This is a genomic window from Pontibacillus litoralis JSM 072002 (assembly GCF_000775615.1).
Lineage (GTDB): Bacteria > Bacillota > Bacilli > Bacillales > BH030062 > Pontibacillus > Pontibacillus litoralis.
Map to the genome: position 1 here is coordinate 1 of NZ_AVPG01000015.1, position 57,671 is coordinate 57,671.

Here is a 57,671-nt window from a genome sequence, read left to right on the forward strand (position 1 = left end):
GGTTATTTACACAAAATATTTTATACTCTCCTTCTTTTTTCGTTAGTAATTGTGATATTTTAATTGATGCAAATTATTCAGATATACTTAATTACCATAAGATAAATGAAAATAAAATTACAATGATTACATCACTCAAAAGTTTTAAAGTTCCATATGGTATTGTTGATCTTGATGACTCTGGTTTAATCAAGAAAACTAGAGAAAAGCCTGAATACAATCATTTAATTAATACCGGTATGTATGTAGTTGAACCAGAATTGTTAGAATTTATACCAGATGGTGAATTTTTTCATATAACCGAATTAATTGAAATCTGTATTGATAAAGGGTTTAAGGTAGGGACGTATCCTGTCAGTGAAGACTCTTGGTTAGATATGGGACAATTCGATGAAATGGATAATATGCTACAGAAATTAGGTGTTCAATAATGAAGAAGATTCTTTTAATTGGTGGAGGAGGTCATTGCATAAGTGTAATAGATTCTATTGAAAAAATAGGTACTTATGAAATTGCCGGAATTATTGACACGGCAGATAAAGTAGGGAACAAAGTTGGCGGTCACCCTATTATTGGTACGGATGATGATTTAGAAACATTTTATTCAAGAGGTATTACCAATGCTTTTATGACATTGGGGAGTATTGGTGATACAGAGCTTAGGAGAAAATTATTTAGGCAATGTGAAGCACATGGCTTTTCTTTCCCTGTTATTATGGATCCGTCGGCGGTTGTAGCTTCATTTACGACAATAGGAAATGGTACTTATATTGGAAAGGGAGCTATTGTTAATAGAGAAGTTAGTATTGGTAAAAATGCTATTTTAAATACCGGGTGCATAATAGAGCATAATTGCCATATTGGTGATTTCGTTCATATAGCTCCAAGGGGAACAATAGCAGGTAATGTATGTATTGGTCACAACACGCATATTGGTATAGGTGCTACTGTAATAGAGGGAAAAACGATTGGTAACGATGTTTTCGTTGGGGCATCGAGTAACGTAATACATAATATTAAACATAATGCGAAGGCGTATGGAAACCCGTGTAAGGTGGTTGAACCTCGATGAAAGTTGCTTTTGGGTCCGTTATATATGAAGAGGCTTTTACCTACGCTTCAGATTTTATTCATTCATTAAACTGTCAAACACACGACTCTTTTGACATATTACTATTAAATGATAATGTATCAACTAATAATTTGGCCTATATTACAAATGAGTTGAGAAATGATCCTGTTATTTGGCAATGTGAAGAGGGCTTACAACCATATCAGCTTCGGGTAGAGTTAATAAAAGAAGCAAAACGTCGCAACTACGATTTACTAATATTAGGTGATTTTGATGATACTTTTTCGGAAGATCGCATTTCATCTATCGTAGCGGCATATGACCAAAATTATGCTTTTTTCTATAATAACCTTTACTACATTAATTCTTCTCGTAAGTTCTTTAGTCATCTGCCTGAACAAACACTATGTATTAACGCTATCATTGAGTCGAATTATATTGGACTCTCAAACTCTGCAATAAACTTAAATAGTATTGAAGAGGCTGAAATAAGTAAGTGGAAACATTGTCAAAATGCAGTGTTTGATTGGTATATGTATTCCGTGTTATTAGCCTTAGGGTTAAAAGGGAAAAGAGTGGATGAGGGAAAGACTTTTTATAGAATCCATGAACATAATATTGCCGGAGAAAATAATGCTTCTTATGAAAATGTAATGAAAGAGATTGATATAAAAATTAAGCATTATGCTTCATTAAAGCACCGCGGAAAATGCTTTAATGAATACCTACAGTTCTATCAATGGCTAAAAAGTGGTGTTCAATTCTCAAACATAAAGATAGAACAATATATGGATACTGGCACGGAGTACTGGTGGGGAAATATTCAAATGATCAACTTCAAGAAAGAGATAGGAGAGGACAGTTTACATGATAACGATTAACGGTAAAAAAATTGAGAATTATGGTAAACCATACATTATTGCTGAAATCGGATCTAATCATAATGGTGATATGGATTTAGCAAAAAAAATGATAGACGAAGCAGCCGAATGTGGTGTGGATGCAGTGAAGTTTCAATCTTGGACGAATACGTCATTAATAGCTAGAGAAGAATATGAGAATAATCAAGTGTATAATGATTCCCCTAAGAAACATTTTGGCTCATTAGAAGAAATGGTTGAGAAATATTACTTAAGAGCAGAGCAACATTATCTCTTAAAGGAATATTGTGATGAAAAAGGCGTTCAATTTTGCTCATCACCTTTCTCAGAAGAAGAAGTTGATTTGTTAGAAGAACTAGAGGTACCTTTTTATAAAGTTGCTTCAATGGACATAAATAATTTAAGGTTATTAAAGTATATTGCTCAAAAAGGGAAGCCAGTCATTTTATCTACAGGAATGTCTACTTTATCAGAAATTGAAACAGCAGCTAAAACCATCGAAGCGGCAGGTAATAACCAAATTGTCCTACTACATTGTGTTTCCATTTATCCACCAGAATCACAAGATATCCATTTAAACAATATTACACTATTGCAAAATACATTCCCACAGTATCCAGTTGGATTCTCAGATCATACAATTGGAACTTCTGTACCGATAGCATCCGTCGCGTTAGGTGCTACTATCATTGAAAAGCATTTTACTACAGATAAAGATTTACCTGGTTGGGATCATGAAGTATCAGCCAATCCAGAAGAAATGAAATATATTGTCACTCAGAGTGAGATAGTGAGCCAATCCTTAGGGAACTATAATAGAACCGTTTCGAAAGCGGAAGAAGCGAAAAAATTAAAATTTAGAAGAAGTATTGTACTTACTAGAGATATGAAAGCAGGGGAACGAATTACAGAAGAGGCTATTACTTTTAAGCGACCAGGAACCCATATTAGTCCTGATGAGGAAATTTACGTTGTTGGAAGGAAATTAAATAAAGACTTACTTGCAGATACAATTTTGGATTGGAACTATTTAGAATAACTACGTAAAGGAGGCTTAAGTATGTTAGCGATTATTCCAGCAAGAGGTGGATCAAAAGGGGTTCCGAGGAAAAATATTAAAGATTTAGCAGGGAAACCGTTAATCTACTATGCGATTAAAGCTGCTCAAAAATCCAATCATATTAGCAAGGTTATCGTCTCTACGGATGATCAAGAAATTGCTGAGATAGCCCAGTCATTTGGAGCGGAAGTCCCTTTTATGAGACCAGCCCATCTAGCTTCAGATAACGCTAAAGCTATAGATTCATATATATATACGATTGAAACGATCAATCAACAACTGAACGACAGAAACAACTTAATAGAAGAATTTGTTGTACTACAGCCAACCTCCCCCTTTAGAAGTAGTTTAGATATAGATAAAGCAATTGAAATATTTTATAAAAACAAAGCAGATTCTGTTATTTCGGTCGTAAAATCAGAGCATCCACCTCAATGGTATAAAAGGATAGCCGATAATGGGATAATTGAAGATTATTTTACTAGTGATAACGGGCTTAATAGGCAGGAATATAACGTGACATATATTCCAAATGGGGCAATTTATATTTTTAATTATAGTTTATTGAAAGAAAAATATAGTTATTATACTAATCAAACGTATCCATATATTATGAGTGAAGAGTCTTCATTAGATATTGATACGTTAATAGATTTTAAATTAGCGGAAGTTTTAATGAAAGAAAATATTTCTGGGGCGACCGATTAAAATATTCTAAGAATGGTTGACTAAAATCAGTTTCATCTTTTAACAGGTGTAAAAACATGTGATCATATCGTTTAAAGCATTTAGAAAAAATAATTTCACAAAAATGTAAAGCATAAGATGCTATATGAGTCATATATTAGGTGTACAATAGAAGTAAGAAAAAGTACTTTAAATTTTATGTAAACATTATGTTTCGTTTATGTAAATGCGGGGTACATTTTCTATATAATACATCCTTATTCATTCTACCTACAATAGCGGCATTTATAAGAGTGAAAAATCAGATAATTTGTAGAATGGTGTCAAAGGTTGTGGTAGAATAAGAATACATAAGGATGAAAGGAGGACACTTTTATGAAATACAACATACGTGGTGAAAATATTGAGGTAACGGCTGCTTTAAGGGAATATGTAGAGAAGAAGATAGGTAAGCTAAACCGTTACTTTGAGGAGGAGCCTTCATCAGACGTACATGTTAATTTAAGTGTCTATAATGATGAGCAGAAAATTGAGGTTACGATTCCAATGAAGAATTTGTTGCTACGTGCCGAGGAGCAACATCTTGACTTATATGCAGCAATTGATCTTGTTATTGACAAGCTTGAGCGACAAATTCGTAAACATAAAACGAAAGTGAATCGTAAATTCCGCCAAGATCATGCAGCTAAGTACGTATTCGCACAAATGGAAGGCGATGGTACAGAAGGATCTGATCATCCAGATGAAGTAGAGATTGTTCGTAACAAACGATTTGATTTAAAGCCGATGGATTCTGAAGAGGCGATTCTACAAATGGATATGCTAGGCCATAGCTTCTTCGTCTTTAGAAATATGGAAACAGATACGACAAACGTAGTGTATCGTCGTCGAGATGGGCGCTACGGTTTAATTGAACCTAACTAATGAAACAAGAGAGAAGAGATCCTTTAAGGGTCTCTTTTTTTTCTTTGGTGAAACATCAATTTTGCATAATTGGCCTAATTTGCTGTATTATTTTACGTTTTTTCTAAAGAAAAATATAATTCCGTGCTGAAGTTTAATTGGAAATGTAATCATTCGACGATTCGCTCTGCATGGATTTAGGTGATATAACTAAAGTAGTTGGAAAGGAGGCGTTGACTATGTGCGATTGTTGTCATGAAGTGATGAAAAAGCTAGAAAAGCAAGAGGAAGTATTGTCTCAATTGATTCAATTTGTCGCGAACAATCATGAGCGCATCATTACGTTAGAACAAGAAAGGAAGCGTCAAATCTCTAACTCCTTTATTTGTTAGTTCTCTCCGAAGTGATTCCTCGTTTTCCTTCTATTTACCTCGTAACATTCCGCATGTGAAAAGAGTGGCTCATCCCCGGGCTACTCTTTTCGTCATAGGCTTTTAGGTGCGGTTGTTAGTTGTCATCTTCCTTCTACTAGTGTTATGATAAACAATGGACAAATCAATAAAAACGGTGCATTTTTAATCCATAGAGGAGCGTTATACATGCGTGCTTTGTTTAAAAAAATATTCGGGGATGAGAACTCTCGTGAATTGAAGAAAATAGATAAAATTGTAGATGAAATTGAAGGTTTCGAAAGTCAATTTGAATCGTTATCAGATGAGCAACTGACAGCGAAGACAGAAGAATTTAAACAACGTTATCAACAAGGAGAACAGCTGGATGATATGATGGCCGAAGCGTATGCGGTCGTTCGTGAAGGTTCTAAGCGTGTATTAGGCTTACGTCCATACCCTGTTCAATTGAGCGGGGCGATTGCACTTCATGGCGGGAATATTGCAGAGATGAAGACAGGGGAAGGTAAAACGTTAGCCTCCACCATGCCTGCTTATTTGAATGCTATAACTGGTAAAGGGGTTCACATTATCACGGTGAACGATTATCTTGCTAGTCGTGATGCGGAGGAAATGGGCAAGCTATATGATTTTCTCGGCTTAACAGTTGGTTTGAATCAAAATGGTCTTTCTAAAGAAGAGAAGCGTGCTGCCTATCAAGCAGATATTACGTATGGAACGAACAATGAATTCGGTTTTGATTATTTACGTGACAATATGGTGCTATACAAAGAGCAAAAGGTACAGCGTCCGTTGCATTTTGCCATCATTGATGAGGTGGACTCCGTTTTAATTGACGAGGCGCGTACACCACTTATTATTTCTGGATCTGCCCGTAAATCTGCTAACATGTACCACAACGCAGATAAATTCGTTCGATCACTTCAAGAGGAAAAGGATTACTCTTATGATGAGAAAACGAAGGGTGTTCAGCTTACAGAAGAAGGAATCAACAAAGCAGAATCATTCTTTGCTATTGAGAACCTTTTTGACTTATCCAATGTTGCGTTAACACACCATATTAATCAAGCGTTGAAAGCACATACGTCGATGATTCGTGACAAGGATTACGTTGTCGAAGAAGGAGAAGTAGTTATAGTAGACCAATTTACTGGTCGTCTCATGAAGGGGCGTAGCTATAGTGATGGCTTGCACCAGGCGATTGAAGCGAAGGAAGGTTTGCAAATTCGTAATGAAAGTCAGACGCTGGCTACGATTACGTTTCAGAACTATTTCCGTATGTATGAGAAGCTCTCTGGTATGACAGGTACAGCGAAAACAGAAGAAGAAGAGTTCCGTAATATTTATGCTATGGACGTTATCGTGATTCCAACAAACAAGCCAATTGAACGTGATGATAAAGCTGACTATATTTATAAAACGATGGATGCGAAATTTAAAGCTGTTGTGGAAGATATAAAGGAACGTCACGAAAAAGGACAGCCGGTGCTCGTTGGTACGGTAGCAGTAGAAACTTCTGAACTTATTTCCCAATACTTAAAGAAAGCTCGTGTGCCGCACAACGTGTTAAACGCAAAAAATCACTTCCGTGAGGCTGAAATTATACTAGAAGCTGGTCAAAAAGGTGCGATAACGATTGCGACGAACATGGCCGGACGTGGTACTGATATTAAATTAGGCGAAGGGGTAAAAGAGCTAGGCGGTTTGGCTGTTATCGGTACTGAGCGCCACGAATCTCGCCGTATTGATAATCAGCTACGTGGTCGTGCCGGACGTCAAGGTGATCCTGGTGTATCTCAGTTCTATCTTTCTATGCAGGATGAATTGATGCGCCGCTTTGGATCAGAAAATATGAGTAATATGATGGATCGTCTCGGAATGGATGATAGCCAGCCGATTGAAAGTAAGATGGTCTCGAAAGCTGTTGAATCCGCCCAGCGCCGCGTGGAAGGAAACAACTTCGATGCCCGTAAAACGCTTCTTGCTTATGATGATGTATTGCGCCAGCAGCGTGAAGTCATCTATAAACAACGAAACGAAGTGCTAGAATCAGATAACCTCCGTGGAATCATAGAGGGTATGATGAAATCGACGATTAACCGTCAAGTAGACGTTTATTCGAGTGATGAAGAGGAAGATAATTGGGATTTACAAGCGCTTGTAGAGTATTTGAAAGGTTCCATGCTAGAAGAAGGCGATGTTGATGTTTCTGACTTAAAAGGAAAAGAGCCAGAAGAGATGAAGGAGCTTATCCTTGTCAAAGTCAAAGAACGTTATGATGCTAAAGAGCTAGAGCTTACTTCCGAGCAAATGCGTGAATTTGAGAAAGTAATTGTACTACGCATCGTTGATACAAAATGGATGGATCATATTGATCAAATGGACCAGCTTCGCCAAGGTATTCACCTGCGTGCTTACGGTCAAAACGATCCATTACGTGAATATCAATTCGAAGGTTTTGCCATGTTTGAGAATATGATTGCGACGATTGAAGACGAAGTGTCTAAATATGTCATGAAAGCACAAATTCGCGAAAATCTTCAGAGACAAGAAGTTGCTAAAGGTGCAACAGCTGTATCAGGTGAGGACAGTACGAAGAAAGAGAAGAAGCGCAAACCAATTAAGAAGACAGAAACAACAGGACGTAATGAACCATGTCCGTGTGGAAGTGGCAAGAAATATAAACAGTGCTGCTTACTGAAACAATAAATAGCAAACACTCTCCTTAAGCGAGGAGAGTGTTCTATCTATGAGGTGAATAAACGATGGAATTAGTAGATATTAAGCAAGAAATGGATAAAATGGCTAAGCAATTAGCGGACTTTAGGGGGTCTCTTTGACTTAGATACGAAAAAAGCACGTATCCAAGAATTAGAGGAGCACATGACAGACCCTGCTTTTTGGGATGATCAAAATGCTGCGCAAACCGTAATTAATGAAGTAAACGGATTAAAGGAGCTTGTTCACACGCTTGAACGCTTAGAGGAAACGCTCGAAAACTTAGAAGTGTCCTACGAGTTAGTGAAAGAAGAAGAAGATGAAGAACTCCATGCAGAATTAAGCGAGGAAATACAGCAGTTAAGTCAAGATATCCAAACGTTTGAATTACAAATGCTCTTAAGCGAACCGTATGATAAGAACAATGCCATATTAGAGTTGCACCCTGGCGCTGGTGGCACAGAATCACAAGACTGGGCGAGCATGCTACTTCGCATGTACACCCGCTGGGGGGAAAGTCGCGGCTTTAAAGTAGAGACGATGGATTACTTACCAGGCGATGAAGCCGGTGTGAAATCCGTTACGCTAAACATTAAAGGTCACAACGCCTATGGCTATTTAAAAGCGGAAAAAGGTGTACATCGTCTTGTGAGAATTTCTCCATTTGATTCCTCTGGTCGCCGTCACACTTCTTTTGCATCATGTGACGTTATGCCCGAATTCAATGAAGAAATCGAAATCGAGATCCGTACAGAAGATTTGAAAATTGATACGTATCGAGCTAGTGGGGCAGGAGGTCAGCATGTTAATACAACTGATTCTGCAGTCCGTATTACTCATGAACCAACTGGAGTTGTCGTGACATGCCAATCTGAACGCTCACAAATCAAAAACCGTGAACAAGCAATGAAAATGATGAAAGCCAAACTATATCAAAAAGAAATTGAACGCCAACAACAAGAATTAGATGAAATCCGTGGCGAACAAAAAGAAATCGGCTGGGGAAGTCAAATCCGTTCCTACGTCTTCCACCCATATTCCATGGTAAAAGACCACCGCACGAATAAAGAAAACGGAAACGTACAAGCAGTGATGGACGGTGACATTCAACCATTCATCGAAACATACTTACGCTCCCAAGTCGACTAAAAAGAAGCTGCTCATCCTATAAGATGAGCGGTTTCTTTTTTCATGCACATCGACAAAGGACTCAGAGCCACGTACCGGACCGCCAAACCTTGCATCTACATTTTTAATTCCATTAATGAACTGCTTTTGGATTATTTACATTTTGTGTTTACTGCGCTATCTTTCATGGTACTGGTGGTTATACGAATCAAAATCGGCAAATGATGATGGTTGTTGCGCGACAAAAGTGAGTTCAATAAATTGACACAATTAGTGAAAAAGGTTGATACAACAGCATTTATATTAGTTATGGATGCTGTGGAATTTATTGGAGAGGGTTTTAAAACCGTTTAAATGGGATATAATGAATTTGATGGATTTTCCATCGTCAACTATTGTTAGGGGGGGGACAATAATGAAGAAATCCTTATTAGCATTCCTTTTCGGTACTGCGCTAGTATTAAGTGCTTGTGGCGGTGGCGGTGACGAAGGTGAAAGTACTTCTACGGACTCTGGTGAAGAAAGTGGCACGACAGAAACTGCAGCAGGTGAAGAGTTGTACAAGCAAAATTGTGCAAGTTGTCACGGTGCAGACCTTGCAGGCGTATCCGCACCTAGCCTAGAAACTATTGGTGCAACTTATGACCAAGCAGAAATTAAAGACATTATCGAAAATGGTAAAGGAACGATGCCACCAGGGTTGCTATCTGGTGATGATGCAGCTACAGTAGCTTCATGGTTAGCTGAGAAGAAATAATCCGCAAAAAGCCTAGAAACGGTTAAAATTCCGTCTAGGCTTTTTTCTGTTGCCCTTTTTTATAAACAATGGTTGCATTATATCAATCATGTAAAATTTGAAATGTAAATGTAATAATTTTATCTCATAAATCGTGTCATTTAGATGTTATAATAAACAAAGGAAAAAGAAGTCGTAAATTGTCTTTTACCATACAATCTAGACGTTAACACCATAGATGAACAACATTTGAGTACAGGTGGTTAGTAAAATGATAGAAATGAAAGATGTCCACAAGACATATCCTAATGGGGTTATGGCTTTGGATGGAGTCAATTTGTCGATTAAGCCAGGTGAATTTGTGTACATAGTAGGTCCAAGCGGTGCTGGTAAATCCACTTTAACAGGTTTGATGTACCGGGAAGAAAAACATACAGAGGGCCAGATTACGATTAATGGAACGGATTTAAATACATTAAAAGAACGGCACGTCCCATATTTACGTAGAAATATAGGAGTGGTCTATCAAGATTTTAAATTGTTACCGAAATTAACAGTCTATGAAAACGTTGCATTTGCATTAGAAGTAATAGAAGAGGATCCAAATAACGTTAAACAACGTGTAATGGAAGTACTTGATTTAGTAAAATTGAAAAATAAAGCACGTCAAATTCCTGATGAGTTATCCGGCGGAGAGCAACAACGCGTCTCCATTGCTCGAGCGATTGTAAATAATCCGACTTTAATGATTGCCGATGAGCCGACAGGAAACTTAGATCCCGAAACATCGTGGGATATTATGAGTATTTTTGAAGAGATAAATGCTAATGGTACAACGGTTATTATGGCTACACACAGTAAAGAAATTGTAAACACGATAAAAAAACGTGTTATTGCTGTGGAAAATGGTCGAATCGTCCGTGATGAAAGCAGGGGTGAATACGGCTATGAAATTTAGTACAATGCGTAGGCACTTGCGTGAAGGAAGCAAGAATATATACCGTAACGGGTGGATGACAGTCGCATCGGTTGGAGCGGTAACGACGACGTTATTGCTTGTTGGTGTTTTTCTCGCATTAATGTTGAATGTTAATGAAATGGCGAACAATGTAGAAGAAGATGTAGAAATTAAAGTTTACGCAGATCGTACAGCTGAAAAGAAAGATTTAGATAAATTAGAGTCTAAATTAAATGATATTTCCGCAGTAGAAACAGTTACTTTTTCCTCTAAAGAACAAGAATTAGAGGAATTGAAAAGCAGCATGGGAGAAGAAGGACAAGTATGGGAAATGTACAACGAAGATAATAACCCTTTAAGCGATGCGTTTATTTTAAAAACTTCAGACCCACTTGATACTTTTACTGTGGCAGATGAAGTAGCAGAGTATGATTATGTAGAGAAAGTTCACTATGGGGAAGGTGTAGTAGAACGATTATTTGGGTTAACGAAGTATGTTCGATACATAGGGATAGCTTTAATAGCAGCTTTAGTATTTACAGCAATTTTCTTAATTTCGAATACGATTAAACTTACCATTATGGCACGAAGCAAAGAGATTGGAATTATGAAGTTAGTAGGCGCGACAAATGGTTTTATTCGTTGGCCGTTCTTCATAGAAGGCATATTACTTGGAGTATTAGGGTCTTTACTTCCAATCGCAGTGGTCGCCACAGGGTATCACTACTTATATAATAACTTACGAGACAAGATTCAAGTCTCCTTTATAGAATTAATTCCTTTTAATCCGTTAGTATGGCAAGTGTCTTTAATTATGCTTGCAATTGGTGCTTTTATCGGAGTGTGGGGAAGTCTGATGAGTGTCCGTAAATTCCTGAAAGTATAAACGATGTATCTAGGAGGAGAACCATTCTATGAAAAAAATAAAAGGTATAGTGCTAACAACGTCCATAGCATGCGTATTAACGTTTACTGCACCAATTAGCACGATTTCAGCAGAGAGTATTAACGATTTGAATAAAGAAATTAACGAATTAGAGCAAAAAAAATCATCAATCAGCGGAAAAGAAAGTAACGTTGAGCAAGATAAACAAAAAACTCAGACGAAACTGAAGAAGAACAGACAAGAACAAAATAAAATTGATAGTGAAATTCAAGAGATAGACACTAAACTGTCCGATACAAAAGCTAAAATTGAAACAAAAACAGAAGAAATCAATACAACGAAACAAAAAATAGAAAAAAATGAAAAAGAAATTAAGCAACTGAAAAAAGAAATTAAAGATTTAAAAGAACGTATCAAAAAACGTGATAAATTGTTACAAGAGCGACTTCGCACCATTCAACAAACTGGTGGTAACGTGCAATACATGGAAGTTCTAATGGGAGCGCAGAGCTTTGGGGATTTTGTTGACCGCGCTTCAGCTGTAAACACCATCATGGACCAAGATAAAGCTATTATGGAAAAACAAGAAGAAGAAAAGAAAGAATTAGAAGAAAAGAAAAAAGAAGTAGAAGCTAAGAAGAAAGAGTTAGAGAAAGAGAAGAAAAACTTAGAAAGCCAAAAAGCAGAATTTGAATCGTTAAAACAAACATTAGACAGTCAACGAGAAAAGAAAGACAAATTAATGAATGAACTTGAAAAGAAAGAAGATAAATTAGAAAAACATAAAATGAGCTTAGAAGAAGAGCAGGAAATATTACGACAACAACAAGAAGCAATGCAAAAAGAAATTCAAAGAGCTAAAGAAGCGAAACAAGCAGAAGAAGACAAACAGAAACAATTAGCAGCTCAACGTGAAAAAGAACGACAACAAGCAAATAAGTCTAGTGACTCAAATGATAGCTCTAGTAATAGTTCTAGTAATAGTTCTAGTAATAGTTCAAATAGTAGCTCTAGCAATACAATTACAGCACCACCAGCGGCAAATTCAAAAGGATTTATACGTCCAGCAGACGGTCCTGTGACATCAGGATTTGGACCAAGATGGGGAACGACGCACCCTGGAATTGATATTGGCCGTGGAGGATCTTCTACCATTCGTGCAGCAGCAGATGGTACAGTTATTCGCTCTGAATACTCCTCAAGTTACGGGAATGTTGTATATATGACACACTATATGGGTGGCACATCATACACAACAGTATACGCTCATATGTCTAGCCGCTCCGTTTCGACTGGACAAACTGTAAAAGCAGGACAACCTTTAGGTGTAATGGGTAGCACAGGTTATTCCACAGGAGTACACTTGCATTTTGAATTGCACGTCGGCCCTTGGAATGGAGCTAAAAGTAACGCTGTAAACCCTGCTAAATATGTCAACTTTTAATAGCAGACTTCAACCACCAACTGTTTAAGCAATTGCTTAAACGGTTGGTGGTTCTTTAATGAGAGCCACATAACAGATAACAATTAAAATACCAGATAAACAAGTAACGACGATTATTCGTTCCAATGGTTGTGGTAAATCACCATTACTAAAGGCAAGAAGAAAGTTCTGGATTACTATTAATTAACTTACATTTTTTTATATCCTGCTAAAATGACAACAAGATTTTTCTTATGTTTCGTTATCTTATCCACAAGCGCATCTACAGCTTCTTTGCCCAAATCGTTATTAGAGGGTTGGAGCTTCATCAATAAATATTTCCCCCATCAAAGAACCGCATATTGAAGACATAATATCGCCTTAAATCTGCCCTCTCTTTACGATAAGATAAAAAAACAGACTCACTATATTAAAGTGAGTCTGTCCTCTATACAATTATTGAATACCTTGTTGCAGTTCTTCTACCATCATGCTAACAGATTGTAAACCGCCACCAGATAAGTACCATACGGCTGGATCTAGGTAAACGATGTTGTCGTTTTTGGCAGCTTTTGTTCCGTTTACTAGATCATTGTTTAATACTTCACTTGCTACCGTTTCGCCGTCGATAGCAGCGTCACGGTCGATAACGAATAAGTAATCTGGATCTGTTTCAGAGATGAATTCAAAGGAAATACTCATACCGTGTCCAGCTTTTTCAATGTCATCACGTGCCGCTTTTACGCCGAATTCATCATGAATCATACCGAAACGGGAGCCAGGACCATAAGCTGTTACTTTCCCACCTGTGGATAAAATAACTAAACCTTTTTCATCGCTTTCAGATGTCGTTTTATTTAATTCATCAATGGATGTTTGGATTGTCTCAAGTTCTTGTTTTGCTTCTTTTTCTTTACCGAAGATTTCACCAAGTACCGTTACGTTCTTTTTGAAAGATTCTATATAGTTTTCGGAGTCCACACCTACGTAAATAGTTGGTGCAATTTCACTTAATTTCTCATAATGACTTCCTTGGCGGCCAGAAATTAGAATTATTTCAGGTTCCATGGAGTGGATTTTCTCGAAATCTGGTTCTTTTAGTCCGCCTGCGTTTTCGTATTTTTCTTCATCCTTGTATTCAGAAAGGTAATCTGGGATGTTCGAGCTTTGAGCAACACCTGCAACGTCCACACCTAGTTGATCTAACGTGTCTAATGCACCATAATCGAATACAACAACATTTTCAGGATTTTTCTTAACTGTAGTTTCACCAAGTTCATGCTTAACCGTAATTTCTTCTGTAGCTTCTTCTTGTGTTTTTTCGCTATCTGATGCGTTTGATTTATCTTCTGATGAACCTTCTTCATTTGAGGATCCACAAGCTGCAAGAGCAAGGGTTAGTAATGAAATGATAAACATTAGCATTAATTTATTTTTCATAATGTATACTCTCCTTTATCAAATTATGAGAAATAGATGCAAATTTTTTTGCCATCTATTGTTTGGATGGGGATATCCATTCCGTATATATCCTTTAGTACGTCGGGACGAATAATTTCTTCTGTAGCTCCTTCTTTTAACACTTTGCCGTCTTTTAATGCGACAATGTAATCAGAATAACAGGAAGCGAAATTAATGTCGTGAATGACGATGACGATTGTTTTTCCTAATTCATCAACCATTCTTCTTAATGATTTCATTATTTGTACGGAGTGTTTCATATCTAAATTGTTTAATGGTTCGTCTAATAAAATGTACTCTGTATTTTGAGCAATGACCATCGCAATATATGCCCGTTGTAATTGACCACCACTTAGCTCATCAATGAATTTATCTTGTAAGTCTTCTAATTCCATATAGTGAATCGCTTCATCTACGAACTCCCAATCCTCTTTCGAAAGTCTTCCTTTGGAATAAGGAAAGCGACCGAAGCTTACTAAATCACGAATTGTAATCCGGATATTTACGTTGTTGGATTGTTTTAAAATAGATAGTTCTTTGGCAAGTTTATTCTGGTCATACGACATGATGTCTGTACCTTTAAGAATTACTTGACCATCGTCGCGAGAAATTAAGCGGCTAACCATAGAGAGTAATGTACTTTTTCCGGCTCCGTTCGCTCCAATAAAGGATGTGATTTTTCCTTTTCCAATGGTAAGCGACACATCATCTACGACTATTTTGTTTCCGTATGATTTTGTAACATTCTTCACTTCTACCATGATCGATTCTCCTTAAGTAGTAGATATAAAAAGTAGATGCCGCCAACAAAGTTAATAATCACACTAATCGTAGTGGAGAAAGTAAATATACGCTCTACTAGTAATTGACCACCGACTAAGGCGATAATGCTAATTAATATCGCTCCTGTGATTAAATAGGAATGGCGATACGTCTTTAAAAATTCATGTGCGACATTGGCTACTAGTAATCCTAAAAATGTAATAGGCCCAACTAAAGCGGTAGCTACTGAAACTAATATGGCTACAACGATTAACAATTGTTTTACGACTTGATCGTATGGAACTCCTAAATTCAGTGCATGATCTCTTCCTAACGAAATAACATCTAAATATTTGACAAACCGTAAGAAATAAAGGGTAACCATAATAATAAGAATGACAGATATGAAAAATAAATCTTCATTAACATTATTAAAACTGGCAAACATGGTGTCCTGTACGACAGCAAACTCATTTGGATCGATAAGCATTTGCATAAAGGAGGCAATGCTATTAAAGAACGTTCCAAATATGATTCCAATCAGTAATAAGAAATAAATGTTTCTTCCTTCTTTTTTGAAGATAAATATAAATAAGAAGTAAGCGAACAATACCATGAGTCCAACAGATAGAATAAACTGTGTTTCACTTTCCATTAAGGCTAATGTTTTGGCCCCAAAAAGGAAGACGATTACGGTTTGGATGAGTAAATATAGCGAATCCAATCCAATCAAACTCGGTGTTAAAATGCGGTTATTCGTAATCGTTTGGAACACAACGGTTGAAAAGGCTATACAACCACCTGTTAGTATAATGGCGAATACTTTCGTCGCTCTGTTCGGTAATACATAATCCCAATTCTCGTTTAACCCCATAAAGAGGTACATTCCAATAAATGCAAAGGCGATAACGGCTAATATGATAATCTTCTTCTTATGACTCATGTGCTCTTCTCCTTAAAAGTAAGTAAAGGAAAATTCCGCTTCCAATAACTCCGACCATTAATCCAATTGATATTTCATACGGATAAATAATGATCCGCCCTAACATATCACAAATAAGGACAAATAAGGAACCTAATAAAGCGGTATGGAGTAAGCTACTTTTTAGATTATCACCTTGGTACATCGTTACAATATTCGGGATTATTAAACCAAGAAAGGGTAATGAACCGACAGTAAGCACGACGACGGCGGACACAAATGCAACAATCGTTAATCCGATATTAACAACAGATTTATAATGCAGCCCTAAGTTCGTTGCGAAGTCTTCTCCCATTCCTGCTATGGTGAAGCGGTGTGCGAATATGTAGGCAATGATCAAAGCTGGAATACTTAGATATAACAACTCGTATCTCCCCTTTACAATCATGGAGAAATCACCGTGCAACCAAGCACCAATACTTTGAATCAAGTCATATTTGTACGAGAAGAACGTCGTTAAAGAGCTTACAATATTGCCGAACATTAAACCGACTAACGGAATGAATATTGCATCCCTGAATTTAATTCTGTTCAACAATTGCATGAAAATAAACGTACCCAACAAAGCGAACAAGAATGCTACCGTCATTTTTGATAACATACCGGCTGCTGGAAACACAATCATGGCAATTAATATCCCGAACTGCGCCGAGCTCATTGTTCCTGCAGTAGTAGGGGATACAAATTTGTTTCGGCTTAACTGCTGCATAATTAGTCCGATAATACTCATGCTCATTCCGGCAATTAATATACTTATTAATCTCGGAAATCTACTAACCATAATAATTTGTACTTGCTCTTCACTTAAATGGAAAATATCGAGCGGTGATACATCTGATACCCCAATAAATAAAGAGACAATTGATAAAATGATAAGGGAGCTTCCCAATGCAAATAGTCTCATATAATACTACTCTTCCTAACTGTTGGTTTTCACATTAACTGTATATTTATCATAACGTAAATGAGCATAAATGCAATGTCGTAAGTCCTCCTTTTGTTTACCGTTATTATTTACCCAAGACAAATGATAACAATTATCAATATCACTGTCAATGAAAACTGTTATCATTTGTTGCGTTTTCAAAAAAGATTTTTAAATAATAAGAAAGGCTTACTAGGATAAAATAAATGAAAGGTATATTATATGAATATACTAAGAGATCCTTTTCCTAATTCTTATCGGAAAGTATGCTCCACTAACTCTGACTTTTCTAATGGAGTGCAAATAGTGTAAAATAACGAATAGAAGTATTATCCGTTTTACAGCATGATGATTAGGTGAACAACATAAAGTATTACAGAGGCATCGCCATACGGTGTGATGTTCTTTCTTGCAACGATGGGGAGAATAAAGTTGATTTGAGGTGAAGTGTATGAACATGAAGAAGCGGTACTTGGTTGCCTTTTTCATACTCGCAATGGTGCTTGGAGGAGTAGTGTCTTATGTTGGGATGGAAATGGTGCAGTCTGACAACGGACAAGCACTAGATCAAGACAATGTACTTGATGATAGTAGTCAAGCATCTGTTGGGGCGATTCTAGACGGGGTGAATCAAGGGAAAGCCGATGAGCTAATGAAAGTGACGAAAGCTTATAATCTTATTCAAGAAAAGTATGTAACAGAAGTTGAATCAAATCAGTTAGTGGAAGGTGCCATCCAAGGAATGCTTGCTACGTTGGATGATCCATACAGTACATATATGGATCAAGAGACGATGGAGCAATTCAATAATACGATTTCTTCCTCTTTTGAAGGAATTGGTACAGAAGTTAGTATGAGAGATGGAAACGTAACGATTGTTTCACCGTTTAAAGGATCTCCAGCTGAAGAGGCAGGCTTGAAACCGAATGACCAAATTTTAAGCGTAGATGGGGAAAGCATAGACGGCTTAGATTTATATGAAGCTGTTTTGAAAATTAGAGGGGAGAAGGGTACAACGGTAACACTGGAAATTAAAAGGCCAGGTGTAGAAGAAGCGCTTACTGTCGATGTGAAGCGTGATACCATTCCGATAGAAACGGTGTACTCCGATGTCCAAATGGTTGACGGCCAAAAAGCAGGGATTATTGAAATAACTTCTTTCTCTGAAAATACGGCTGCCGATTTTGAACAGCAGCTAGAAAAGTTAGAAAAACAAAACATAGAAGGGCTCGTCATAGATGTACGTGGAAATCCTGGAGGCTTATTTCCGGCAGCTCAAGATATTCTGTCTTTACTCATCACCAAGGACACTCCTTATGTACAAATTGAGGACAGTAACGGGGAAAAAGAACGGTATTTCTCCAATTTATCTAAACCTAAGAGCTATCCGATTACTGTATTAATAGATGAGGGAAGTGCTTCTGCTTCAGAAATTCTAGCAGGAGCGATGCACGAAGCTGGTGGTTATGAGCTTATTGGTACAAAAACGTTCGGAAAAGGGACAGTTCAACAAGCGATTCCAATGGGAGATGGGAGCAACTTGAAACTAACTATCTTCAAATGGTTAACACCGGAAGGAAACTGGATTCACGAAAAAGGAATTGAGCCAACTAAAGAAGTCAAATTACCAGATTATTATTATACGAACCCTATCCAAATCGATAAACCGTTAACATATGATCAAACCGATGACAAAATCGCTAACCTTCAAACGATGTTAGAAGGATTAGGTTACGATCCAGGTCGAACAGACGGATACTATTCGAAACAAACAGAAGCTGCAGTAAAACAACTTCAGCAAGATAACGATTTACCTGTTACAGGCGAAGTCGATAAAGAAACAGGGAAAAACATTCAAGAAGCTATCATCGACAAGGTACGAAATAAAGAAGATGACACGCAAATGAAAAAAGCGTTAGAAGTATTATTTGAATCGGAATAACAACAAGAGGAAGAAACCCGCAGTGTATGCTGCGGGTTTCTTTATACAGTTACCTTGCTGTGATTTTTTTCTTGTTTAGCTATTTTCATTAGGAAAGAGTTGACGTACAATCAACATATATACTTTTTTAAAAACATAGCTAGACAGTGATCGGATAGTGGAGGGACATGCATGATAGAATTATGGTTGCTAGAATTAGCTAAAGGGATTGGCCGGTTGTTTCTTCATCCATTATTATATTGGGTTATTGGTTTAACTCTTTTTGCTTCGATACTGCGAATCAAAAAAGAACGGGCCAATTTCGGGATGAAAATATTCCACGTGTTCTCTGAATGGAGAGGAACGTGGGTGGTAAGTCTCTTATTCGGATGTTTGCTATCGTTGCTTATGGTTGGCGCGGGGGTAGTCATGCCATACGGACTGGTTCTTCTATGGACGATTGTTATTGTGCTTTTGTCCATAACCGCTAGATTGACGTGGCTTTCAGCTGGCTATACGTTAAGTGCAACGTTTTTCATTATGACGTTCATGCCGATAGAACGTTGGTCGTTTCTTCCAGCAGATTGGTACAACGGATTGGCGCAAACGAGCATGGGCTTTTTGCCAATTATGATAGGATTGCTTTTGTTTGTGGAGGCTATTTTATTAAAGCGTCATTATGCGAATGAGTCGTTTCCACAATATACCTCTAGTGGTCGGGGAAAAGTAGTAGGACAGCATATGGCAAGGAAGCTTGCGATTATGCCAGCGTTTGTCTTGATTCCTGGAGGAGCAATTGAATCGTTCGCTCCATGGTGGCCGCTATTTTCTATTCATGATCAATCGTTTGGGCTTATGCTTGTACCATTCGTCTTCGGCTATGAGTTAGTCGTTAAAGGAATGCCACCGCAACAGGCGACTAATCAGTTAGGGAACTACGTTTTGTTATTAGCGATAAGTGTAATTGGGTTAAGTATTGGTGGTTTATATATGCCAATTCTGTCTGTTTCCGCAGTAGTGCTCGCGCTAATTGGTCGAATGGGAAGTAGCTTTGCTGTGAAATGGCAAGATAGTGGACGAAACCCTTATTTTACACTTAAACCCGATGGAATTCCTGTCCTTGGTGTGATACCGTATTCGACCGCTGATAAAATGGGATTACTTGTCGGTGAGCAAATCGAACAAGTCAACAATATTCCTGTAACGAATGAGGAAGAATTTCATCAAGCAATGCAAACAAATCGTGCCTTTTGCAAAATAACCGTCCGTGATCAAAATGGGGAAATTCGTTTTACCCAAAGTGCGATGTATGAAGATGACTATTACGAACTTGGTTTAGTATTTGTGAAAGATCGTCATAACCATCAGCAAGGGATGAATATTGTGCAATAACAAACTAGAAACTGGATGGCTGTTGCGTCCAGTTTTTTGTTTGAATTAATCATGATAAAACCATTCTTCGTAACGCTCTAGTTCTGTCGATTCATCGGATAAGTTCGTTGCCCAATATATGCCAAGCCATTCAATTGTACATAATAGAAAGATTACGATAAAGCCAGTGAACATCGTATCACTTCCTTCCTTTTTATTTGTACCTTTACTATATTTTATGAAACGCGTTTCAGAGCAAGGGTGAATGATAAAACTTTTACTGAAGAGGGTGGTAGAGTGACGAATATAAAAGATGTAGCCCGATATGCGAATGTTTCGGTAACGACTGTATCACGTGTATTGAATGGACATCCTTACGTGAAAGCGGAGAAGCGAAATGCGGTAATGGAAGCTGTTCAGGCGTTGAATTACCATCAAAATAGTAATGCGATTAATTTGTCTAAAGGAAGGACAATGCTTCTTGGTGTCGTTGTACCGTTTATTAATCACCCGTATTTTTCGCAATTACTTCACGGTATTTCAATAAAAGCGTTAGAAGAAGGATACACCCTTGTGTTGTTTCAAACATCGTATGATCGAGATAAAGAATTAGAAGCATTAGAGATGTTAAAGCATAAGCAAATTGATGGTGTCATCATTACTTCTCGTGCCTTACCTTATGAACAAGTTCGATCTTATACAGCGTATGGTGCGATTGTTTTGTGTGAAGACAGCGAAGGCGGTGAGATGTCAACAGTTTCCATTGATCATTACGAATCGTTTTTAGCAGGAATGAACTATTTAATAGAAAAGGGACACCGGCGAATCGGCTATTGTATTGCACGCCCTTCAAGTCCCAATAGCATGCTTCGCTTGGAGGCTTATGAAACTGCTCTTCAATCGATAAATGAACCAATAAATGCTAACTGGGCATTTGTACAATGTTTAACGATGGAGGATGGAGAGCGTGTTGTTCATCAATATAAGCACTTGAGACAGAAACCGTCCGCTTTCTTAGTAGCGAGTGATCAAGTAGCAGCGGGCATATGGATGGAATGTAAAAAACAAGGGATTCGAGTGCCGCAAGATTTAGCTATTCTTGGGCTAGATAATCATCCTATTGCTAGAGCTTTAGGGTTATCTACGATTGATTTGCCGATTGATCAAGTGGGTAGAGAATTAGTGGTCCGTGCTATTGACACCTCCTCCATTCAAAAAAAGAAATATGGCTTTACTATTGTGGAAAGAGGAAGTGTATAATAAAACAACAGGAGAAAATGAGATAGGAGTTAGCTATATGAATATAAAAGAAGAAATGCAGAAGCGTCGTACTTTCGCTATTATTTCTCACCCCGATGCGGGAAAAACGACGTTAACGGAGAAATTTTTGTTATATGGTAATTTAATTCGTAATGCAGGTACGGTAAAAGGGAAGAAGTCAGGGAAATTTGCGACATCTGATTGGATGGATATTGAGAAGCAGCGTGGCATCTCGGTTACCTCCTCTGTTATGAATTTCGAATACGAAGGTCTTCATGTCAACATTCTTGATACACCAGGTCACGAAGATTTCAGTGAAGATACGTATCGAACGTTAACAGCTGTTGATAGCGTCATTATGATTATAGATGGAACAAAAGGGATTGAAGCGCAGACACTTAAACTGTTTAAAGTGTGCAAAATGCGAGGTATTCCTATTTTTACGTTTATTAATAAGCTCGATCGAGAAGGAAAAGACCCCTTCGATTTATTAAAAGAAATAGAAGATGAATTAGACATTCAAACGTATGCAATGAATTGGCCGGTCGGAATGGGGAAAAGGTTTAAGGGAATTTTTGACCGAGAGCGTGACCAGTTCATTCGGTTTACTGGAAATGAGTTAGAGGAAGCCATTGCCAAAGAGGAGCTTCAGCAACAACAAGACTTAATACAAACGGAAGAATTTCAAGCCGCTGCAGAAGAAATAGAATTGCTAAATGAAGCTGGGGAAGCATTTGATATAGAAGCTGTGCAACAAGGAGAACTAACACCAGTCTATTTCGGTAGTGCTCTTGCACCATTTGGGGTAGAAACGTTTTTCCAATCCTTTATTGCTATGGCGCCACAGCCATTTCCTCGAAAAGCTTCTGGCGAGTTAATTGCTCCTGAACAAGAGGCGTTCTCTGGCTTCATTTTCAAGATACAAGCGAATATGAACCCGGCTCACCGTGATCGTGTCGCGTTCGTTCGTGTATGTTCTGGTAAATTTGAGCGGGGAATGAAAGTGACATTAGCGCGAACAGGGAAAAACATCAAAATTGCTCAAACACAACAATTCATCGCCTCTTCGAGAGAAACGTTAGAAGAAGCGTATGCTGGAGATATTATTGGTATTTATGATCCAAACGTGTATCGCATCGGAGATACGCTTGTACAAGGTAGTGACACGTATGAATATGAGGAGCTTCCACAGTTTCCACCTGAATTATTTAAGAAAGTAACAGTGAAAAACGTCATGAAATCTAAACAGTTTAGAAAAGGGATTGAACAACTTGTCCAAGAAGGAGCGATTCAATTATTTCGCAGCTTAAGAAGTGATGAATACATTATTGGTGCAGTTGGGCAATTGCAATATGACGTATTTGAATATCGCATGAATAATGAATACAATGTCGAAATCGTATTTGAATCGATTGGTGAACGTATTCCAAGATGGTTAAAGACCGAGCAAGTTGATAAGAAGCTATTTGATGAAAGAAGCTTGCTCGTTAAAGACCGTGAAGATAACTTCTTGGCTCTATTCAAAAACGATTTCTCCTTACGTTGGTTCCAAGACAAGCATCCATCTATTGAATTAATTGATTTGTTTGAAGTGAATCAATATCGTCAATAATAGGAAAGGCTGATCTATTTTTTTAGGTCAGTCTTTTTGATGTATATTACTCGAATGTTTGTTCGTATATGTGTTAAAATAGATGGTAAATGTGGTACACTACGTGTAGATAAAGCTGGAATGGAGGGCACAGTGTGGAAGGACAATTTGAATTAGTATCGAGCTATCAACCTCAAGGGGACCAGCCTCGTGCCATTGAGCAACTGAGAAAAGGTGTTGAAAACGGTAAGAAGCATCAAACGTTGCTAGGTGCCACGGGGACAGGGAAAACGTTTACGATGTCCAATTTAATTCAACAAGTAAACAAACCAACGCTAGTCATCGCCCATAACAAAACACTTGCAGGTCAGCTGTACAGTGAATTTAAAGAGTTTTTTCCCAATAATGCGGTTGAATATTTCGTTAGTTATTATGATTATTATCAGCCAGAAGCATACGTTCCATCAACAGATACGTTTATAGAAAAGGATGCTAGCATTAATGATGAAATTGATAAGCTAAGGCACTCTGCTACATCTTCCTTGTTTGAGCGGAACGATGTCATTATTGTAGCGAGTGTTTCTTGTATATATGGTTTAGGGAATCCAGAAGAATATCGGGAATTAGTCCTTTCTATTAGAACAGGAATGGAGAAGGATCGAGATGCATTGTTACGAGATTTAGTAGATATTCAGTATGCTCGTAATGATATTGATTTTCAGCGTGGTACATTTCGCGTGCGTGGCGATTCTGTCGAGATTATCCCAGCTTCACGAGAAGAACATTGCGTTCGGGTGGAGTTCTTTGGAGATGAGATTGACCGGATTCGTGAGGTCGACGCGTTAACAGGAGAAATAATTGGGGATCGTGATCACGTAGCTATTTTTCCGGCTTCTCACTTCGTCACGCGAGAAGAGAAGATGAAAATCGCCATTAAAAATATTCAACAAGAGCTACAGGAACAATTAAAGATATTGAAAGAGCAAAATAAACTATTAGAAGCTCAGCGTTTAGAGCAACGAACGAATTATGATTTGGAAATGATGAATGAAATGGGGTTTTGTTCTGGTATTGAGAACTATTCTAGACATTTAACATTACGGGAAGCTGGTGCAACGCCATATACGTTGCTTGATTATTTCCCGGATGACTACTTACTGTTAATTGATGAGTCCCATGTTACGTTACCGCAAGTGCGTGCGATGTATAACGGCGATCGGGCGCGCAAGCAAGTGTTAGTGGATCATGGTTTTCGGTTGCCATCCGCAATGGATAATCGCCCGTTAATGTTTGCTGAATTTGAAGAGCATGTGAATCAAGCAGTCTATGTGTCCGCCACACCAGGACCTTATGAACAAGAACATTCACCGGAAATGGTAGAACAAATTATTCGTCCTACTGGGCTACTTGATCCGAAAATAGAAGTACGTCCTATTCAAGGGCAAATAGACAATTTAATTGGTGAGATAAATCGACGGAAAGAACGGAAGGAACGAGTATTAGTCACTACGTTAACGAAGAAAATGTCTGAGGATTTAACCGATTATTTAAAAGAAGTTGGAATTAAAGTAGCTTACTTACATTCCGAGGTGAAAACGCTAGAGCGGATTGAGGTTATTCGTGACTTGAGGAAAGGTGTATATGATGTTCTCGTTGGTATTAACTTATTAAGAGAAGGATTAGATATACCAGAAGTGTCACTCGTTGCGATACTAGATGCCGATAAGGAAGGATTTTTGCGTTCGCAGCGTTCATTAATTCAAACAATAGGACGTGCCGCTCGTAATGAGAATGGTGAAGTTATTATGTATGCAGATAAATATACCGATTCTATGAAGATAGCGATTGATGAAACAGAACGCCGCCGCGAAAAACAAATCGCTTATAACGAGAAGCATGGTATTACACCGACGACCATTAAGAAAGAAATTCGTGACGTCATTCAAGCAACGATGGCTGCAGAAGACGAAGAAACGTATGACCACAAACAATCCAAAGTAGCCAATATGACGAAGAAAGAAAAAGGTGACTTGGTACAACAGATGGAGCAAGACATGAAGCAGGCTGCTCGGGAATTGAACTTCGAAAAAGCAGCAGAACTTCGTGATTTAATTTTAGAACTGAAAGCGGAAGGGTGACCGTGAAGATGAGCAAACAGAAAATGATTCGTGTTCAAGGGGCTCGTGCTCACAATTTGAAAAACGTTGATATCGATATACCAAAGAATAAGCTTGTTGTTTTGACAGGGTTATCCGGTTCCGGGAAATCATCTCTAGCATTTGACACGATATATGCAGAGGGGCAGCGTCGTTATGTTGAATCGTTATCTGCATATGCTCGCCAATTTTTAGGACAAATGGATAAGCCGGATGTGGATTCCATAGAAGGATTATCTCCTGCCATTTCAATCGATCAAAAGACGACGAGTAAAAACCCACGTTCCACAGTCGGAACAGTGACAGAAATCTATGACTATTTACGACTATTATTTGCGAGAATTGGCCGTCCGACATGTCCGAAGCATGGTGTGGAAATTACATCTCAAACCGTACAGCAAATGGTCGATCAGCTATTAACTTATCCTGAACGAACAAAAATGCAACTTCTATCTCCGGTTGTTTCTGGACGTAAAGGGCAGCACATTAAAGTGTTAGAGGATTTGCAAAAGCAAGGTTACGTTCGTTTACGTGTTGATGGAGAAATGCGCGAAATTACAGAGGATATACAACTGGAGAAAAATAAGAAGCATTCTATTGAAGTGGTCATTGACCGAATTGCGATTAAAGAAGGGATTGCAGGCAGATTATCTGATTCTGTCGAAACGGCTCTTCGGCTAGGGGAAGGTCAATTAATTGTCGATGTTATTGATGGAGAAGAACTACATTTTAACGAAAATCATGCTTGTCCGATTTGTGGTTTTTCAATCGGAGAGTTAGAGCCACGTATGTTTTCTTTTAATAGCCCATTTGGAGCATGTGGCCATTGTGACGGATTAGGACAACAGCTTGAGGTTGATCTCGATTTAGTTATACCGAATTGGAACTTATCACTAAATGAACACGCCTTAGCCCCTTGGGAGCCGAATAGTTCACAATATTATCCACAGTTGCTACAAAGTGTGTGTAATCATTACGGTATTGATATGGATACCCCTGTAAATAAGGTTCCGAAACACTTACTGGATAAAGTGTTATACGGAAGCGGTGATGAAAAAATTTATTTCCGCTATGAAAATGATTTAGGAAACGTCCGTGAAAATGAAATCTTCTTTGAAGGTGTTGTGCATAACGTCGCTCGTCGCTATCGAGAGACCTCTTCCGATTTTATTCGCGAACAAATGGAAAAGTACATGTCCCATAAATCTTGTCCGAAATGTAAAGGCTATCGACTAGATGAGAAGACGTTGTCTGTTCTTATACAAGGCAAACATATTGGTCAAGTAACAGACTTATCTGTTCAGGATGCAAAACAATTTTTTGATACAGTAGAGCTGACAGAAAAAGAAGCACAAATTGCTCGAATGATATTGAAAGAAATCAGTGATCGTTTATCCTTTCTCATTAATGTGGGATTAGATTATTTAACTTTATCTCGCTCAGCAGGTACGTTATCTGGAGGAGAAGCGCAACGAATTCGTTTAGCCACGCAAATCGGATCTGCCTTAACGGGAGTGTTATACGTACTAGACGAACCGTCGATCGGTTTGCATCAACGAGATAACGACCGATTAATTGGAACGCTACAACAAATGCGTGATTTGGATAATACGTTAATCGTTGTTGAGCATGATGAAGATACAATGCTAGCAGCAGATTATTTAATTGATATCGGTCCTAAAGCTGGTGTTCACGGCGGACAGATTGTATCGAGCGGAACGCCTGAAGAAGTAATGGCCGATGATCAATCATTAACAGGACAATATTTATCAGGAAAACAGTTTATTGCAGTGCCATCCCAGCGGCGTCAACCAGATGGTAGATACATCGATATTATCGGTGGAAAAGAGAACAATTTGAAACAAGTTAATGTATCGATTCCGTTAGGTTTAATGAATGTCGTTACCGGTGTTTCAGGTTCTGGAAAAAGTACACTCGTAAATGAAGTTCTATACAAATCATTAGCCCAAAAGTTAACAAGAGGTAAAGTGAAACCTGGAGCGCATAAAGAGATAAAAGGAATCGATCAGCTTGATAAAGTAATTGATATCGACCAATCACCAATAGGCCGAACGCCGAGATCTAACCCAGCCACTTACACAGGGGTTTTCGATGATGTACGTGATGTTTATGCCCAGACAAATGAAGCAAAAATTCGCGGCTATAAGAAAGGCCGATTTAGCTTTAACGTAAAAGGTGGACGTTGTGAAGCTTGTCGTGGCGATGGAATTATTAAAATCGAAATGCACTTTTTACCAGATGTATATGTTCCTTGTGAAGTATGTGATGGAAAACGTTATAATCGAGAAACACTCGAAGTGAAATATAAAGGAAAGAGCATTGCAGACGTGTTAGAGATGACCATTGAAGATGCGTATGAATTTTTCGAAGCAATTCCGAAAATAAAGCGAAAACTAGCAACTATTTGTGATGTAGGTTTAGGATACATTAAACTCGGACAGCCAGCTACTACTCTTTCTGGCGGAGAAGCCCAACGTGTGAAATTAGCAAGTGAATTACACCGCCGCTCAACAGGTCGTTCGATGTACATTTTAGATGAGCCAACAACCGGATTACACGTTGATGATATCGCTCGTTTATTAGTCGTACTCCAACGCCTCGTAGAAAACGGAGACACGGTACTCATTATTGAACATAATCTCGATGTAATCAAAACAGCTGATTACCTCATTGACCTAGGACCAGAGGGCGGTGAGCGAGGTGGCGAAATTGTCGCAACAGGAACACCAGAACAAGTAGCAGAACACCCACAATCCTATACAGGAAAATATTTAGGCCCAGTACTAGAACGTGACGAGCAACGAATGCACCAACGATTAAAGGAAAGAGAAAAAGTATCCAAATAAACTATAAATGAGCGCCCTTTTTCACTGAGAGAAGAGGGCGCTTATTATATTTTGTGTAGGTGACAGTGAGCGAGATTCGAATAAAAGGTAGCGGAGTCACATAATTGCCCCAATCCTCAACTGCATAATGTGGATGCTTTGACGTTTTGGTGTGAAATTAGGTAAAGTATATGAAGATACTAGTAAGAGAGAGGAGTCACCTTGATGGAACTTATTCAGAAAGAGGAAGTCCAAAAGGTTTTAGAGCGTTTTTTGAATAAAGATGTTTATGTTCATTTGGAAACAACGAATGGAGCGTATGCTAGTCATTTTAATTCGCAAGCCTCCAATGTTGGAGCTTTTATTCGTAATGTTCAAATTCGTTATAAGCAAGTAAAAATTATAGGATCAACTAGTTTTCGGGTTGGATTGAAAATGGATGCTGGTTGGATGTATGCAGAAGGTTTGACGCATTGGGAGTTAGATGAACACCATCGATTATTATTGGCTGGGCATGATGCGGAAGGACGATTAATGGTTGCCTGTGAAATTAGTGAGACGCCGTTTAAATAGGGACAGAAGGAGTGAGAGTGATGGAACAACATCAGCACGTTGTCATAATATTACCTCATCCAGATGATGAATCATTCGGATGTTCTGGTACTACATTGAAATTCAGAGAGCAAGGTATTCCTGTCACGTATTTATGCGGGACGCTTGGAGAGATGGGGCGTAATATGGGAAGTCCCCCGTTTGCTACTAGAGAATCGTTGCCGGAAATTAGAAAACAAGAGTTGCTCGCTGCATGTAAAGTGTTAGATATGGATGTCCAAATGTTAGGATATCGGGACAAAACGTTAGAATTTGAAGATACACAACAGGTTGCTACGCATCTAAAATCTATACTAGATGAGCTCCGGCCAAGTCTTGTTATTACATTTTATCCAGGATATGCCGTACATCCGGATCATGATGCAATGGGGGCAGCGGCTATTGAAGCAGTACGCATGTATCCAGCTGAACAACGTCCGGAATTGTGGGCGAAAGCGATTACTCACGACCGCCGTGACGTGTTAGGAGAGCCGGACATTATGTATGATGTGGAGGCGTATTTTGAGAAGAAAATGAAAGCTATAGAAGCCCATCGTTCTCAAGCAGAAGGAATGTTGAGTCAATTCCGTGAGAGTCCCCAGTTAAAACAATTAAATCAAGAAGCACAAAAACATTTGCGTTATGAAGAGTTTTACAAATGGACGTTTTAATGCAAAGAGCTATTCCAATTAAGAGCTTTGGAATAGCTTTTTTACTACACAACAGTTATTAAAAATGAATAGATTATTTATGAATAGGGAATAGGAACACTTGTAGAATCGTTATAAGGAAGGTGGGCATATGACAGAGGAACGAAAGCGAATTTTACAAATGATAGAAGATGGGGTTATTACAGCTAGTGAAGCAGAAGAATTGTTAGAAGCGCTAGAGCATGCTGAAGAAGTGAAACATCAATCTCTTTCGACTAAAGTGGACTGGAATGCGGAACAATATGCGAAGGGGAACAGCGCTCGTTCATCGAAGAATTACTTTAAGCAATTGTTAGGGGATACGATAAAGAAGATAAAGAATGTTGATTTAGATTTCAATTTCGGTCCCCATTATGATGTATCACACATTTTTCAACATCAGGGAGTTACGTTTTCACAAATTGAAATAGAGGTCGCGAATGGCTCTGTTCGTGTTATTCCTTGGGATGAAGAGGACGTGCGAATGGAATGTGAAGTGAAGGTATATCAAGTAAATGATCAAACAGAAGCAAGAGAACATTTTATGCAATGTAAAGAATATGATGTGGGCGATCATACATTGCGCTTTCAATTAGATTCTAAAAAGATGAAAGCTGACTTGACGTTATATATCCCGAAACGTTTATATAAAACCATATCGGTGAAACTGTTTAATGGAGTTATTGATGCAGAACAAATGGACGTAAAGCAGTTTCAAGCAAAAACGACGAATGGTAAAATAAGTTTGCATGACATAAGAGGAAATGAATTAGAAGTTGAATCATCTAATAGTGCGATGGCATTAACCGATATACATGTAAGTGAGGTAAAGGCAGAGACGTTAAACGGCAAAATAAATATAGAAGGTTCCATAGAGAACGTCCAGGCAAAATGTGTGAACGGCAATATTCATTGTACATGGAAACAAGGAACAGAAGCTCATCGTGCCGTACTGAAAACGACAACTGGAAATATAAACGTACATTTGCCAACCGTACAGAGCGTAAGTGGGACTATTCAAACAAATGTAGGCCGTTTGAAATGCTACATTCCTACGTTAGAAGTGCAAGAGGAAGTAAATGAAATACTGAAGAAAGAAATGCGTTTCTGTGCAGGTGAAGGGGATGCTTTACACATAAATGGAGAAACGACAACAGGCGATATTTGCATCTACTCAAATGATAAGAAGTAAAGGAGGATTCGTATGTTAAAGAACTGGCTATTACACATTATCGTGACGACAGTGGTACTCATAGCAGTCGATCAATTATTCGCATCATTTTACCTTGAAAGTGTCGCTACCGCTGTATTAGCAAGCTTTCTGTTATCCATTTTAAATGTATTTGTTAAACCAGTGCTTATTATTTTTACATTGCCGATTACGGTACTTTCGCTAGGTTTATTTTTGTTTATTATAAATGCGATCACATTAATGATTGCGCAAGCTATAATGGGAAGCAGTTTTGAAATTTCTAGCTTTGGAATGGCAATCGTATGTTCCTTTTTCATTTCCTTGCTTTCTCTAGCTCTTAACAAGCTTGTTGATGATATTAAGTAATCCACTGTGCGATGTGGATTATTTTTTTCTTGCAGTATTTCCGCAGACAAATGTAAAAAATGCTACAATAGATGTTGTTTATATAACGTAAGTAAGATAAGTGAAAGCTGGTAAAAAAATCAGGGGGCCTTATACATATGACAAAAGTTCGTACGCAGGATCTTTTAGACCGTTTTACCTTAGAAATAGTAGCGGGACATGATGGTGTTCATCGTGAAATATTTACAAGTGATATAGCACGTCCTGGTATGGAAATGGCGGGCTATTTTAAATATTATCCTTCTGAGCGTCTGCAATTGCTCGGGAAAACAGAATTATCCTTCTTTCTGGAGTTATCGCATGAACAGAAAAAAGATCGGGCCATGCAACTTTGTACAGATGTGACGCCGGGTATCGTTATTACACGAGGGATGGACGTACCAGAAGAATTTGTTGAGGCGGCAAATGAAGCAGGTGTGCCAATTATGCGCTCACCGTATAAAACGACACGTGTTATTAGTCGCTTAACCAATTACTTAGAAACGAAATTCGCACCATTTACTGCTGTTCACGGCGTTTTGGTTGATATATATGGTGTAGGTGTATTAATTACTGGTCAAAGTGGTGTCGGAAAAAGTGAGACCGCTTTAGAACTTGTGAAAAGAGGACATCGCCTCGTTGCTGATGATAGTGTGGAAATTCGCCAAGAGGATTTCGATACGTTAATTGGTAACTCCCCGCCGCTAATTGAACATCTATTAGAAATTAGAGGTCTTGGCATTATTAATGTAATGACGTTATTTGGCGCTGGAGCAGTTCGTAGCCATAAACGGATAACGATGATCATTAACTTAGAGCTTTGGGATCAAAATAAGCAATACGATCGGTTAGGGTTAGAGGAAGAAACGATGAGAATAATGGATGTAGAAGTTCCGAAGTCTACCATACCTGTTCGTCCAGGGCGAAACCTTGCTGTTATTATTGAGGTAGCAGCGATGAATTTCCGTTTGAAGCGGATGGGAATCAATGCGGCGGAGGAATTTTCGGAGCGATTAACGAACATGATTGGAGAAAATCAAGAAGGTGTAAACAAAGGAGGTTTTTATAGTGACATGTAGTACGGAGGCGCTTGATCGTGTGTTCCTACAGCTCGGTCCCATATCGATTTATTGGTATGGTGTCATCATTGCAGTCGGGGCCTATTTAGGATTAATACTTGCAATGCGTGAGTCAGAACGTCTTGGCATGAAAAAAGATATCTTTATTGATTTAGTTGTCTTCGCTATTCCAATTGCTATTTTAAGTGCCAGACTTTACTACGTGGCATTTGAATGGGAGCGTTATGCTGGTGGCTCATTGATTGATATCTTCGCAATTTGGGAAGGTGGAATTGCGATTCACGGTGCCATTATTGGTGCTGTACTAACTGCTCTTGTCTTTGCGCGTGTTCGTAACGTCCCATTTTGGAAATTAGCGGATATTGCCGCACCTAGTTTGCTATTAGGCCAGGCAATCGGGCGCTGGGGAAACTTTATGAACCAAGAGGCGCACGGTGGACCGGTATCGGAGGAATTTTACAATAATTTTATGCAATATTTACCTGACTTCATCACGAATCAAATGTGTATTAGTGGTGTGATGTATCATCCGACCTTTTTATATGAATCGGTTTGGAATGTGCTTGGATTCATCTTCCTCATTCTACTGAGAAAATATTATCCGCGACGTGGGGAAATATTCTTAAGCTATGTAATCTGGTACTCTTTTGGTCGTTACTTTATAGAAGGCTTGCGTACCGACAGTTTATATATTGTTGGAGAGCTGAGAACGGCACAAGTTATTTCCGTCATCTTAATTGTATGGGCGGTTAGCTTAATTATTTATCGTCGTTACTTTAACAAAGCGGATACGTATTACAACGGTAAAAAAGTAGAAAAATAAAAGGAGGGGTTTATTTTGCTTGGTGTATTAAATAGAGGTTTTAAACAAGGCTTACATTTAACGTGGACACTTGGTAAAGTAATCTTTCCTATTACATTTATTGTTACTATTTTGCAAGCTACGCCAGTGCTAGGTTGGGTGACGAATATTGTAGAACCTATGATGAAGTGGCTTGGCTTGTCAGGAGAGGCCGCCATTCCACTCGTTTTAGGGAACTTTCTTAACTTATATGCAGGCATTGCCGCTATTGTTTCCTTTGACTTTACGGTTAAAGAAGTTTTTATAATGGCAATTATGCTTTCGTTTTCTCACAATTTATTAATTGAATCTACCGTTGCTGCTAAAGTTGGTGTAAAGTGGTGGTTTGTTGTTGGCATTCGCATATGTTTAGCGTTTTTCTCCGCTTTATTAATCAACTTTTTTTGGCAAGGTGGTTCGGAGATGGCACAATACGGTATGATTGCACAAACAGATATTCCTGAAGGCTGGCTGATGATTAGTCTTAACGGTCTGCAAACAGCATTGATCGCCATTGTGCAATTAGCCTGTATCGTCATTCCTTTAATGATTGTGATGCAATGGTTAAAGGAGAATAATTGGATTGCCCGTTTTTCTCATTGGTTCGCTCCGTTTACTCGCTTTCTTGGTGTTGACCGGAATGCATCAACGACATTAATCGCAGGACTCACGATTGGCTTAGCATACGGTGCGGGACTCATGATCCAAGCAGTAGAAGAAGATGGGGTATCAAAAAAAGATATGTACCTTTCCCTGCTATTTTTAGTGTCTTGCCACGCAGTAGTAGAGGATACATTAATTTTTATCCCGCTAGGTATCCCAGTCTGGCCATTGCTCGTTATTCGTCTTGCTACGGCAATACTGTTAACAGCAGTGGTAGGATTTATTTGGAATAGAATAAATATGAACAAAAGAAAGGACAACGTATATGACCATTCGCACTCTTCTATTTGATTTAGACGGTACACTTATAAATACAAACGAACTAATTATTGCTTCGTTTCTTCATACAACAGAGAAGTATGCACCTAATCAATACACACGGGAGGATGTGATCGATTTTATCGGGCCTCCTCTAGAAGAAAGTTTAAGCTCTATTAGCGACAAAGTGGATGTAGAAGAAATGATGAATACGTATCGCGCGCATAACCATGAGCATCACGATGATTTAGTCGTCGCTTACGATGGAGTAGTGGAAACGTTATCGAAGTTAAGGGAAGCAGGATTTAAATTAGGTATCGTTACAACAAAACTTCGTCAAACGGTGACTATGGGGGTAAAGCTAACAGAAATTGAGCCATATTTTGATACGATTGTGACGCTGGATGATGTTACAAATGCAAAGCCGCATCCAGAACCAGTAGTCCGTGCGATGAAGGAGCTTGGGGCAACACCAGAAGAAACGATTATGATTGGTGATAACACGCACGATATTGAAGCAGGTCAAAATGCTGGGACGAAAACAGCCGGCGTTGCATGGACGATTAAAGGTCGCCAAGTACTAGAAGATTTACAACCAGATTACATGCTTGAACATATGAGTGATTTAACAAAGCTTGTAATGGAGTGATGGAATGAGAAAGACCGAGCGTTATCATGTCCAAGATAAGAATTCCCTGTGGCATATTTATAAGACAGTGCCTTTTTGGAAAGTCGCTAAAAATTTCATCGTGATTCAAGCCGCTCGTTACACACCGTTTATCCCGATGAAGAATTGGCTCTATCGCACGTTTTTACATATGAAGGTCGGCAACCATACCGCCTTTGCGCTCATGGTCATGCCGGATATCATGTTTCCAGAAAAAATTACTGTCGGCACAAATAGTGTGATTGGCTATAACACAACGATATTAGCACATGAATATTTAATTAAAGAGTATCGTCTCGGCCAAGTTACGATTGGCGATCAAGTTATGATTGGCGCCAATTCAACGATTTTACCAGGCGTAACTATTGGTGATGGCGCCATTATTTCAGCGGGCACCCTTGTTCATAAAGACGTCCCACCAGGCTGTTTCGTCGGTGGTAATCCGATGAAAGTGATTTATACACAAGAAGAGATGCAAAAGCGTCAACAAGAAGACCACTTTTTTCAGAACAGCATATGAGGGATGCTGTTCTTTTTTCTTGAAACAAATCAGCGGTTTTATTCGTAATGATTGATATAAACAAGTTTAGGTGGTGGGATGATGGAGAATATGGAACTCGTTCTGAAAAAAGAGGGGAAAAGACAGCTGAACACAGGTATCGTATTCCTTGCTTTGACATCAATTATTGCTGTTATCTTTCCGCTAATGGATATGTATGGTTTCGTATTGCTTGTAATTCCTTTATTAATATACGGCGTGGCACTAACAAAAAGTGGTCTACGTGACTGGCGATTCGCCCATCTAGCTTCCGTGACAAAGCAAGTAAAACTGGATAGGGAAGGAAATTGGCCAAGAAGGATGTATCTAGGCATGTCTATGTCTGTCCGAGAAAGTGTACGCCTGTATGATATGAATGGTTTCATTTATGCGTTTATGGAAGATGATAGTAAGAAGTGGTGGCGTGTATGCAATGTTATGTTCCTTTCTTTTTCAATACCGTTACTGGCACCGAGTAAAAGTGGCTATTACGATGCAGCAGGAAACCGCTTGTTTGATTTCATTCATAAAGGTGGATTTCAACCAACATTATTTATTCGTAATAGCAATGGGGATTATGTTAGTTATGCGAAACAATGTGGAAAAGAGTCGAAGCAAACGCAATTTTGTTTGTGTGAAGAAGATACAATAAAATGGAAAGCAGAACTAGATGCTACATTGCCTAAATGGATTATATATGATGCACAAGGTCAGCAAGTGTTGACATTGATTGAAGGTGGTATTCCAATGGAAGCGGCAGATCGATTTGGTTCGATGCCTGGATTCATTGTAGAGCGCACGGTAGATGAGAATCAAATGAATGAACAATTGCAACTGTTTTTATTTGCATTCCTCCGATTGCGAAATTCGTATAGATAAATGGGGGTTTGGTTAGGTAGATTATTTTCACTTATTTGATACATAAAAAACAATCAATGCTCGTAAAAATAGATGATTTTCCGGTTCAATTAAACGGAGGAATCATCTATTTTTTGTTGACGATTTTACTTTTGTTTGTTAGCATATTAGCAAGTTAAAGTATTCAGAAAAATGGGTCAATTGGGGGGCGGAATGGTGAATAATCGGTTCATGTTTGAAAAGCCGTTAGGGATGAGAGATACATTACCTTTCTTGTATGAACATAAACAGCGCGTTCGGCATGCTATTGCAAATACAGTAACGAGCTGGGGTTATCAAGGGTTAGAAACGCCGATGGTGGAATATTTGGATACGGTTGGTGGAGCTAGTGCCATAGAAGGTACGCGCCTATTTAAGTTGCTAGATCGGCAAGGTCATAGTCTCGTGTTACGGCCTGATTTAACAGTACCTATTGCTCGAGTGGCAGCTTCACAATTAAAGGAGCAAGGATATCCGCTTCGTCTTCATTATGATGGACCAGTGTTTCGCGCTCAACAAACAGAAGGTGGCAAGCCTGCTCAATTTGAACAAATCGGTGTTGAATACATAGGAGAAACATCGGATTATGCGGATGCAGAAGTGATTGCGTTGCAAATTGAGGCGTTATTGGCTTCCGGATTATCAGATTTTCATATTACGATTGGTCATATTGGCTATGTAAAAGGGTTATTGTTTGAAATTTTTGGGGGACATCGAAGCACAGAAGCAGAGCAATTTTTGCGTTATTTATATGAAAAAGATTATGTCGGTTTTCGTAAAGCAGTGAAAGAAGTAAATATAAAGGATGAAGATAGGCAACGATTAAGACAGCTTTTATCTTTAAGAGGAAAGCATCATGTATTCGCTGCAGCTGAGGAAATGGCGGAAAATGGGGCGTGTCATAAGGCTATTCAAGAATTAAAGCAACTGTATCAATTGCTACAGCTATACGATGTTCATTCCTGCGTGTCCTTTGATTTAACGGTCATCAGTCACATGCACTATTACACAGGGATATTATTTGAAGGATACACTCCGAAGGTTGGTGCCTCGTTATGTAATGGAGGACGCTATGATCAGCTGCTACCTTCTTTTCAATCGGATGCTTCTGCAACAGGATTTGCGATTCATTTAGACAGGTTGATGGAAGCGTTAGGAGAACAGGAACCATTGCATGATCGAGTACTCATATTATATGATGATCAAACATTTTCAGAAGCACTTTGTAAGGCACAAGAATTGCGAAGAAACGGTGAAAAGGTCGTCTTACAATGGATAGATGGTATTTCTGACTCTTCTTATTCGCAACATTTCAAACGTGTCGTTGATGTTTGTAGAGGTGGTGTTGTATATGAATAATTGGTTAACGATTGCCATGCCTAAAGGTCGTATTTTTGATGAAGCTGCAGGGCTACTACGCACAATTGGCTATGATTTCACCCATGTAGAACAATCAAGGAAGCTTGTTCTGGAATTCCCTGAATATAACATTCGTGTCATGCTTGCCAAGCCAATGGATGTCGTTACGTATGTAGAATATGGAGCGGCGGATTGCGGCATTGCAGGTAAGGATGTGTTATTAGAACAAAATCGGGATGTGTATGAAATAGTAGATTTAAACATTAGTGCCTGTTATTTAGCTGTGGCTGGTTTACCGAATCAACCGTTAAGCAAAATAGCACCGAAAATAGCAACGAAGTATCCGCACATTGCATCGGAGTACTTCCGAGAGCAGGGAGAACAAGTCGAAATTATACCGTTAAATGGCTCAATAGAATTAGCACCACTCATCGGTTTAACCGACCGCATTGTGGATATCGTTTCTACCGGTCAAACGCTAAGAGATAACGGATTAATCGAATACGAGAAAATTGCCCGCGTCACGTCAAGGTTCATTGTAAACCCGGTTAGCTATCGATTATCAAGTCCTATATTAGATAACATGATAGAACAATTAAGCGCCCAAATAGCTTTAGAGAAAGGAAGCGACGTATGAAACGATTAACTCCAAGTGATGTACTACGTGGGAAACGGAATGTCGATGCTGGAACAACGCAGCAACTTGCTATTGTGGAAAGGATTATGGCTGATGTACGCTCAAGGCAAGATGAAGCACTACTAGAATACACAGTGAAATTCGATGGTGCTACGCTGTCGCAATTGCGTGTAACAGAAGAAGAATTCGTCCAAGCTCGTCAACAAATGAAGAAGGAAGACATTGCGCTTTTGCAGCAAGCCGCGCAACGAATTAAGACGTTTCATGAAAAGGAGCAACGTCATTCATGGTTCCAATCAGAAAGTAACGGTACGATGCTCGGACAAAAAATAACCCCGCTAGATGCAGTGGGAGTGTACGTACCAGGTGGAACAGCTTCCTATCCTTCCTCTGTATTCATGAACGTTATTCCGGCAAAAGTAGCAGGTGTGGAGCGGATTGTCATGGTATCTCCTCCAGGATTGAACGGTCGCATCCCAGCTGAAGTACTTGTGGCAGCACATATTGCTGGAGTGCAGGAAGTGTATAAAGTAGGGGGAGCACAGGCGGTAGCCGCGTTAGCGTATGGAACGGAATCCATTACATCTGTCGACAAAATCGTCGGTCCTGGCAATATTTATGTAGCGTTGGCGAAGCGAGCTGTTTTTGGTGTTGTAGATATAGATATGATGGCAGGTCCGAGTGAAATTGTCGTTCTTGCCGATGATACGGCTTCACCTAAAGAAGTAGCGGCTGATTTGCTGTCACAAGCAGAGCATGACGAACGTTCTTCTAGCATTCTCGTAACCTTCTCTACCTTATTAGCGGATCAAGTAGCAGACGAGGTGGAGCGACAAGTAGATGACTTGCCTCGTAAGCAAATCGCTATGGATAGTCTAAAACAGCATGGAGCGATTGTTGTATGCACAAGTATGGAGCAATGCTTAGAAGTAGTAAATAAGATAGCCCCAGAGCATTTAGAAATCATGATGAAAGAGCCACTACGTGTACTCGGAAAGGTAAAGCATGCAGGAGCTATTTTTCTTGGTCGTTATAGCTCAGAGCCTGTAGGGGATTATGTTGCCGGACCGAACCATGTGTTACCGACAAATGGAACAGCTCGTTTCTCAAGTCCATTAGGCACTGATGACTTCGTGAAGAAATCGAGTGTCATTTATTACAACGAAGAAGCGTTTCATGCTCAAGCACCGGACATTGCCCGCTTTGCTAGAATGGAAGGTTTAGAAGCTCATGCCAGGGCAATAGAAATACGAATGGAGGAAAGGGAATGAACGAGGCCAGAGCGAGTTGCATCGAGAGGACAACAGCGGAAACGACGATCCGTTTACAATTAAACGTTGATGGTGATGGCAGCGGGGAAATCAACATCCAAGTACCTTTTTTGAGTCATATGTTAGAACTGTTTCAAAAACATGGCTTTTTCCATCTGTCTGTCGAAGGAAAAGGAGATGTGGAGGTAGATGATCATCATTTAACAGAAGATATTGCGATTGTACTAGGGCAGGCATTGCGTCAATCTATAGGAGATAAAAGAGGAATTCGTCGCTACGGTTCGGTAAGTCTTCCAATGGATGAAACGCTCGTCACAGTCGCTGTCGATTTAAGTGATCGACCGCATTTGGAATGGAAAGCGAATCTCCCCGCAGCAAAAGTCGGTACATTTGATACAGAGAATGTATATGAGTTTTTTTGGAAGCTTGCTTTAGAAGCACGTATGAATCTTCATATTATCGTTCATCACGGTTCCAATACGCATCATATCATTGAAGCTATGTTTAAAGCAACGGCTCGTGCATTAGATGAAGCAACACAAATAGATCCACGTATTAAAGGGATTATGTCTACGAAAGGGCGATTGTAGCATGATTGGCATTATAGATTATGGCATGGGTAACTTATTTAGTGTTTCAAAAGCGTTACAACATATGGACATTCCGCATGTTGTATCTGCTTCGCCAAGTGAACTACAAACGTGTAAAGGGCTTCTTTTACCTGGTGTTGGTGCTTTTCCAGATGCAATGAAGTCTTTAGAAGCTTCTGGAATGAAAGACTTTTTGCTGCACCAAGTGAACCAAGGTGTGCCATTGCTCGGTATATGTTTAGGAATGCAATTGTTATTTGAAGAAAGTGCAGAAGGTAAAGGGGCGGCAGGTTTAGCTCTTCTTCCAGGTCGTGTCGTTCGCTTTACTGGACAAGACGTACTTGGCAATAGATATAAAGTTCCGCATATGGGATGGAATGATTTGACTTTCTATCAACGAAACGATGTATTAACACAGTCCATCACGGGTGGTTATGTATATTTCGTTCACTCGTATTACGTGGAAACAATGGATCCGTCTATTGTCATTGCAAGTGCACGATATGAAACGGAAGTACCCGCTATTGTAGGAAAAGGGAACGTATATGGCACGCAATTTCACCCCGAAAAAAGTGCGACGACAGGTATGGCTATACTGGGGAACTTTTGTAACTTCATCATGAAGAAGGAGGAGTGTTTATATGGGACCATTCACAATTTATCCAGCTATTGATATCAAAAATGGGAAATGTGTTCGCCTAAGCCAAGGGGATTTCGAACGGGAAACAATCTATAGTGAAGATCCATTTGCAGTAGCGAAAGATTTTGCAAACCAAGGAGCAGAGTGGATCCATATAGTGGACTTAGACGGAGCTCGCGACGGAACAAAGGTGAATGAAAAGCATATTTTACAGATTTCCAGTGAATTACCTGTTCACGTTCAAGTGGGAGGAGGTATTCGTTCGAAAGCGGATGTTGCTTTTTATATAGAACGTGGCGTGTCGCGAGTGGTGGTTGGTAGCTTAGCCATTTCACAGCCAAATGTTACGAAGGAATTAGTAAAAGACTACAGTAGTAAAATTGCAATCGGCTTAGACGCTCGTGATGGTTACGTAGCGACGGAAGGGTGGTTGAATAATTCTCATCAACGCGTGATAGACGTCGGGAAGTATTTTGCTGAAAGCGGTGTGGAAACGTTCATTTTCACAGATATTGCCCATGACGGAATGATGAATGGTCCTAATATCGAGGCCATTGCTCAATTAGCTGACGTAACAGGGAAAAACGTGATCGCTTCAGGTGGTGTGGCTCAATTAGCGGATTTGCAACGATTAAAGCAAGTTAGCAACGTAACAGGTGTTATTATCGGCAAAGCGCTTTATACGAAACAAATGACGGTAAGAGATGCGATTGATGAGGTGACAGAACGATGTTGACGAAACGAATTATTCCTTGTTTAGATGTCCGAGAGGGTCGCGTTGTAAAGGGGATCCAATTTGGCAACATTCGTGATGCAGGAGATCCTGTTCAATTGGCTAAGCTATATGATGAACAAGGTGCCGATGAACTCGTCTTTCTTGATATTTCAGCTACTAATGAAGGGAGAAAAACGATGCTCGAAGTCGTGCGCCAAGTCGCGGCTACGCTAACCATCCCGTTTACAGTTGGGGGAGGAATCGCATCTATTGCTGACATGCGAGCTATTTTGCGAGCTGGGGCAGATAAAGTATCGCTAAATTCAGCTGCTGTTCGTAACCCTGAGCTTATTCGGGAAGGGGCGCGTTATTTTGGTTCGCAATGTATGGTTGTAGCAATCGATGCGAAATATAAGAGAGCGTCAAACTCTTGGAACGTATACACCCATGGAGGGCGAGAGGAGTCAGAATGGAATGTAATCGATTGGGCGCAGCACGTGCAGCGATTAGGTGCTGGGGAGTTATTGCTTACTAGTATGGATCAGGACGGTGAGAAAAGCGGATTCGATTTACCTTTACTCGAAGCGATTCAGCAAAAGGTGTATCTACCAGTAATCGCATCAGGAGGAGCGGGGCGAGGAGAACATTTTGTACAAGTTTTTCAACGTAACCTTGCTGATGCAGCATTAGCAGCATCAATTTTTCATTACAAAGAAACATCTATTACAAATGTGAAGCAAATGTTAAAACAAAGTGGGGTGCATGTACGGTGAACATAGGGAGGATTCAATTTGATGAAAATGGATTGGTACCAGCAATTATTCAAGATGCCAGAAGTAAAGAAGTGCTGACACTTGCGTACATGAATGAAGCAGCAATGAAGCAAACAATAGAAAGTGGAGAAACTGTATTATATAGTCGATCTCGCCAATCGTTATGGAGAAAAGGGGAAACGTCAGGTCATACACAACAAGTGATTTCTATGAAATATGATTGTGATCGAGATGCTATATTACTTCAAGTTATTCCGAATGGTCCTGCTTGCCATAAAGGGGAGGTAACTTGCTTTTCCTCTACTTTATATGGAGAGGAAAAGTCTACACCGCATTCGTATAATTACATATTAGACGAATTAGAATGGTTGTTAATGGAGCGAAAGAAAGTTCCAATAGAAGGCTCTTATACGTCTAACATGCTTCGTCAAGGGTTGGATCGAATTGCTAAGAAAGTTCCGGAAGAAGCTGGAGAAGTGGTTATTGCTGCTAAAAATAACGATCATGAGGAATTAGCGGAAGAAACAGCAGATTTATTTTTTCACACGTTATTATTACTCGTGGACCGCGGATTATCCTTGAGTGATGTGTTACAAGTGTTGGAAATTCGTCACCGAAAAAAATAAACACATGTTGGTTGAAAACGGAATATAGTGTATAATGCCCTGTGGATATATCATTGTTTGGTTCGAAGAGGAGGACCTATATGGATAACTCCATGACTAGCTCACAGGGGAAAATACATCGAAATGTTATCCCCTTTACACCTGAAGGGGAGTTTTATTTTGGTCAAGGTGTGAGGGCATTTCAACGGAGAGAATTTGAAAAAGCTATAAAATGGTTAACAAGAGCGATTGAGTTATCGCCGAAGCAACCTTTATATCATTGTCAGTTATCGGTCGTTTACACGGAAACTGGTCAATATCATAGTGCGAATCAAGTACTAATGAACGTGTTAGCTGAATTTGGTCATGATTACGTCGATTGCCATTATTTAATCGCTAACAATTACGCCCATCTAGGGTTGTTCCATGATGCGATGAAATTTGCGAAAGATTACTTACAACGAGCACCTGAAGGGGATTTTCATAAAGAAGCGGAAGAACTAGTAGAAATGTTAACAATGGACGATGAGGAAGATGAGGAGGAATTTGCGGAAGAAGATGAATTGATGCGTTATCAGGAATCTGCCTTTTATTACATGGAGCATGAGCAATGGGAACAAGCTTTGCCCATATTAGAAGAAATGATGCGCTTATTCCCGAATCATATACTTGCAAAACACAAATATGCAGAAGCACTATTTTTTAGTGGGGAAAAAGAAGAAGCTATTGAGTTAGAAGAACAATGGTTACAACTTAATGATTCTTCTTTGCATACGATTTGTAACTTGGCAATATTTTATCATTTGACGAGCAACAAAGAAGCAGCAGAAGTACACATTCAACAAATAAAGAATGTTTATCCTATAAGGGAACAACAACAGTTAAATATAGCCGTTACACTTGCTAGGATTGGATGCTATTATGAATCCTATGAACGATTTAACCGACTGCCAAAGCGTAAATTAAAAGGACATCTATCCTACTATAAATGGTATAGCATTACGGCTTATCATTTAGGCGAACCGTCGATTGCTATTCAACTATGGGAAGAAGGATGCATACGTCATTCTGGATTGTCCACTTTAGGCGGTCCTTGGGGCAATAGTGATTGAAGTATGAGCAAATCGATAGACCTTTGCAAACGAATTATATACGATGAGGATAGATGAATTAGATAGAAATGAAGAAGGGGTTGTAAATAGTGACAGAAGAACGTATTTATGACGTAATTATTGCAGGTGCTGGTCCTGCAGGTATGACAGCAGCAGTATATGCATCGCGTGCGAATTTAGACACACTTATGATTGAGCGTGGTATTCCTGGTGGACAAATGGCAAATACAGAAGATGTGGAGAATTATCCAGGATACGATCATATTCTAGGTCCAGATCTATCCAATAAAATGTTTGAGCATGCAAAAAAGTTTGGTGCAGAATATGCCTATGGTGACATTAAAGAAGTAATCGACGGCAAAGAATACAAAACAATTAAAGCGGGAAGCAAAGAATTTAAAGCACGCGCTATTATTATTGGTACAGGCGCGCAATATAAAGCGTTAGGTATTCCAGGAGAACAAGAACTTGGAGGCCGTGGTGTATCTTATTGTGCAGTTTGCGATGGAGCTTTCTTTAAGAATAAAGAACTTGTTGTTATTGGTGGTGGAGATTCTGCTGTTGAGGAAGGTGTTTATTTAACACGCTTTGCAGAAAAAGTGACAATCATTCACCGTCGTGATCAATTGCGAGCACAACAAATCTTACAAGAGCGTGCCTTCGATAATGAGAAAATTGATTTCATTTGGAACACAGAGGCGAAGACCATTAATGAAAAGGACGGCAAAGTAGGAAGCATTACATTAATGAATAATCAAACTGGTGAAGAATACGATAAACCAGTAGACGGTGTATTTATCTACATCGGTATGAATCCTTTAAGTGGACCGTTCCAATCTTTAGGAATTACTAATGAAGAAGGCTACATTGAAACAAATGAGAAAATGGAAACGAAAGTCCCTGGCATTTTCGCAGCAGGCGATATTCGTGAAAAAGAGTTGCGCCAAATTGTAACAGCTACAGGTGATGGTAGTATTGCAGCTCAAACGGCTCAACATTATGTGGAGAACTTATTAGAAGAAATCGGCAAATAAGCACACTTTAGGTGGAAGGCGTAATTGAATTGTAAAGAAGACAATAACAAAACGTAATTACATCTTAATTGTGCTGTAACACGCATGAAATATTTATAGGGTACAATGGAACTAACTAATTGACCCCCTTTTAATATAGTTAGTTTGCACAGGCTATCGCGTTAGCCTGTGTATTTTTTTTGTTTGTAGAAATATGTGGATATTTGTGAACAACACTTCTGTTGATTGTAGGAAATTTAGGTGCATAGTATAATAGGTTAGAGTACCTCTACTTAGGAGATAATCGAGGTGAATAAACAATGCAGCGCGTTACGAATTGTATATTAAATCATCAAGGCAAGATGTTAATGCTAAAGAAACCACGACGTGGCTGGTATGTAGCTCCTGGTGGAAAGATGGAACAGGGTGAACATATTCAACAAGCTGTGGTTCGTGAATTTTATGAAGAAACAGGACTTACATTGCAACATCCACAAGTGCGTGGAGTTTTTACATTTTTAATGAAAGACGAAGCTCAAGGTGAAGTCATGCAAGAGTGGATGATGTTTACTTTCTATTGTGAGGATTACAGTGGACAATTATTGGATCAAAGTTCTGAAGGTGATCTAGAATGGGTGGAACTCGATGAAGTGGTAGGAAAGCCAATGGCAGAAGGAGATCGTTTCTATATAGATCACATTTTGGCATCAAGGGAAACGCTATACGGAACATTTACGTACACCTCTGATTTTAAATTATTAGATGCGACATTAACCCCCAAATCCCGTAAATAAAAGGAGCGATACAACATGGCTGGTCATTCAGAAGAAACTCAACTCGTTATTATTACAGGTATGTCAGGAGCCGGAAAAACAGTTGCAGTACAAAGCTTTGAGGATTTAGGTTTCTTTTGTGTGGATAACCTTCCTCCAGCATTGTTAACCAAATTTTTAGAATTAATGAAAGATCCTAAGCATAATATCCAAAAAGTAGCACTTGTCATGGACTTAAGAGGAAGGGAATTTTTTGACTCTTTATTTGGAGCTTTGGATTTACTTTCAAAAGAAGATTGGTTAACATCCCATATATTATTTTTAGATGCGAAAGATGAGTCGTTAGTATCTCGTTATAAAGAAACTAGGCGCTCTCATCCATTAGCTTCAGAAGGACTTCCTTTAGAAGGAATTAAGCAAGAAAGGTTGTTACTAGATGAATTGAAAGGTAGAGCCCAAAATATTATTAATACATCAGACATTAAACCACGAGAGCTACGCGAACGCATTCTGAAATCTTATTCAGAGAAAACACAGCAAGTATTCTCTGTACAAGTTGTATCTTTTGGTTTCAAATACGGTATTCCTATTGATGCTGATTTAGTATTTGATGTGCGTTTTTTACCGAACCCTCATTACGTTGAGCAAATGCGTCCGTTAACAGGCTTAGATGAGGAAGTTTCCAGCTATGTGTATAAATGGGGAGAGACACAATCCTTCATTGTGAAGCTGAAGGATTTATTAGCGAACATGCTCCCACAATATAAACGTGAAGGGAAAAGCCAACTCGTGATCTCGATAGGATGTACAGGTGGACAGCATCGCTCCGTTGCGATTGCGGAAGATATTGCTAAACATTTTTCTACCGACTATGTCACCCATGTAACGCATCGAGATATTGAAAAAAGAAAGGGTAAATAATATATGACTAAACAAACGTTACCACGCGTGGCTGTTCTCGGTGGAGGAACAGGAATGCCTGTTTTGTTAAGAGGTTTAAAAGACTATCCAATCGATTTAACAGCTATTGTAACGGTAGCTGATGATGGAGGAAGTTCTGGTCGGTTACGAAATGAGTTATCTATTCCAGCACCTGGAGATATACGGAATGTCATTGCTGCTTTATCTGAAGCTGAACCAATGCTGTTAGACTTGTTTCAGCATCGGTTTTCTGATGGGAATGGATTGTCTGGTCACTCCATGGGTAATCTATTATTAGCTGCGATGACGTCTATTACACATGACTTCTTTCATGGTATTAAAGAAATATCTCGAGTACTCAATGTGAAAGGAACGATATTGCCCATTGCCAATCAGAACATGTATTTACAAGCATTAATGCATGACGGTAGTGTTATTTCAGGCGAATCGAAAATCCCCGAGTCAGGTAAAAGAATTAAACGTGTTTTTTTAAGTCCGCAACCTGTAGAGCCGCTTCCAGAAGCCATTGAAGCAGTGAAACAGGCAGATTTGGTTGTCATAGCTCCAGGTAGCCTTTATACGAGTACATTACCGAATTTAATTATTCCTCATATAAGTAATGCGTTACGTGAAACACAAGGAAAAGTTGTTTATGTTTGTAACGTCATGACACAAGATGGAGAGACGAACGGATATTCTGCAGCTGATCATGTAAAGGCGATTCATGAGCACATTGGTGAAGGATGTGTAGACGCCTTACTCGTTCACAATCAGCCAATTTCAACCAACGTCAAAAAAATGTACGCCGCTGAAAATGCAGTTCCCGTCGTTTATGATCATGATTGTATTCGTAAATTAGGTGTGGACATTATTGAAGGAGATATTATTGACCCGAAGCAAACAACGTTACGACATGATACGAATAAAGTAGCTAAGATGCTCGTATCTTTAATTAATAGACAAGATGAACATTAAGTGAAGACAGGAGGTGTGAAGGATGTCGTTTGCATCAGAAACGAAAAAAGAATTAACCTCCATTGAAGTAGATTCATGTTGTGCAGAAGCAGAATTAGCAGCGCTTATACGTATGAACGGATCTGTTTCATTTTCGAATCGTATGTATGTGCTAGATGTACAAACGGAGAATGCTGCTATTGCTAGGCGCATTTACACATTAGTGAAGCGGTTATACAATTTACGAGCAGAATTACTTGTCCGTAAGAAAATGCGTCTCAAGAAAAATAACGTCTATATTGTGCGTATGAAAGAGCAAGTGAGAAAACTACTCATGGATTTGGAAATTTTAGAAGAACCTTTTTCGATTATTAGAACGATATCACCGAAATATTTAGATAAGAAGTGTTGTAGAAGAGCTTACTTACGTGGAGCATTTCTAGCTGGCGGTTCCGTTAACAACCCAGAAACATCTTCCTATCATATGGAAATATTCACAATTTATGAGAAACACAATGATTCTTTGTGTGAGTTAATGAATAAGTTTGATTTACATGCTCGTGCCATTGAGCGACGAAACGGATTTATTTGTTATGTGAAAGAAGCAGAGAAAATAACAGAATTCCTTAATATAATTGGTGCCCATCAAGCTTTATTGAAGTTTGAAGACGTAAGAATTGTTCGAGACATGCGTAATTCAGTAAACCGCCTTGTTAATTGTGAAACAGCGAATTTAAACAAAACAATAGGCGCAGCATTCAGACAAGTCGAGAACATTAAACACATTCAAGAAACCATTGGATTAGAAATGTTACCAGACAAATTACGTGAATTAGCTGTTTTACGCATTGAGAATCAAGACGTTACTTTGAAAGAATTAGGGGAACTTATGTCAACGCCAATCAGTAAATCAGGTGTAAATCATCGCCTGAAAAAAATTGACGAATTTGCAGACAAACTACGAAAAGGAACGCTTGTCGGGAATGGACACTAACGCTTTTCTTTTTCATAGGTTATATGATACAATGTTTTTAATTTAAAACGCTTCTTATATAGAAGCGTTTTTTATAACACGACATGCAAGCGCTTTCTGATATAGATGGAGTGAAATCAAGGTGGAGAAAAGAGAGGAGAATAGAAGTGTTAGAGAAAGCTGTTACCGTAACATTAAAAACTGGGCTACAAGCAAGACCGGCTGCTTTATTTGTACAGGAGGCTAATCGTTTTACCTCAGATGTGTTTTTAGAGAAGGATGGTAAAAAGGTGAATGCCAAAAGTATTATGGGATTAATGAGTTTGGCTGTTGGTCCTGGTGAGGAAATAGCGATTCAAGTAGAAGGGCACGATCAAGAAGAAGCCCTTCATAAATTGGTTCAATTTGTAACAGCTTACTAAAAATGTTTTTATGCCGTACGAATGTGAATAAGTGAACAAATAAAACTAGCGAAATCTTTTTTATATTAGATTTTGCTAGTTTTTTAGTTTACGTTCATTTCAAAATTGCTTTGTGCCGAACGAATGGATTCGAATAATGAAATTGATTTATTTTAAAAGAAGGGAATAGAAGTGAAGTTGTCTAAATTGTACGGTATACTATTAAAAGATAGATTATTCAGAATTTAATAAGGAGGAAAATTATGTATAAACAAAAAACGCGAGAAAACAATTTGAGTGTTATTGAGTTTATTGAATCAGTAGAAAGTATAAAGAAGCGAGAAGATGCGTATACGTTACTAGATATTTTTGCACAAACAACAGGGTATGAAGCAAAAATGTGGGGATCAAGCATTATTGGATTTGGTAGCTATCGTTACAAGTACGCTTCTGGACATGAAGGGGATGCGCCTTTGGTCGGTTTTTCACCTCGTAAAGCGAAATTTAGTTTATACTTTTCTCTTGAAGAAACAAAACGTGAAGCATTGTTACAAGATTTAGGGAAACATACAAGTGGTAAAAGTTGTGTTTACATTAACAAGCTTGCAGATATCCATGTGGAAGTATTAAAAGCATTAATTATGGAGTCTGTTTCATTTTTGGATCAAACAACAGTTCGAAAATAAAACAAGAGCACCTATTTTATACTAGGTGCTCTTGTGTGCCACGAATATTATTTCTCCATTACTTTGTCAATTAAGCCGTATTCTTTCGCCTCATGTGCAGACATGAAATTGTCACGATCTGTATCACGTGCAATTACTTCATAATCTTGACCAGTACGTTCAGAAAGAATCGTGTTTAGCTTTTCGCGCATTTTAATAATACGGTTGGCATGAATTTGAATATCAGATGCTTGACCTTGTGTGCCGCCAAGTGGTTGGTGAATCATAACTTCACTATTTGGCAAAGCAAAACGTTTGCCAGGCTCACCTGCAGCTAATAGGAAAGCTCCCATAGATGCGGCCATACCTGTACAGATAGTAGAAACTTTCGGCTGAATATATTGCATTGTATCATAGATAGCCATACCTGCCGTAATCGATCCACCTGGTGAGTTAATGTATAAGGAAATGTCTTTTTCCGGATCTTCAGCAGACAGGAATAATAATTGTGCTACAATAGAATTTGCAACATTGTCATCAATCGCACTACCAAGCATAATGATGCGGTCTTTTAGCAAACGTGAATAAATATCATACGCACGCTCTCCACGATTTGTTTGCTCAATAACTGTAGGAATTAAATTCATAATATAATCCTCCTTTTAATAATCAATCTGTATAGTAGCTAAGTTTATCATACAGAAAAGGTCAATAAAGGTCAAACAAAAAGACTTTGCTTATTGATTTCCCATTCCTCATATTATGTATATAAACAAACGTTGTATATCCTTCATCTTACCCTGATTGGATAAAGATAAACTTCTCACGAACATAAACGAATAATTGGATAAGGGGATTGTTCTCCTTCTTCCTTGTGAAAATGTACCTTGAAATGTGTTGTACTTTCCCGTTATAATATAAGTTGTCCTTGTTTAAGAAACATAGGAAGAAGTTTTCCATATAATTGATGGAAAGCATATAGACTTTCTTATTATGCGCCCGTAGCTCAGCAGGATAGAGCGGTAGATTCCGGTTCTACGTGTCGGGGGTTCGAATCCTCTCGGGCGCGTCTGTTTTGGTGCATCCATTCCTCATAAGTGGGGGTGGATGCTTTTGTATACACAAAAAAAGCTGTACGTCGTTTTTTACTACAAGGTTTGTAAGCGATTTCTTGGTGGTCACAAGTAAAGAGGTGAATGAAATGAAGCCGACTTTAACACAAGAGCAAAGACTAACTTGGAAGATGTCCCAACGGTTAAGTCAAGCCATTGAGATACTTCAGTACAATGGTGAAGAGTTATTGGAATTTCTAGAGCAACACTTACAAGATAATCCACTCCTCAAATGGGATAAGAGTAATTTGCCGATATCTGGAGGAGAGTTGCCGATTTCAGGAGTACCAACGGCAGAAGAAGACTTGTACACATATTTGAAAGATCAATTGCTTGAACTGTCCTTGCAAGATGGTAGGAAGGCCATTGTGGAGTATGGCATTGATTCTTTGAATGAAAATGGGTACTTAGATAATGACTTAGAACAGTGGCAGCAAGCATTACAAGTGGAACAGGAGCAAGTACAGCATGCGTTAAGCATCATACAATCGTTAGAACCAGCAGGTGTTGGGGCTCGCTCGTTACAAGAGTGTATCGTATTGCAGTTACAAAGAAAAGAATGTCCATCTTTCATCGAACATTTAGTAGAACATCATCTAGAATGGATAGCAGATGATGACCGATTTGAAATTATGCAAGCGTATGAAGTGAACGAGCAGGAAGCTAGGGAAGCTATTGAAGCAGTTAAGCGATGTCATCCTAGGCCCGGTTTACAATTCGCACCGATAAAAAAAGACTATATCGTACCAGATGCGACGATTTATCATAAAGATGGCCGTTGGCACGTTGATTTATCCTATTTAAATACGCCGAGCATATCGATTGATCAAACATATGCCAATACTTCTATTGATGATGTGGAAGCGCAAACGTACATACAAGATAAATACCGTCATGCTAATTGGATTGTCATGGCTATTGAGCAGAGAAAACAAAACGTATTAGCAATTATTGAAGAAACCGTTCACCGTCAAGTACCGTTTTTAGAAAGTGGTCCGACCTTTGTGCAGCCGTTACGTATGCGAGAAATTGCCTTCGAGGTTGACTTGCACGTTTCCACTGTTAGCCGGGCCATTCGAAATAAATATGTGCAAACACCACACGGAATATATCCATTGAAATTTTTCTTTCAACAAGGTGTGAAATCTCGCCATCGAACGGAAACGTCGTCCTACACTGTTAAACAGTGGCTGAAAGAACTGATTGAGAAAGAAGATAAGAATAAACCTTACTCAGATCAAAAGCTTCGTGATATATTAGAACACACATATGGTGCTTACTTATCAAGAAGAACAGTGGCGAAGTATCGAGAAGAAATGCTATTACCTTCATCAACGAAACGTCGCAGCAAGAAAGGGAGAAACACATGAATCAGTACGTTGTCTTATACGGTAAACCAAATTGTCCTTTATGTGAGGAAGCAAAGGAAATAATAAAACGGTTAAAAAAAGAGTATGATTTCAATTTAATAGAGAAAGATATATATGCGGATGAGCAATTGCTTGAAAAGTATATGTTGAAAATTCCCGTTATTGAAATGAACGGGAAAGAGGTTGATTATGGGCGAATTAATGAACAGTTAATAAGAAATCGTTTACAATGAAAAAATAAACTTCGTTAGTTGCAAGGTACGTATGGGACTGTTACAATAGACTTGTAAGTAACGTGGTGAATTTTTTTTGGACCTACCGGGACAATATACGACAAGGTGGGACGTAATATAACCCGATATCTTACGTAAAGTAAAGGAGCTATACCATGAGAGCATTAATTGACCTACAAAGTAAATTATTCCCCGATGTATTAGAAGTATTACAACGCAGATATGAAATTCTTCATAGGATTCACTTAATGGAGCCAATCGGACGAAGAACTCTCGCCGATCATTTGCAAATGCCTGAGCGTCTTGTTCGTTCTGAAATTGATTTCATGCACGAGCATGAACTAATTGAAGTAACAACGAGAGGAATGCATTTAACCCAAGAAGGTAAAAATGTCATTTTCCAACTTCAAGCATTTATGCAAGAACTAAGAGGGGTTTCCTATTTAGAAGAACAAATTAGGAATCAATTTCAATTACAGCACGTTATAGTCGTGCCAGGGGATAGTGACGAACTCTCATGGGGGAAACAGGAGATGGGCAAAGCCTGTGTTCGTTATTTAAATGATATTCTTTCAACAGACGATACCATTGCTGTTACAGGAGGAGGAACGATAGCAGAAGTAGCGAATATGATGTCTCCCCTAGAAAAAGCTGAAAACTGCTTGTTTGTTCCTGCCAGGGGCGGTCTTGGTGAAAATGTTGAAAATCAGGCGAACAATATTTGCGCTAAAATGGCTCAAAAGGCAAATGGTGATTATCGCCTCCTGTATGTTCCTGATCCTTTAAGCGAAGAAGCTTATCAAACTATTATTGAAGAACCTGCTGTTAAAGAAGTATTACAGCTCATCAAGTCAGCAAACGTTATTATTCACGGTATTGGCGATGCAATCACAATGGCGAAACGAAGAAAAACGCCAGCTGATGTAATGAAGAAGATTGAAGAAGGAAAAGCTGTAGGAGAAGCCTATGGTTATTATTTTAACGAAGAAGGGAAAATAGTGCATAAGGTTCGTACAGTAGGCATTCAATTGGAAGACATTCAGCAAGCAAATTGTGTTATAGCTGTTGCTGGTGGGAAGTCTAAAGCGCAAGCAGTTGCTTCCTATTTTAAACAAGCACAATGTCACGTATTAATTACAGACGAAGGTGCTGCAAAAGAGTTAATAAAGGGATCACCCCTTTAATTATAAAAAAATTCATGTATTCTCAAGGAGGAGTTTTGAATGGCAATCAGAATTGGAATTAATGGGTTTGGACGTATTGGACGTAACGTATTCCGTGAAGCTTGGAAAAACGAACAGGTAGAGATTGTTGCTATTAACGATTTAACAGATGCAAATATGCTTGCACACTTACTACAGTACGATACGGTTCATGGAACTTTCGAAGAAAAAGTTTCTGTAAATGGTGAAAACCTGGTAATTGGCGGGAAAGAAATTACTGTCCTTTCTGAACGCGATCCTGCAAACCTTGGTTGGGGTGATTTAGGAGTAGATATCGTTATCGAATCAACTGGTCGTTTTACACAACGAGAAGATGCTAAGAAGCATATGGACGCGGGTGCGAAGAAAGTCATTATCTCTGCTCCAGCTAAAGGAGAAGACTTAACTGTCGTAATGGGTGTTAACGAAGAAGATTATGATAAAGACAATCACCATGTAATTTCTAATGCTTCTTGTACGACAAATTGTCTTGCACCATTTGCGAAAGTACTTCATGATAACTTTGGTCTTAAACGTGGTATGATGACAACTGTTCACTCCTACACAAACGACCAACAAATTCTAGATCTTCCTCACAAAGATTATCGTCGTGCTCGTGCAGCTGCAGAGAACATCATTCCTACAACTACTGGTGCTGCTAAAGCGGTAGCGAAAGTATTACCTGAATTAGAAGGTAAGTTAACTGGTATGGCAATGCGTGTTCCAACGAAAAACGTTTCTCTAGTTGACCTTGTAGTTGAATTAGATAAAAACGTAACAGCTGAAGAAGTAAATGCGGCACTGAAGCAAGCAGCTGAAGGTGATCTTAAAGGTATCTTGAACTACTCTGAAGAAGAGCTCGTGTCTAGCGACTACAACGGCTCAACTGCATCTTCTACAATCGATGCTCCTTCAACACTTGTGATGGAAGACAACTTGGTGAAAGTTGTATCTTGGTACGATAACGAAACAGGCTACTCAAGCCGTTGTATCGATCTTGCTATTTATCTTGCAAACAAAGGCCTTTAATTCATAAAGAAGGCAGGAAAGTAGCTCCTTGAAATTGTATAAGTAATAGGGACCATCGCAAAGAGCACGGGGGAGCAATACCTCCTCCTTTGCGATGTTTGTTTGTATGAGATTTGTGTATAATGGTATGTGGGCAATGTAATACATGGTTTCATCCCAATCCCTTTCATATGTTTCGCAGTCTCTTGAAAAGAGGAAACGTACATATAGGGAAAAACACATTTCAAGATTAGTTAAAGGAGGTACTCATCCCATGAACGTGAATGAGAAAAAGTCGATCAAAGACGTAGAAGTAAAAGGAAAGAAAGTATTTTGTCGTGTCGATTTCAACGTACCAATGCAAGACGGTGAAGTGACAGACGATACACGTATCCGTGCTGCTATCCCGACGATTCAGTATTTAATTGATCAAGGTGCTAAAGTAATTCTGGCAAGCCACCTTGGACGTCCTAAAGGAGAAGCGGTAGAAGAATTACGTCTAGACCCAGTAGCAAAACGATTAAGTAACTTACTAGAACGTACAATAACGAAAACAGACGAAGCTTACGGAAGTGAAGTGGATGAGGCTGTATCAAACATGAAAGAAGGAGATGTACTTCTTCTTGAGAATGTGCGTTTTTATCCAGGTGAAGAGAAAAATGATGAACAATTAGCGAAGCAATTTGCAAACATAGCTGATCTATATGTGAATGATGCTTTTGGAGCTGCACACCGCGCTCACGCATCTACAGAAGGAATTGCTCATCACTTACCTGCTGTTGCTGGATTCCTAATGGAAAAGGAATTACGCGTCCTTGGCAATGCGTTACAAGACCCTGACCGCCCATTCACTGCTATTATTGGTGGTGCGAAAGTAAAAGATAAGATTGGCGTCATTGATAATCTGATTGATAAAGTGGATAACTTGATTATTGGTGGAGGGCTTGCTTATACATTTGTCAAAGCTCAAGGTCATGAAATCGGTAACTCCTTATTAGAAGAAGATAAAATCGATGTTGCCAAACAATATATGCAAAAAGCGCAAGACAAAGGTGTAAATTTTGTAATGCCTATTGATGCTATTGTTGCGGATGATTTCTCAAACGATGCGAATATACAAACGGTAGATATTGATAGCATCCCTGCTGATTGGGAAGCATTAGATATTGGTCCTAAAACGGTAGAGAAATATAGTCAAATTATTAAAGATTCTAAGCTCATCATTTGGAACGGTCCTATGGGTGTGTTTGAATTAGAATCATTTGCGAATGGAACGAAAGGTGTTGCCCAAGCACTTAGTGAAACAGATGGCTATAGTGTAATCGGTGGAGGTGACTCTGCGGCAGCAGTTGAGAAATTTGATTTTGCTAGTCAAATGAGCCATATTTCTACTGGTGGCGGGGCATCTTTAGAGTTTATGGAAGGTAAGAATCTTCCAGGTGTAGCGGCTTTAAACGACAAATAAACTAGCTACACATATTTTTGATTCATAATAAGTTAAGATGAGGTGAAACCATGCGTAAAAAAGTCATAGCAGGAAACTGGAAAATGAACAAATTACTTAACGAGGCAGAAGGTTTCATTACGGATGTAAAAACACAAGTACCTTCTTACGATCAAGTGGAGTCAGTAGTGGTAGCACCATTTACACATCTTCACACGCTGGTGCAAAAAGCAGCAGGTAGTGATGTGAAAATCGGCGCACAGAATATGCACTTTGAAGAAAGTGGAGCTTTTACTGGTGAAGTAAGTCCAGAAATGCTAAAGGACATTGGCGTAGACTATGTCGTATTAGGCCACTCTGAGCGTCGTGAGCTTTTTGCTGAAACGGACGAATCTGTTAACAAGAAAACACATGCAGCATTTAAACATAGCTTAGTGCCGATTGTATGTGTAGGGGAAACAGATGAACAACGCGAGAACAATCAAGCGAACGAAATTGTAGAAGAGCAAGTGAAACGAGCTTTAACAGGTTTAACAGAAGAGCAAGTGAAACAAGTCATCCTTGCTTATGAACCTATTTGGGCTATTGGTACAGGAAAGACAGCTACTGCAGAAGATGCGAATGCAATGTGCGCGCATATTCGTAGTGTTGTGAAGGAATTTGCTAGTGAAGCTGCAGCAGAAAGCATTCGTATTCAGTACGGTGGAAGTGTAAAACCTGCTAACGTAGAAGAACTGCTTGCTCAATCTGATATTGACGGTGCATTAGTAGGTGGAGCTAGCCTTGAAGCTAATTCTTTCTTAGCTTTAGTGGAGGCAGGTAAACATGAGTAATTCCAACCTTGCTGCCTTAATTATTTTAGATGGTTATGGTATGCGTGATGAACAGTTTGGAAATGCGGTGGCCCAAGCGAATACACCGAACTTCGACCGATTTTGGAATCAATTTCCTCATGCTCAATTAACAGCTAAAGGGGAAGCGGTTGGTCTTCCGGCAGGTCAAATGGGGAACTCCGAAGTCGGGCATTTAAACATTGGTGCTGGTCGAATTGTGTACCAAAGCTTAACACGTGTGAACATGTCTATTCGCGAAGGTGACTTTTTTGAAAACGATCGTTTTATAGAAGCAATGGAGCATGCGAAGCAAAAAGGAACGGCATTACACTTATTCGGCTTACTGTCTGACGGTGGTATTCATAGCCACATTAATCATTTATTCGCTTTATTAGAAATGGCTTCTAAACGTCAAGTAGAGAAAGTGTATGTGCATGGATTTCTTGATGGTCGTGATGTCGGCCAGAAATCAGCAAAACAGTATATAGAATCTTTACAGGAGAAAATGGATGAGTTAGGCGTGGGAGAACTAGCGACAATTTCAGGCCGCTATTATTCCATGGACCGTGATAAACGTTGGGATCGTGTGGAGAAGGCCTATCGCGCGATGGTATACGGAGAAGGGCCTCATTATGAAGATCCAATTCAGCTTGTGGAGGATTCTTATGCCAATGAAATTTATGATGAATTCGTTATCCCTTCTGTGCTAACAGATCAAGATGGTAATCCTCGCGCAACGGTTCAAGATGAGGATGCGATTATCTTTTATAATTTTCGTCCTGACCGTGCGATTCAGATTTCTAGCACGTTTGCTAACCAAGATTTCCGTGACTTTGATCGTGGTGAAAAGGCACCGAAGAACACTCATTTTGTCATGCTAACTCACTTTAGTGAAACCGTTAATGGCTATGTTGCATACAAGCCTGTCAACTTAGATAATACGCTAGGAGAAGTGTTAGCACAAAACGGATTAAAGCAACTTCGCATTGCAGAAACCGAAAAGTATCCACACGTTACATTCTTTATGAGTGGTGGTCGTGAGGCGGAATTTGCAGGGGAGGAACGCATCTTAATTGATTCACCGAAAGTAGCAACTTATGATTTAAAACCTGAAATGAGTGCTTATGAGGT

At 39.0% G+C, this 57,671-nt stretch carries 61 protein-coding genes and 1 tRNA gene (1 of these 62 running past the window's edge); 55 read left to right on the forward strand and 7 right to left on the reverse strand.

Annotation, left to right across the window (positions count from 1 at the left end; all coding sequences use genetic code 11):
• From N784_RS10160 to N784_RS10215, 15 genes are all read left to right on the forward strand, one after another.
• Positions 1-431 (forward strand): sugar phosphate nucleotidyltransferase (locus N784_RS10160; RefSeq protein WP_036834646.1); only part of this gene is annotated, 431 nt, incomplete at its 5' end.
• Positions 431-1,072, forward strand: a complete 642-nt coding sequence (locus N784_RS10165) for an acetyltransferase (RefSeq protein WP_036834648.1) — start codon at positions 431-433, stop codon at positions 1,070-1,072. The genes N784_RS10160 and N784_RS10165, both read left to right, overlap by 1 nt.
• The gene (locus N784_RS10170; protein ID WP_036834649.1) at positions 1,069-1,953 is read left to right on the forward strand and encodes a glycosyltransferase; all 885 of its coding nucleotides are present in this window, start codon (positions 1,069-1,071) and stop codon (positions 1,951-1,953) included. The genes N784_RS10165 and N784_RS10170 overlap by 4 nt, the downstream gene beginning before the upstream one ends.
• Positions 1,940-2,992 carry an N-acetylneuraminate synthase family protein gene (locus N784_RS10175; RefSeq protein WP_052127258.1) on the forward strand — a complete coding sequence of 351 codons (1,053 nt, stop codon included), beginning with the start codon at positions 1,940-1,942 and terminating at the stop codon, positions 2,990-2,992. The genes N784_RS10170 and N784_RS10175 overlap by 14 nt, the downstream gene beginning before the upstream one ends.
• A gap of 21 nt (positions 2,993-3,013) precedes the next feature.
• Positions 3,014-3,721 (forward strand): acylneuraminate cytidylyltransferase family protein, encoded by a 708-nt coding sequence (locus tag N784_RS10180; protein WP_036834650.1) that lies wholly within the window; start codon positions 3,014-3,016, stop codon positions 3,719-3,721.
• A 354-nt stretch (positions 3,722-4,075) separates the two neighbouring features.
• Positions 4,076-4,624 (forward strand): ribosome hibernation-promoting factor, HPF/YfiA family, encoded by a 549-nt coding sequence (hpf, locus tag N784_RS10185; protein WP_036834651.1) that lies wholly within the window; start codon positions 4,076-4,078, stop codon positions 4,622-4,624.
• Between the two features lie 218 nt (positions 4,625-4,842).
• A complete protein-coding gene (locus N784_RS16830; RefSeq protein WP_198134419.1) occupies positions 4,843-4,995 on the forward strand; it encodes a hypothetical protein in 153 nt (50 codons plus the stop codon).
• A gap of 207 nt (positions 4,996-5,202) precedes the next feature.
• The gene (gene secA / locus N784_RS10190) at positions 5,203-7,722 is read left to right on the forward strand and encodes a preprotein translocase subunit SecA (RefSeq protein ID WP_036834652.1); all 2,520 of its coding nucleotides are present in this window, start codon (positions 5,203-5,205) and stop codon (positions 7,720-7,722) included.
• A gap of 56 nt (positions 7,723-7,778) precedes the next feature.
• A protein-coding gene (prfB, locus tag N784_RS10195) for a peptide chain release factor 2 (RefSeq protein ID WP_156965228.1) occupies positions 7,779-8,880 on the forward strand; the annotation gives its coding sequence in 2 pieces (ribosomal slippage) (positions 7,779-7,850 and positions 7,852-8,880; 1,101 coding nt in all).
• 158 nt (positions 8,881-9,038) lie between these two features.
• Entirely contained in the window at positions 9,039-9,110 is a 72-nt protein-coding gene (locus N784_RS17095; RefSeq protein ID WP_269745335.1) for a DUF2179 domain-containing protein, read from the forward strand.
• A 22-nt stretch (positions 9,111-9,132) separates the two neighbouring features.
• Complete coding sequence (locus N784_RS17100) at positions 9,133-9,213, forward strand: hypothetical protein (protein WP_269745336.1); 81 nt, start codon at positions 9,133-9,135, stop codon at positions 9,211-9,213.
• Between the two features lie 61 nt (positions 9,214-9,274).
• Positions 9,275-9,616, forward strand: coding sequence for a cytochrome c551 (cccB, locus tag N784_RS10200; RefSeq protein WP_036834654.1), 342 nt, complete (start codon positions 9,275-9,277; stop codon positions 9,614-9,616).
• Between the two features lie 250 nt (positions 9,617-9,866).
• A complete protein-coding gene (gene ftsE, locus N784_RS10205; protein ID WP_036834655.1) occupies positions 9,867-10,553 on the forward strand; it encodes a cell division ATP-binding protein FtsE in 687 nt (228 codons plus the stop codon).
• Entirely contained in the window at positions 10,543-11,439 is an 897-nt protein-coding gene (gene ftsX / locus N784_RS10210) for a permease-like cell division protein FtsX (protein WP_036834656.1), read from the forward strand. Before ftsE ends, ftsX begins: the two co-directional genes overlap by 11 nt.
• 28 nt (positions 11,440-11,467) lie before the next feature.
• On the forward strand, positions 11,468-12,883 hold the full coding sequence (locus N784_RS10215) for a murein hydrolase activator EnvC family protein (RefSeq protein ID WP_036834657.1): 1,416 nt from the start codon (positions 11,468-11,470) through the stop codon (positions 12,881-12,883).
• A 188-nt stretch (positions 12,884-13,071) separates the two neighbouring features.
• On the opposite strand, the gene N784_RS17105 is transcribed toward N784_RS10215, so the two are convergent.
• The 5 genes from N784_RS17105 to N784_RS10235 form a co-directional block, all read right to left on the reverse strand.
• Complete coding sequence (locus N784_RS17105) at positions 13,072-13,194, reverse strand: hypothetical protein (RefSeq protein WP_269745333.1); 123 nt, start codon at positions 13,192-13,194, stop codon at positions 13,072-13,074.
• A gap of 124 nt (positions 13,195-13,318) precedes the next feature.
• Positions 13,319-14,302: a siderophore ABC transporter substrate-binding protein gene (locus N784_RS10220; RefSeq protein WP_036834658.1), complete on the reverse strand. Its 984-nt coding sequence runs from the start codon at positions 14,300-14,302 to the stop codon at positions 13,319-13,321.
• Between the two features lie 23 nt (positions 14,303-14,325).
• A complete protein-coding gene (locus tag N784_RS10225; protein WP_036834659.1) occupies positions 14,326-15,084 on the reverse strand; it encodes an iron ABC transporter ATP-binding protein in 759 nt (252 codons plus the stop codon).
• Positions 15,078-16,028: an iron chelate uptake ABC transporter family permease subunit gene (locus tag N784_RS10230; protein ID WP_036834660.1), complete on the reverse strand. Its 951-nt coding sequence runs from the start codon at positions 16,026-16,028 to the stop codon at positions 15,078-15,080. Before N784_RS10230 ends, N784_RS10225 begins: the two co-directional genes overlap by 7 nt.
• On the reverse strand, positions 16,018-16,971 hold the full coding sequence (locus tag N784_RS10235) for an ABC transporter permease (protein WP_036834661.1): 954 nt from the start codon (positions 16,969-16,971) through the stop codon (positions 16,018-16,020). Before N784_RS10235 ends, N784_RS10230 begins: the two co-directional genes overlap by 11 nt.
• A gap of 478 nt (positions 16,972-17,449) precedes the next feature.
• On the opposite strand from N784_RS10235, the gene N784_RS10240 reads away from it, so the two are divergent.
• A complete protein-coding gene (locus N784_RS10240; protein WP_036834737.1) occupies positions 17,450-18,934 on the forward strand; it encodes a S41 family peptidase in 1,485 nt (494 codons plus the stop codon).
• A gap of 171 nt (positions 18,935-19,105) precedes the next feature.
• Complete coding sequence (locus N784_RS10245; RefSeq protein WP_052127259.1) at positions 19,106-20,305, forward strand: PDZ domain-containing protein; 1,200 nt, start codon at positions 19,106-19,108, stop codon at positions 20,303-20,305.
• A 45-nt stretch (positions 20,306-20,350) separates the two neighbouring features.
• On the opposite strand, the gene N784_RS17110 is transcribed toward N784_RS10245, so the two are convergent.
• Entirely contained in the window at positions 20,351-20,479 is a 129-nt protein-coding gene (locus N784_RS17110; RefSeq protein WP_269745334.1) for a hypothetical protein, read from the reverse strand.
• 102 nt (positions 20,480-20,581) lie between these two features.
• Here N784_RS17110 and N784_RS10250 point away from each other — a divergent pair, with 102 nt between their 5' ends.
• The 30 genes from N784_RS10250 (at position 20,582) to N784_RS10395 (ending at position 49,359) form a co-directional block, all read left to right on the forward strand.
• Positions 20,582-21,544, forward strand: a complete 963-nt coding sequence (locus N784_RS10250; RefSeq protein WP_036834662.1) for a LacI family DNA-binding transcriptional regulator — start codon at positions 20,582-20,584, stop codon at positions 21,542-21,544.
• Positions 21,545-21,581: 37 nt separating this feature from the next.
• Positions 21,582-23,156, forward strand: a complete 1,575-nt coding sequence (locus tag N784_RS10255) for a peptide chain release factor 3 (protein WP_036834663.1) — start codon at positions 21,582-21,584, stop codon at positions 23,154-23,156.
• A gap of 134 nt (positions 23,157-23,290) precedes the next feature.
• Complete coding sequence (gene uvrB / locus N784_RS10260) at positions 23,291-25,273, forward strand: excinuclease ABC subunit UvrB (protein ID WP_036834664.1); 1,983 nt, start codon at positions 23,291-23,293, stop codon at positions 25,271-25,273.
• A gap of 8 nt (positions 25,274-25,281) precedes the next feature.
• Positions 25,282-28,158: an excinuclease ABC subunit UvrA gene (gene uvrA / locus N784_RS10265; protein WP_036834665.1), complete on the forward strand. Its 2,877-nt coding sequence runs from the start codon at positions 25,282-25,284 to the stop codon at positions 28,156-28,158.
• Between the two features lie 204 nt (positions 28,159-28,362).
• Complete coding sequence (locus N784_RS10270) at positions 28,363-28,710, forward strand: YojF family protein (protein WP_036834666.1); 348 nt, start codon at positions 28,363-28,365, stop codon at positions 28,708-28,710.
• Between the two features lie 20 nt (positions 28,711-28,730).
• Positions 28,731-29,399, forward strand: a complete 669-nt coding sequence (gene bshB2, locus N784_RS10275) for a bacillithiol biosynthesis deacetylase BshB2 (RefSeq protein ID WP_036834667.1) — start codon at positions 28,731-28,733, stop codon at positions 29,397-29,399.
• A 130-nt stretch (positions 29,400-29,529) separates the two neighbouring features.
• Positions 29,530-30,609 carry a DUF4097 family beta strand repeat-containing protein gene (locus N784_RS10280; protein ID WP_036834668.1) on the forward strand — a complete coding sequence of 360 codons (1,080 nt, stop codon included), beginning with the start codon at positions 29,530-29,532 and terminating at the stop codon, positions 30,607-30,609.
• Between the two features lie 12 nt (positions 30,610-30,621).
• The gene (locus N784_RS10285) at positions 30,622-30,975 is read left to right on the forward strand and encodes a phage holin family protein (RefSeq protein WP_036834669.1); all 354 of its coding nucleotides are present in this window, start codon (positions 30,622-30,624) and stop codon (positions 30,973-30,975) included.
• Between the two features lie 137 nt (positions 30,976-31,112).
• Positions 31,113-32,072: an HPr(Ser) kinase/phosphatase gene (hprK, locus tag N784_RS10290; RefSeq protein WP_036834670.1), complete on the forward strand. Its 960-nt coding sequence runs from the start codon at positions 31,113-31,115 to the stop codon at positions 32,070-32,072.
• A complete protein-coding gene (lgt, locus tag N784_RS10295) occupies positions 32,062-32,895 on the forward strand; it encodes a prolipoprotein diacylglyceryl transferase (RefSeq protein WP_036834672.1) in 834 nt (277 codons plus the stop codon). The genes hprK and lgt overlap by 11 nt, the downstream gene beginning before the upstream one ends.
• Before the next feature lie 15 nt (positions 32,896-32,910).
• Positions 32,911-33,867 carry a nucleoside recognition domain-containing protein gene (locus tag N784_RS10300; RefSeq protein ID WP_036834673.1) on the forward strand — a complete coding sequence of 319 codons (957 nt, stop codon included), beginning with the start codon at positions 32,911-32,913 and terminating at the stop codon, positions 33,865-33,867.
• Positions 33,842-34,483 (forward strand): pyrophosphatase PpaX, encoded by a 642-nt coding sequence (gene ppaX / locus N784_RS10305; RefSeq protein WP_036834674.1) that lies wholly within the window; start codon positions 33,842-33,844, stop codon positions 34,481-34,483. The genes N784_RS10300 and ppaX overlap by 26 nt, the downstream gene beginning before the upstream one ends.
• Positions 34,484-34,487: 4 nt before the next feature.
• Entirely contained in the window at positions 34,488-35,021 is a 534-nt protein-coding gene (locus tag N784_RS10310; protein ID WP_036834676.1) for an acyltransferase, read from the forward strand.
• Between the two features lie 81 nt (positions 35,022-35,102).
• Positions 35,103-35,918 carry a hypothetical protein gene (locus N784_RS10315; RefSeq protein WP_036834677.1) on the forward strand — a complete coding sequence of 272 codons (816 nt, stop codon included), beginning with the start codon at positions 35,103-35,105 and terminating at the stop codon, positions 35,916-35,918.
• A 192-nt stretch (positions 35,919-36,110) separates the two neighbouring features.
• Entirely contained in the window at positions 36,111-37,295 is a 1,185-nt protein-coding gene (locus tag N784_RS10320) for an ATP phosphoribosyltransferase regulatory subunit (protein ID WP_036834678.1), read from the forward strand.
• Positions 37,288-37,932: an ATP phosphoribosyltransferase gene (gene hisG / locus N784_RS10325; RefSeq protein WP_036834679.1), complete on the forward strand. Its 645-nt coding sequence runs from the start codon at positions 37,288-37,290 to the stop codon at positions 37,930-37,932. The genes N784_RS10320 and hisG overlap by 8 nt, the downstream gene beginning before the upstream one ends.
• Positions 37,929-39,203: a histidinol dehydrogenase gene (gene hisD, locus N784_RS10330; protein WP_036834688.1), complete on the forward strand. Its 1,275-nt coding sequence runs from the start codon at positions 37,929-37,931 to the stop codon at positions 39,201-39,203. The genes hisG and hisD overlap by 4 nt, the downstream gene beginning before the upstream one ends.
• A complete protein-coding gene (gene hisB / locus N784_RS10335; protein ID WP_036834689.1) occupies positions 39,200-39,793 on the forward strand; it encodes an imidazoleglycerol-phosphate dehydratase HisB in 594 nt (197 codons plus the stop codon). The genes hisD and hisB overlap by 4 nt, the downstream gene beginning before the upstream one ends.
• 1 nt (position 39,794) lies before the next feature.
• Positions 39,795-40,466: an imidazole glycerol phosphate synthase subunit HisH gene (gene hisH, locus N784_RS10340; protein ID WP_036834690.1), complete on the forward strand. Its 672-nt coding sequence runs from the start codon at positions 39,795-39,797 to the stop codon at positions 40,464-40,466.
• Entirely contained in the window at positions 40,435-41,169 is a 735-nt protein-coding gene (gene hisA, locus N784_RS10345) for a 1-(5-phosphoribosyl)-5-[(5-phosphoribosylamino)methylideneamino]imidazole-4-carboxamide isomerase (RefSeq protein WP_036834692.1), read from the forward strand. Before hisH ends, hisA begins: the two co-directional genes overlap by 32 nt.
• Positions 41,163-41,921 (forward strand): imidazole glycerol phosphate synthase subunit HisF, encoded by a 759-nt coding sequence (gene hisF / locus N784_RS10350; protein WP_036834693.1) that lies wholly within the window; start codon positions 41,163-41,165, stop codon positions 41,919-41,921. The genes hisA and hisF overlap by 7 nt, the downstream gene beginning before the upstream one ends.
• Complete coding sequence (gene hisIE, locus N784_RS10355) at positions 41,918-42,547, forward strand: bifunctional phosphoribosyl-AMP cyclohydrolase/phosphoribosyl-ATP diphosphatase HisIE (protein WP_036834694.1); 630 nt, start codon at positions 41,918-41,920, stop codon at positions 42,545-42,547. Before hisF ends, hisIE begins: the two co-directional genes overlap by 4 nt.
• A gap of 80 nt (positions 42,548-42,627) precedes the next feature.
• The gene (locus N784_RS10360) at positions 42,628-43,638 is read left to right on the forward strand and encodes a tetratricopeptide repeat protein (protein WP_052127260.1); all 1,011 of its coding nucleotides are present in this window, start codon (positions 42,628-42,630) and stop codon (positions 43,636-43,638) included.
• An 89-nt stretch (positions 43,639-43,727) separates the two neighbouring features.
• The gene (gene trxB / locus N784_RS10365) at positions 43,728-44,672 is read left to right on the forward strand and encodes a thioredoxin-disulfide reductase (RefSeq protein WP_036834697.1); all 945 of its coding nucleotides are present in this window, start codon (positions 43,728-43,730) and stop codon (positions 44,670-44,672) included.
• Positions 44,673-44,971: 299 nt separating this feature from the next.
• Positions 44,972-45,445, forward strand: coding sequence for an 8-oxo-dGTP diphosphatase (locus tag N784_RS10370; protein ID WP_036834699.1), 474 nt, complete (start codon positions 44,972-44,974; stop codon positions 45,443-45,445).
• Between the two features lie 15 nt (positions 45,446-45,460).
• A complete protein-coding gene (gene rapZ, locus N784_RS10375) occupies positions 45,461-46,345 on the forward strand; it encodes an RNase adapter RapZ (protein ID WP_036834700.1) in 885 nt (294 codons plus the stop codon).
• A 3-nt stretch (positions 46,346-46,348) separates the two neighbouring features.
• Positions 46,349-47,320: a gluconeogenesis factor YvcK family protein gene (locus N784_RS10380; protein ID WP_036834701.1), complete on the forward strand. Its 972-nt coding sequence runs from the start codon at positions 46,349-46,351 to the stop codon at positions 47,318-47,320.
• A gap of 22 nt (positions 47,321-47,342) precedes the next feature.
• Positions 47,343-48,293, forward strand: a complete 951-nt coding sequence (whiA, locus tag N784_RS10385) for a DNA-binding protein WhiA (RefSeq protein WP_036834702.1) — start codon at positions 47,343-47,345, stop codon at positions 48,291-48,293.
• A gap of 146 nt (positions 48,294-48,439) precedes the next feature.
• The gene (locus N784_RS10390; RefSeq protein WP_036834703.1) at positions 48,440-48,694 is read left to right on the forward strand and encodes an HPr family phosphocarrier protein; all 255 of its coding nucleotides are present in this window, start codon (positions 48,440-48,442) and stop codon (positions 48,692-48,694) included.
• A gap of 242 nt (positions 48,695-48,936) precedes the next feature.
• On the forward strand, positions 48,937-49,359 hold the full coding sequence (locus tag N784_RS10395) for a DUF1801 domain-containing protein (RefSeq protein ID WP_036834706.1): 423 nt from the start codon (positions 48,937-48,939) through the stop codon (positions 49,357-49,359).
• Positions 49,360-49,406: 47 nt separating this feature from the next.
• Here the strand turns inward: N784_RS10395 and clpP are convergent, their stop codons facing one another.
• Entirely contained in the window at positions 49,407-49,985 is a 579-nt protein-coding gene (gene clpP, locus N784_RS10400; RefSeq protein ID WP_036834708.1) for an ATP-dependent Clp endopeptidase proteolytic subunit ClpP, read from the reverse strand.
• Between the two features lie 348 nt (positions 49,986-50,333).
• On the opposite strand from clpP, the gene N784_RS10410 reads away from it, so the two are divergent.
• From N784_RS10410 to gpmI, 8 genes are all read left to right on the forward strand, one after another.
• Positions 50,334-50,407 (forward strand) — tRNA-Arg (locus N784_RS10410).
• Positions 50,408-50,539: 132 nt separating this feature from the next.
• Positions 50,540-51,820 carry an RNA polymerase factor sigma-54 gene (rpoN, locus tag N784_RS10415; RefSeq protein WP_036834710.1) on the forward strand — a complete coding sequence of 427 codons (1,281 nt, stop codon included), beginning with the start codon at positions 50,540-50,542 and terminating at the stop codon, positions 51,818-51,820.
• On the forward strand, positions 51,817-52,053 hold the full coding sequence (locus N784_RS10420) for a glutaredoxin family protein (RefSeq protein WP_036834711.1): 237 nt from the start codon (positions 51,817-51,819) through the stop codon (positions 52,051-52,053). Before rpoN ends, N784_RS10420 begins: the two co-directional genes overlap by 4 nt.
• A gap of 155 nt (positions 52,054-52,208) precedes the next feature.
• Positions 52,209-53,237, forward strand: a complete 1,029-nt coding sequence (locus N784_RS10425; RefSeq protein ID WP_036834713.1) for a sugar-binding transcriptional regulator — start codon at positions 52,209-52,211, stop codon at positions 53,235-53,237.
• A 39-nt stretch (positions 53,238-53,276) separates the two neighbouring features.
• A complete protein-coding gene (gene gap / locus N784_RS10430; protein WP_036834714.1) occupies positions 53,277-54,284 on the forward strand; it encodes a type I glyceraldehyde-3-phosphate dehydrogenase in 1,008 nt (335 codons plus the stop codon).
• Positions 54,285-54,537: 253 nt separating this feature from the next.
• Complete coding sequence (locus N784_RS10435) at positions 54,538-55,728, forward strand: phosphoglycerate kinase (protein WP_036834716.1); 1,191 nt, start codon at positions 54,538-54,540, stop codon at positions 55,726-55,728.
• Between the two features lie 50 nt (positions 55,729-55,778).
• The gene (gene tpiA, locus N784_RS10440) at positions 55,779-56,540 is read left to right on the forward strand and encodes a triose-phosphate isomerase (protein WP_036834717.1); all 762 of its coding nucleotides are present in this window, start codon (positions 55,779-55,781) and stop codon (positions 56,538-56,540) included.
• Positions 56,533-57,671, forward strand: the 5' portion of a protein-coding gene (gpmI, locus tag N784_RS10445) for a 2,3-bisphosphoglycerate-independent phosphoglycerate mutase (RefSeq protein ID WP_036834718.1). 400 nt of this gene lie beyond the right edge of the window; only the first 1,139 of its 1,539 coding nucleotides appear in the window; the start codon lies at positions 56,533-56,535; its stop codon lies off the right edge, out of view. Before tpiA ends, gpmI begins: the two co-directional genes overlap by 8 nt.

Coding starts and splice junctions, on each gene's coding strand:
- N784_RS10165 (WP_036834648.1), top strand. CDS start 431: ATGAAGAAGATTCTTTTAATTGGTGGAGGAGGTCATTGCATAAGTGTA.
- N784_RS10170 (WP_036834649.1), top strand. CDS start 1,069: ATGAAAGTTGCTTTTGGGTCCGTTATATATGAAGAGGCTTTTACCTAC.
- N784_RS10175 (WP_052127258.1), top strand. CDS start 1,940: ATGATAACGATTAACGGTAAAAAAATTGAGAATTATGGTAAACCATAC.
- N784_RS10180 (WP_036834650.1), top strand. CDS start 3,014: ATGTTAGCGATTATTCCAGCAAGAGGTGGATCAAAAGGGGTTCCGAGG.
- hpf (WP_036834651.1), top strand. CDS start 4,076: ATGAAATACAACATACGTGGTGAAAATATTGAGGTAACGGCTGCTTTA.
- N784_RS16830 (WP_198134419.1), top strand. CDS start 4,843: ATGTGCGATTGTTGTCATGAAGTGATGAAAAAGCTAGAAAAGCAAGAG.
- secA (WP_036834652.1), top strand. CDS start 5,203: ATGCGTGCTTTGTTTAAAAAAATATTCGGGGATGAGAACTCTCGTGAA.
- cccB (WP_036834654.1), top strand. CDS start 9,275: ATGAAGAAATCCTTATTAGCATTCCTTTTCGGTACTGCGCTAGTATTA.
- ftsE (WP_036834655.1), top strand. CDS start 9,867: ATGATAGAAATGAAAGATGTCCACAAGACATATCCTAATGGGGTTATG.
- ftsX (WP_036834656.1), top strand. CDS start 10,543: ATGAAATTTAGTACAATGCGTAGGCACTTGCGTGAAGGAAGCAAGAAT.
- N784_RS10215 (WP_036834657.1), top strand. CDS start 11,468: ATGAAAAAAATAAAAGGTATAGTGCTAACAACGTCCATAGCATGCGTA.
- N784_RS10220 (WP_036834658.1), bottom strand. CDS start 14,302: ATGAAAAATAAATTAATGCTAATGTTTATCATTTCATTACTAACCCTT.
- N784_RS10225 (WP_036834659.1), bottom strand. CDS start 15,084: ATGGTAGAAGTGAAGAATGTTACAAAATCATACGGAAACAAAATAGTC.
- N784_RS10230 (WP_036834660.1), bottom strand. CDS start 16,028: ATGAGTCATAAGAAGAAGATTATCATATTAGCCGTTATCGCCTTTGCA.
- N784_RS10235 (WP_036834661.1), bottom strand. CDS start 16,971: ATGAGACTATTTGCATTGGGAAGCTCCCTTATCATTTTATCAATTGTC.
- N784_RS10240 (WP_036834737.1), top strand. CDS start 17,450: ATGAAGAAGCGGTACTTGGTTGCCTTTTTCATACTCGCAATGGTGCTT.
- N784_RS10245 (WP_052127259.1), top strand. CDS start 19,106: ATGATAGAATTATGGTTGCTAGAATTAGCTAAAGGGATTGGCCGGTTG.
- N784_RS17110 (WP_269745334.1), bottom strand. CDS start 20,479: ATGTTCACTGGCTTTATCGTAATCTTTCTATTATGTACAATTGAATGG.
- N784_RS10255 (WP_036834663.1), top strand. CDS start 21,582: ATGAATATAAAAGAAGAAATGCAGAAGCGTCGTACTTTCGCTATTATT.
- uvrA (WP_036834665.1), top strand. CDS start 25,282: ATGAGCAAACAGAAAATGATTCGTGTTCAAGGGGCTCGTGCTCACAAT.
- N784_RS10270 (WP_036834666.1), top strand. CDS start 28,363: ATGGAACTTATTCAGAAAGAGGAAGTCCAAAAGGTTTTAGAGCGTTTT.
- bshB2 (WP_036834667.1), top strand. CDS start 28,731: ATGGAACAACATCAGCACGTTGTCATAATATTACCTCATCCAGATGAT.
- N784_RS10280 (WP_036834668.1), top strand. CDS start 29,530: ATGACAGAGGAACGAAAGCGAATTTTACAAATGATAGAAGATGGGGTT.
- N784_RS10285 (WP_036834669.1), top strand. CDS start 30,622: ATGTTAAAGAACTGGCTATTACACATTATCGTGACGACAGTGGTACTC.
- hprK (WP_036834670.1), top strand. CDS start 31,113: ATGACAAAAGTTCGTACGCAGGATCTTTTAGACCGTTTTACCTTAGAA.
- ppaX (WP_036834674.1), top strand. CDS start 33,842: ATGACCATTCGCACTCTTCTATTTGATTTAGACGGTACACTTATAAAT.
- N784_RS10310 (WP_036834676.1), top strand. CDS start 34,488: ATGAGAAAGACCGAGCGTTATCATGTCCAAGATAAGAATTCCCTGTGG.
- N784_RS10315 (WP_036834677.1), top strand. CDS start 35,103: ATGGAGAATATGGAACTCGTTCTGAAAAAAGAGGGGAAAAGACAGCTG.
- N784_RS10320 (WP_036834678.1), top strand. CDS start 36,111: ATGGTGAATAATCGGTTCATGTTTGAAAAGCCGTTAGGGATGAGAGAT.
- hisG (WP_036834679.1), top strand. CDS start 37,288: ATGAATAATTGGTTAACGATTGCCATGCCTAAAGGTCGTATTTTTGAT.
- hisD (WP_036834688.1), top strand. CDS start 37,929: ATGAAACGATTAACTCCAAGTGATGTACTACGTGGGAAACGGAATGTC.
- hisB (WP_036834689.1), top strand. CDS start 39,200: ATGAACGAGGCCAGAGCGAGTTGCATCGAGAGGACAACAGCGGAAACG.
- hisH (WP_036834690.1), top strand. CDS start 39,795: ATGATTGGCATTATAGATTATGGCATGGGTAACTTATTTAGTGTTTCA.
- hisA (WP_036834692.1), top strand. CDS start 40,435: ATGGGACCATTCACAATTTATCCAGCTATTGATATCAAAAATGGGAAA.
- hisF (WP_036834693.1), top strand. CDS start 41,163: ATGTTGACGAAACGAATTATTCCTTGTTTAGATGTCCGAGAGGGTCGC.
- N784_RS10360 (WP_052127260.1), top strand. CDS start 42,628: ATGGATAACTCCATGACTAGCTCACAGGGGAAAATACATCGAAATGTT.
- N784_RS10370 (WP_036834699.1), top strand. CDS start 44,972: ATGCAGCGCGTTACGAATTGTATATTAAATCATCAAGGCAAGATGTTA.
- rapZ (WP_036834700.1), top strand. CDS start 45,461: ATGGCTGGTCATTCAGAAGAAACTCAACTCGTTATTATTACAGGTATG.
- N784_RS10380 (WP_036834701.1), top strand. CDS start 46,349: ATGACTAAACAAACGTTACCACGCGTGGCTGTTCTCGGTGGAGGAACA.
- whiA (WP_036834702.1), top strand. CDS start 47,343: ATGTCGTTTGCATCAGAAACGAAAAAAGAATTAACCTCCATTGAAGTA.
- N784_RS10395 (WP_036834706.1), top strand. CDS start 48,937: ATGTATAAACAAAAAACGCGAGAAAACAATTTGAGTGTTATTGAGTTT.
- clpP (WP_036834708.1), bottom strand. CDS start 49,985: ATGAATTTAATTCCTACAGTTATTGAGCAAACAAATCGTGGAGAGCGT.
- rpoN (WP_036834710.1), top strand. CDS start 50,540: ATGAAGCCGACTTTAACACAAGAGCAAAGACTAACTTGGAAGATGTCC.
- N784_RS10420 (WP_036834711.1), top strand. CDS start 51,817: ATGAATCAGTACGTTGTCTTATACGGTAAACCAAATTGTCCTTTATGT.
- N784_RS10425 (WP_036834713.1), top strand. CDS start 52,209: ATGAGAGCATTAATTGACCTACAAAGTAAATTATTCCCCGATGTATTA.
- gap (WP_036834714.1), top strand. CDS start 53,277: ATGGCAATCAGAATTGGAATTAATGGGTTTGGACGTATTGGACGTAAC.
- N784_RS10435 (WP_036834716.1), top strand. CDS start 54,538: ATGAACGTGAATGAGAAAAAGTCGATCAAAGACGTAGAAGTAAAAGGA.
- tpiA (WP_036834717.1), top strand. CDS start 55,779: ATGCGTAAAAAAGTCATAGCAGGAAACTGGAAAATGAACAAATTACTT.